The sequence below is a fragment of the Luteibacter sp. RCC_6_2 genome (assembly GCF_041360655.1).
GTDB lineage: Bacteria > Pseudomonadota > Gammaproteobacteria > Xanthomonadales > Rhodanobacteraceae > Luteibacter.
In genome coordinates, this window is record NZ_JBFUPQ010000001.1 from 344,158 (window position 1) to 399,027 (window position 54,870).

At 65.8% G+C, this 54,870-nt stretch carries 60 protein-coding genes (1 of these 60 only partly in view); 27 read left to right on the forward strand and 33 right to left on the reverse strand.

The features are described from left to right. Positions 1–59: 59 nt before the first annotated feature. Entirely contained in the window at positions 60–1,514 is a 1,455-nt protein-coding gene (gene guaB, locus AB6730_RS01480) for an IMP dehydrogenase (protein ID WP_306846757.1), read from the reverse strand. A gap of 70 nt (positions 1,515–1,584) precedes the next feature. Further along, positions 1,585–2,439: a bifunctional methylenetetrahydrofolate dehydrogenase/methenyltetrahydrofolate cyclohydrolase FolD gene (folD, locus tag AB6730_RS01485; RefSeq protein ID WP_306846756.1), complete on the reverse strand. Its 855-nt coding sequence runs from the start codon at positions 2,437–2,439 to the stop codon at positions 1,585–1,587. A gap of 50 nt (positions 2,440–2,489) precedes the next feature. Between folD and AB6730_RS01490 the strand changes: the two genes are divergently transcribed. Next, the gene (locus AB6730_RS01490) at positions 2,490–3,089 is read left to right on the forward strand and encodes a GNAT family N-acetyltransferase (protein ID WP_371021895.1); all 600 of its coding nucleotides are present in this window, start codon (positions 2,490–2,492) and stop codon (positions 3,087–3,089) included. Here AB6730_RS01490 and moeB read toward each other — a convergent pair. The 8 genes from moeB to ndk all read right to left on the reverse strand — a co-directional run bounded on the left by moeB (position 3,060) and on the right by ndk (position 11,050). Further along, a complete protein-coding gene (moeB, locus tag AB6730_RS01495) occupies positions 3,060–4,229 on the reverse strand; it encodes a molybdopterin-synthase adenylyltransferase MoeB (protein ID WP_371021896.1) in 1,170 nt (389 codons plus the stop codon). The genes AB6730_RS01490 and moeB overlap by 30 nt on opposite strands. A gap of 25 nt (positions 4,230–4,254) precedes the next feature. Then, the gene (gene der, locus AB6730_RS01500) at positions 4,255–5,652 is read right to left on the reverse strand and encodes a ribosome biogenesis GTPase Der (protein WP_371021897.1); all 1,398 of its coding nucleotides are present in this window, start codon (positions 5,650–5,652) and stop codon (positions 4,255–4,257) included. Between the two features lie 23 nt (positions 5,653–5,675). Then, positions 5,676–6,875: an outer membrane protein assembly factor BamB gene (gene bamB, locus AB6730_RS01505; protein ID WP_371021898.1), complete on the reverse strand. Its 1,200-nt coding sequence runs from the start codon at positions 6,873–6,875 to the stop codon at positions 5,676–5,678. After that, positions 6,872–7,522, reverse strand: coding sequence for a YfgM family protein (locus AB6730_RS01510; RefSeq protein ID WP_371021899.1), 651 nt, complete (start codon positions 7,520–7,522; stop codon positions 6,872–6,874). Before AB6730_RS01510 ends, bamB begins: the two co-directional genes overlap by 4 nt. Positions 7,523–7,676: 154 nt before the next feature. After that, positions 7,677–8,642 (reverse strand): helix-turn-helix domain-containing protein, encoded by a 966-nt coding sequence (locus tag AB6730_RS01515; protein WP_371021900.1) that lies wholly within the window; start codon positions 8,640–8,642, stop codon positions 7,677–7,679. Positions 8,643–8,731: 89 nt separating this feature from the next. Further along, entirely contained in the window at positions 8,732–9,502 is a 771-nt protein-coding gene (pilW, locus tag AB6730_RS01520) for a type IV pilus biogenesis/stability protein PilW (RefSeq protein WP_371021901.1), read from the reverse strand. Further along, entirely contained in the window at positions 9,492–10,616 is a 1,125-nt protein-coding gene (rlmN, locus tag AB6730_RS01525) for a 23S rRNA (adenine(2503)-C(2))-methyltransferase RlmN (RefSeq protein ID WP_371021902.1), read from the reverse strand. Before rlmN ends, pilW begins: the two co-directional genes overlap by 11 nt. Positions 10,617–10,624: 8 nt before the next feature. After that, positions 10,625–11,050, reverse strand: coding sequence for a nucleoside-diphosphate kinase (gene ndk / locus AB6730_RS01530; protein WP_306846747.1), 426 nt, complete (start codon positions 11,048–11,050; stop codon positions 10,625–10,627). A gap of 244 nt (positions 11,051–11,294) precedes the next feature. Between ndk and AB6730_RS01535 the strand changes: the two genes are divergently transcribed. The 4 genes from AB6730_RS01535 to AB6730_RS01550 all read left to right on the forward strand — a co-directional run bounded on the left by AB6730_RS01535 (position 11,295) and on the right by AB6730_RS01550 (position 16,696). Next, positions 11,295–11,957: a TetR/AcrR family transcriptional regulator gene (locus AB6730_RS01535; RefSeq protein ID WP_371021903.1), complete on the forward strand. Its 663-nt coding sequence runs from the start codon at positions 11,295–11,297 to the stop codon at positions 11,955–11,957. A gap of 34 nt (positions 11,958–11,991) precedes the next feature. After that, positions 11,992–14,361 (forward strand): 3-hydroxyacyl-CoA dehydrogenase/enoyl-CoA hydratase family protein, encoded by a 2,370-nt coding sequence (locus AB6730_RS01540; protein ID WP_371021904.1) that lies wholly within the window; start codon positions 11,992–11,994, stop codon positions 14,359–14,361. A 51-nt stretch (positions 14,362–14,412) separates the two neighbouring features. Beyond that, positions 14,413–15,621: an acetyl-CoA C-acyltransferase gene (locus AB6730_RS01545; RefSeq protein WP_371021905.1), complete on the forward strand. Its 1,209-nt coding sequence runs from the start codon at positions 14,413–14,415 to the stop codon at positions 15,619–15,621. Positions 15,622–15,766: 145 nt separating this feature from the next. Beyond that, a complete protein-coding gene (locus AB6730_RS01550; protein ID WP_371021906.1) occupies positions 15,767–16,696 on the forward strand; it encodes an MBL fold metallo-hydrolase in 930 nt (309 codons plus the stop codon). A gap of 104 nt (positions 16,697–16,800) precedes the next feature. On the opposite strand, the gene AB6730_RS01555 is transcribed toward AB6730_RS01550, so the two are convergent. Both AB6730_RS01555 and AB6730_RS01560 read right to left on the reverse strand, forming a co-directional pair. Continuing rightward, the gene (locus AB6730_RS01555; protein WP_371021907.1) at positions 16,801–17,136 is read right to left on the reverse strand and encodes a tRNA-binding protein; all 336 of its coding nucleotides are present in this window, start codon (positions 17,134–17,136) and stop codon (positions 16,801–16,803) included. Between the two features lies 1 nt (position 17,137). Then, positions 17,138–18,337, reverse strand: a complete 1,200-nt coding sequence (locus tag AB6730_RS01560; RefSeq protein WP_371021908.1) for an NAD(P)/FAD-dependent oxidoreductase — start codon at positions 18,335–18,337, stop codon at positions 17,138–17,140. Between the two features lie 233 nt (positions 18,338–18,570). On the opposite strand from AB6730_RS01560, the gene AB6730_RS01565 reads away from it, so the two are divergent. Then, entirely contained in the window at positions 18,571–19,095 is a 525-nt protein-coding gene (locus AB6730_RS01565; protein ID WP_371021909.1) for a 3-hydroxyanthranilate 3,4-dioxygenase, read from the forward strand. Positions 19,096–19,240: 145 nt separating this feature from the next. Here the strand turns inward: AB6730_RS01565 and AB6730_RS01570 are convergent, their stop codons facing one another. Next, positions 19,241–19,813 (reverse strand): NUDIX hydrolase, encoded by a 573-nt coding sequence (locus AB6730_RS01570; RefSeq protein WP_371021910.1) that lies wholly within the window; start codon positions 19,811–19,813, stop codon positions 19,241–19,243. 155 nt (positions 19,814–19,968) lie between these two features. Here AB6730_RS01570 and AB6730_RS01575 point away from each other — a divergent pair, with 155 nt between their 5' ends. The 3 genes from AB6730_RS01575 to AB6730_RS01585 all read left to right on the forward strand — a co-directional run bounded on the left by AB6730_RS01575 (position 19,969) and on the right by AB6730_RS01585 (position 24,163). Further along, entirely contained in the window at positions 19,969–20,931 is a 963-nt protein-coding gene (locus AB6730_RS01575; RefSeq protein WP_371021911.1) for a transporter, read from the forward strand. 216 nt (positions 20,932–21,147) lie between these two features. Further along, positions 21,148–22,635 carry an amino acid permease gene (locus AB6730_RS01580; protein ID WP_371021912.1) on the forward strand — a complete coding sequence of 496 codons (1,488 nt, stop codon included), beginning with the start codon at positions 21,148–21,150 and terminating at the stop codon, positions 22,633–22,635. Positions 22,636–22,723: 88 nt separating this feature from the next. Next, positions 22,724–24,163: an amino acid permease gene (locus AB6730_RS01585; RefSeq protein WP_371021913.1), complete on the forward strand. Its 1,440-nt coding sequence runs from the start codon at positions 22,724–22,726 to the stop codon at positions 24,161–24,163. 305 nt (positions 24,164–24,468) lie between these two features. On the opposite strand, the gene AB6730_RS01590 is transcribed toward AB6730_RS01585, so the two are convergent. Continuing rightward, positions 24,469–24,801 (reverse strand): high-potential iron-sulfur protein, encoded by a 333-nt coding sequence (locus AB6730_RS01590; protein ID WP_371021914.1) that lies wholly within the window; start codon positions 24,799–24,801, stop codon positions 24,469–24,471. 158 nt (positions 24,802–24,959) lie between these two features. On the opposite strand from AB6730_RS01590, the gene AB6730_RS01595 reads away from it, so the two are divergent. From AB6730_RS01595 to AB6730_RS01610, 4 genes are read left to right on the forward strand one after another with little or no spacing between them, the layout of a single operon-like run. Beyond that, positions 24,960–25,604 carry a methylthioribulose 1-phosphate dehydratase gene (locus tag AB6730_RS01595; protein ID WP_371021915.1) on the forward strand — a complete coding sequence of 215 codons (645 nt, stop codon included), beginning with the start codon at positions 24,960–24,962 and terminating at the stop codon, positions 25,602–25,604. Then, the gene (locus tag AB6730_RS01600) at positions 25,601–26,170 is read left to right on the forward strand and encodes an acireductone dioxygenase (RefSeq protein WP_371021916.1); all 570 of its coding nucleotides are present in this window, start codon (positions 25,601–25,603) and stop codon (positions 26,168–26,170) included. The genes AB6730_RS01595 and AB6730_RS01600 overlap by 4 nt, the downstream gene beginning before the upstream one ends. A 55-nt stretch (positions 26,171–26,225) precedes the next feature. Continuing rightward, entirely contained in the window at positions 26,226–26,909 is a 684-nt protein-coding gene (mtnC, locus tag AB6730_RS01605; protein ID WP_371021917.1) for an acireductone synthase, read from the forward strand. Beyond that, positions 26,893–27,969: a C13 family peptidase gene (locus AB6730_RS01610; protein ID WP_371021918.1), complete on the forward strand. Its 1,077-nt coding sequence runs from the start codon at positions 26,893–26,895 to the stop codon at positions 27,967–27,969. Before mtnC ends, AB6730_RS01610 begins: the two co-directional genes overlap by 17 nt. 152 nt (positions 27,970–28,121) lie before the next feature. Here the strand turns inward: AB6730_RS01610 and AB6730_RS01615 are convergent, their stop codons facing one another. The 3 genes from AB6730_RS01615 to AB6730_RS01625 are packed head-to-tail and all read right to left on the reverse strand — an operon-like array spanning position 28,122 to position 31,096. Then, complete coding sequence (locus AB6730_RS01615) at positions 28,122–28,925, reverse strand: amidohydrolase (RefSeq protein ID WP_371021919.1); 804 nt, start codon at positions 28,923–28,925, stop codon at positions 28,122–28,124. Continuing rightward, complete coding sequence (locus tag AB6730_RS01620) at positions 28,913–30,058, reverse strand: pyridoxal phosphate-dependent aminotransferase (protein ID WP_371021920.1); 1,146 nt, start codon at positions 30,056–30,058, stop codon at positions 28,913–28,915. Before AB6730_RS01620 ends, AB6730_RS01615 begins: the two co-directional genes overlap by 13 nt. Before the next feature lie 9 nt (positions 30,059–30,067). Then, positions 30,068–31,096 (reverse strand): LysR substrate-binding domain-containing protein, encoded by a 1,029-nt coding sequence (locus AB6730_RS01625; protein WP_371021921.1) that lies wholly within the window; start codon positions 31,094–31,096, stop codon positions 30,068–30,070. Between the two features lie 125 nt (positions 31,097–31,221). Between AB6730_RS01625 and AB6730_RS01630 the strand changes: the two genes are divergently transcribed. Further along, on the forward strand, positions 31,222–31,806 hold the full coding sequence (locus AB6730_RS01630; RefSeq protein WP_371021922.1) for an FMN-dependent NADH-azoreductase: 585 nt from the start codon (positions 31,222–31,224) through the stop codon (positions 31,804–31,806). A 34-nt stretch (positions 31,807–31,840) separates the two neighbouring features. Here AB6730_RS01630 and AB6730_RS01635 read toward each other — a convergent pair whose 3' ends face one another. From AB6730_RS01635 to AB6730_RS01665, 7 genes are all read right to left on the reverse strand, one after another. Then, entirely contained in the window at positions 31,841–31,996 is a 156-nt protein-coding gene (locus AB6730_RS01635) for a hypothetical protein (RefSeq protein WP_371021923.1), read from the reverse strand. 17 nt (positions 31,997–32,013) lie between these two features. Further along, positions 32,014–32,172, reverse strand: a complete 159-nt coding sequence (locus AB6730_RS01640; protein ID WP_371021924.1) for a hypothetical protein — start codon at positions 32,170–32,172, stop codon at positions 32,014–32,016. Between the two features lie 47 nt (positions 32,173–32,219). Next, positions 32,220–33,122, reverse strand: a complete 903-nt coding sequence (locus tag AB6730_RS01645) for a ribonuclease H-like domain-containing protein (protein ID WP_371021925.1) — start codon at positions 33,120–33,122, stop codon at positions 32,220–32,222. Further along, a complete protein-coding gene (locus AB6730_RS01650) occupies positions 33,119–35,536 on the reverse strand; it encodes a DEAD/DEAH box helicase (protein ID WP_371021926.1) in 2,418 nt (805 codons plus the stop codon). The genes AB6730_RS01645 and AB6730_RS01650 overlap by 4 nt, the downstream gene beginning before the upstream one ends. A 73-nt stretch (positions 35,537–35,609) precedes the next feature. Further along, entirely contained in the window at positions 35,610–35,846 is a 237-nt protein-coding gene (locus AB6730_RS01655) for a hypothetical protein (RefSeq protein WP_371021927.1), read from the reverse strand. 103 nt (positions 35,847–35,949) lie between these two features. Next, the gene (locus AB6730_RS01660; protein ID WP_371021928.1) at positions 35,950–36,189 is read right to left on the reverse strand and encodes a hypothetical protein; all 240 of its coding nucleotides are present in this window, start codon (positions 36,187–36,189) and stop codon (positions 35,950–35,952) included. A gap of 65 nt (positions 36,190–36,254) precedes the next feature. Beyond that, positions 36,255–36,659: a hypothetical protein gene (locus AB6730_RS01665; RefSeq protein ID WP_371021929.1), complete on the reverse strand. Its 405-nt coding sequence runs from the start codon at positions 36,657–36,659 to the stop codon at positions 36,255–36,257. A gap of 122 nt (positions 36,660–36,781) precedes the next feature. On the opposite strand from AB6730_RS01665, the gene AB6730_RS01670 reads away from it, so the two are divergent. Next, positions 36,782–37,171 carry a hypothetical protein gene (locus AB6730_RS01670; RefSeq protein WP_371021930.1) on the forward strand — a complete coding sequence of 130 codons (390 nt, stop codon included), beginning with the start codon at positions 36,782–36,784 and terminating at the stop codon, positions 37,169–37,171. Between the two features lie 4 nt (positions 37,172–37,175). On the opposite strand, the gene AB6730_RS01675 is transcribed toward AB6730_RS01670, so the two are convergent. Continuing rightward, positions 37,176–37,511 carry a hypothetical protein gene (locus AB6730_RS01675; RefSeq protein ID WP_371021931.1) on the reverse strand — a complete coding sequence of 112 codons (336 nt, stop codon included), beginning with the start codon at positions 37,509–37,511 and terminating at the stop codon, positions 37,176–37,178. A 53-nt stretch (positions 37,512–37,564) separates the two neighbouring features. Continuing rightward, on the reverse strand, positions 37,565–38,287 hold the full coding sequence (locus tag AB6730_RS01680; protein ID WP_371021932.1) for a murein L,D-transpeptidase catalytic domain family protein: 723 nt from the start codon (positions 38,285–38,287) through the stop codon (positions 37,565–37,567). A gap of 135 nt (positions 38,288–38,422) precedes the next feature. On the opposite strand from AB6730_RS01680, the gene AB6730_RS01685 reads away from it, so the two are divergent. Further along, complete coding sequence (locus tag AB6730_RS01685; protein ID WP_371021933.1) at positions 38,423–40,162, forward strand: murein L,D-transpeptidase; 1,740 nt, start codon at positions 38,423–38,425, stop codon at positions 40,160–40,162. A gap of 304 nt (positions 40,163–40,466) precedes the next feature. Here the strand turns inward: AB6730_RS01685 and AB6730_RS01690 are convergent, their stop codons facing one another. Continuing rightward, positions 40,467–40,964, reverse strand: coding sequence for a DUF421 domain-containing protein (locus AB6730_RS01690; RefSeq protein ID WP_371021934.1), 498 nt, complete (start codon positions 40,962–40,964; stop codon positions 40,467–40,469). Positions 40,965–41,070: 106 nt separating this feature from the next. Between AB6730_RS01690 and AB6730_RS01695 the strand changes: the two genes are divergently transcribed. The 4 genes from AB6730_RS01695 (at position 41,071) to AB6730_RS01710 (ending at position 43,457) form a co-directional block, all read left to right on the forward strand. Then, on the forward strand, positions 41,071–41,490 hold the full coding sequence (locus tag AB6730_RS01695) for a low affinity iron permease family protein (protein ID WP_371021935.1): 420 nt from the start codon (positions 41,071–41,073) through the stop codon (positions 41,488–41,490). Between the two features lie 70 nt (positions 41,491–41,560). Continuing rightward, positions 41,561–42,292 (forward strand): 2OG-Fe dioxygenase family protein, encoded by a 732-nt coding sequence (locus AB6730_RS01700; RefSeq protein ID WP_371021936.1) that lies wholly within the window; start codon positions 41,561–41,563, stop codon positions 42,290–42,292. A 94-nt stretch (positions 42,293–42,386) separates the two neighbouring features. Next, positions 42,387–42,905 carry a hypothetical protein gene (locus AB6730_RS01705; RefSeq protein WP_371021937.1) on the forward strand — a complete coding sequence of 173 codons (519 nt, stop codon included), beginning with the start codon at positions 42,387–42,389 and terminating at the stop codon, positions 42,903–42,905. A gap of 180 nt (positions 42,906–43,085) precedes the next feature. Next, positions 43,086–43,457 carry a 2-hydroxyacyl-CoA dehydratase gene (locus AB6730_RS01710; RefSeq protein WP_371021938.1) on the forward strand — a complete coding sequence of 124 codons (372 nt, stop codon included), beginning with the start codon at positions 43,086–43,088 and terminating at the stop codon, positions 43,455–43,457. A gap of 17 nt (positions 43,458–43,474) precedes the next feature. Here AB6730_RS01710 and AB6730_RS01715 read toward each other — a convergent pair whose 3' ends face one another. Further along, complete coding sequence (locus AB6730_RS01715; protein ID WP_371021939.1) at positions 43,475–43,744, reverse strand: Txe/YoeB family addiction module toxin; 270 nt, start codon at positions 43,742–43,744, stop codon at positions 43,475–43,477. 8 nt (positions 43,745–43,752) lie between these two features. Further along, entirely contained in the window at positions 43,753–44,028 is a 276-nt protein-coding gene (locus tag AB6730_RS01720) for a type II toxin-antitoxin system Phd/YefM family antitoxin (protein WP_371021940.1), read from the reverse strand. Positions 44,029–44,105: 77 nt separating this feature from the next. Between AB6730_RS01720 and AB6730_RS01725 the strand changes: the two genes are divergently transcribed. The 3 genes from AB6730_RS01725 to AB6730_RS01735 all read left to right on the forward strand — a co-directional run bounded on the left by AB6730_RS01725 (position 44,106) and on the right by AB6730_RS01735 (position 47,383). After that, positions 44,106–44,918, forward strand: a complete 813-nt coding sequence (locus AB6730_RS01725; RefSeq protein WP_371021941.1) for a CHAD domain-containing protein — start codon at positions 44,106–44,108, stop codon at positions 44,916–44,918. A gap of 100 nt (positions 44,919–45,018) precedes the next feature. Next, positions 45,019–45,741 carry a DUF1080 domain-containing protein gene (locus AB6730_RS01730; RefSeq protein WP_371021942.1) on the forward strand — a complete coding sequence of 241 codons (723 nt, stop codon included), beginning with the start codon at positions 45,019–45,021 and terminating at the stop codon, positions 45,739–45,741. Positions 45,742–46,087: 346 nt separating this feature from the next. Continuing rightward, complete coding sequence (locus AB6730_RS01735) at positions 46,088–47,383, forward strand: carbohydrate-binding protein (RefSeq protein WP_371021943.1); 1,296 nt, start codon at positions 46,088–46,090, stop codon at positions 47,381–47,383. Between the two features lie 68 nt (positions 47,384–47,451). Here AB6730_RS01735 and comJ read toward each other — a convergent pair whose 3' ends face one another. Beyond that, on the reverse strand, positions 47,452–47,913 hold the full coding sequence (comJ, locus tag AB6730_RS01740; RefSeq protein WP_371021944.1) for a competence protein ComJ: 462 nt from the start codon (positions 47,911–47,913) through the stop codon (positions 47,452–47,454). Positions 47,914–48,038: 125 nt separating this feature from the next. Here comJ and AB6730_RS01745 point away from each other — a divergent pair, with 125 nt between their 5' ends. The 4 genes from AB6730_RS01745 to AB6730_RS01760 all read left to right on the forward strand — a co-directional run bounded on the left by AB6730_RS01745 (position 48,039) and on the right by AB6730_RS01760 (position 53,424). Beyond that, positions 48,039–48,557, forward strand: a complete 519-nt coding sequence (locus AB6730_RS01745; protein WP_371021945.1) for an RNA polymerase sigma factor — start codon at positions 48,039–48,041, stop codon at positions 48,555–48,557. Beyond that, positions 48,550–49,635, forward strand: a complete 1,086-nt coding sequence (locus AB6730_RS01750) for a FecR family protein (RefSeq protein WP_371021946.1) — start codon at positions 48,550–48,552, stop codon at positions 49,633–49,635. Before AB6730_RS01745 ends, AB6730_RS01750 begins: the two co-directional genes overlap by 8 nt. 82 nt (positions 49,636–49,717) lie before the next feature. Next, the gene (locus AB6730_RS01755) at positions 49,718–52,192 is read left to right on the forward strand and encodes a TonB-dependent receptor domain-containing protein (protein ID WP_371021947.1); all 2,475 of its coding nucleotides are present in this window, start codon (positions 49,718–49,720) and stop codon (positions 52,190–52,192) included. Next, positions 52,189–53,424 (forward strand): histidine-type phosphatase, encoded by a 1,236-nt coding sequence (locus tag AB6730_RS01760; RefSeq protein ID WP_371021948.1) that lies wholly within the window; start codon positions 52,189–52,191, stop codon positions 53,422–53,424. Before AB6730_RS01755 ends, AB6730_RS01760 begins: the two co-directional genes overlap by 4 nt. On the opposite strand, the gene AB6730_RS01765 is transcribed toward AB6730_RS01760, so the two are convergent. The 3 genes from AB6730_RS01765 to AB6730_RS01775 all read right to left on the reverse strand — a co-directional run. Beyond that, the gene (locus AB6730_RS01765) at positions 53,388–53,558 is read right to left on the reverse strand and encodes a hypothetical protein (protein WP_371021949.1); all 171 of its coding nucleotides are present in this window, start codon (positions 53,556–53,558) and stop codon (positions 53,388–53,390) included. The two genes, AB6730_RS01760 and AB6730_RS01765, sit on opposite strands and share 37 nt — an antisense overlap. Positions 53,559–53,571: 13 nt before the next feature. Beyond that, on the reverse strand, positions 53,572–54,681 hold the full coding sequence (locus AB6730_RS01770; protein WP_371021950.1) for a calcium:proton antiporter: 1,110 nt from the start codon (positions 54,679–54,681) through the stop codon (positions 53,572–53,574). Between the two features lie 76 nt (positions 54,682–54,757). Beyond that, positions 54,758–54,870, reverse strand: the final stretch of a protein-coding gene (locus AB6730_RS01775) for a hypothetical protein (protein ID WP_371021951.1). 646 nt of this gene lie beyond the right edge of the window; 113 of the gene's 759 nt are visible here — the last part of the coding sequence; its start codon lies off the right edge, out of view; it ends in the stop codon at positions 54,758–54,760.

Consider the following 54,870-nt stretch of genomic DNA (forward strand, 5'->3'; position numbering starts at 1 on the left):
AGCAGAACGCCCACTTGCGGCGGGCGTCCTGGGTACCTGGAGCGAAGCGCCCGGAGGCGTCAGTCCAGGCGGTAGTTGGGCGCTTCCTTCGTGATCTGGATATCGTGCGGATGCGCTTCGCGCACGCCGGCACCGGTCACCTTCACGAACTGGGCCTTCTGGTGGATTTCCTCGATGTTGGCCGCGCCCATGTAACCCATGGAAGCACGCAGGCCGCCCATCATCTGGTGGATGATGTTGCGCAGCGGACCGCGGTACGGGACACGGCCTTCGATGCCTTCCGGCACCAGCTTGTCGGCGTCGGCCTCGTCCTGGAAGTAGCGGTCCTTCGAGCCGAGCTGCATCGCGCCGATGGAGCCCATGCCGCGGTAGCTCTTGTACGAACGGCCCTGGAACAGCTCGACTTCGCCCGGGGCTTCTTCGGTACCGGCGAACATGGAACCGAGCATCACCGAGGACGCGCCGGCGGCCAGCGCCTTGGGAATGTCGCCCGAGTAACGGATGCCGCCGTCGGCGATGAGCGGGATCTCGCCCTTCAGCGCGGTGGCGACGAGGTCGATCGAGGTGATCTGCGGCACGCCGATGCCGGTGACGATGCGGGTGGTGCAGATGGAACCGGGGCCCACGCCGACCTTCACCGCGTCGGCACCGGCGTCGAGCAGCGCGCGCGCCGCCTCGCCCGTGACGATGTTGCCGGCGATGACCTGGACCTGCGGATAGCGCTTCTTGACCCAGCCAGCGCGATCGATCACGGCTTGCGAATGGCCATGCGCGGTGTCGACCACGATCACGTCGACGCCGGCCTCGACCAGCGCTTCGATACGCTGCTCGGTGTCGCCGCCCACGCCGACCGCGGCGCCGACGACCAGGCGCTCGTGCGAGTCCTTGGCGGCGTTCGGGTTGTCGCGGGCCTTCTGGATGTCCTTCACCGTGATCAGGCCGCGGAGCTGGAAGCCGTCGTTGACGACGAGCACCTTCTCGATGCGGTTGCGGTGCAGCAGTTCCAGCACTTCGTCGTGGGAAGCGCCTTCCTTGACGGTGACCAGGCGGTCTTCCCGGGTCATGATGTTACGGACCGGATCGTCGTGCTTGCGCTCGAAGCGCAGGTCGCGGCTGGTGACGATGCCGACGAGCTTCTCGCCGTCGACCACGGGCACACCGGAGATGTTGTGCGCGCGGGTGAGCGCCATGACCTCGCCGATCGAGGTATCCGGGCGGACGGTGATCGGGCTGCGGATGACGCCCGCTTCGAACTTCTTCACCAGGCGCACTTCGGCGGCCTGCTGGGCCGGGGTCATGTTCTTGTGGATGATGCCGATGCCGCCGTTCTGCGCCATGGTGATGGCGAGGCGGGCCTCGGTGACGGTGTCCATGGCGGCGGACACGATGGGGATGTTCAGGCGGAGACCGCGCGTGAAGCGCGTCGAGGTGTCCACATCGCGCGGCATGACCGTGGAGTGACCGGGAACCAGAAACACGTCGTCGTAAGTGAGTGCCTCGGCAAGGATGCGCATAGCATTAGTCCCGCGAGTAAATCGCGGCATTATACCGTGCGTTGCAACAAAGTGACAGCCGCCGACGGACTCAGGCGTCGATGGCCTCGGCGGCTTCGAGTGTGTTTTCCATCAGCGTCGCCACCGTCATCGGACCGACGCCGCCCGGCACGGGCGTGATCCACGAGGCACGCTCCGCGGCAGGCGCGAACTCCACGTCACCGACCAGACGCCCGTCTTCCAGGCGGTTGATGCCGACGTCCACGACCACCGCCCCCGGCTTGATCCATTCGCCCTTGACCAGGCCCGGCTTACCGGCGGCGACGACCAGGATGTCCGCCTGGGCCACGAAGCCAGCTAGATCCTGCGTGAACTTGTGGCAGCAAGTCACTGTACTACCTGCAATAAGCAGCTCAAGTGCCAGAGGCCGGCCGACATGGTTGGATACCCCGACGATCACCGCGTGCCTGCCGCGTACGGGGCGGTCGGTATGACCGAGCAGGGTCATCACGCCCTTCGGCGTGCACGGCCGCAGGCCGAAGCGGCGCAGCGCGAGGCGGCCTACGTTCACGGCCTGGAAGCCGTCCACGTCCTTGCCCGGGTCGATGCGATCGACCAGCGCATCCTCGTCGATGTGTTCGGGCAGCGGCGACTGCACGAGGATGCCGTGCACGGCGGGATCGGCATTGAGCGTGTCGATCAACGCGAAGAGTTCGTCCTGCGTCGTGGTGGCCGGCAGGTCGTAGCCGAACGACTCGAAGCCCACCTGCTGGCAGGCGCGGCGTTTGTTCTTCACGTAGACGGAGGACGCCGGGTCGTCGCCGACCAGCACGACGGCGAGGCCTGGTGCGCGACGACCCTCGGCCACACGCTTGGCGACACGGCGGCCGATGTGCTCGAGGAGTTCCTGGGCGATGCGCTTGCCATCGAGGATGCGTGCGGTCATGGGAGGGTCGCCCTGCGAAAACGGGGCATTATCGCCGATACAATGCGAGCGTGACCATCGATACCCTTCCCTATCCGCACGATCTCGGCGATGGCGTCGTGTCGCTGCGTGCACATAGATCGACGGACGCAGAGGCGCTCGCCGCCGCCGTGCGTGAATCCGTGGCCACCGTGGGCCGCTGGCAGGACTGGTGCCATGAGGGCTACGGCACGGCCGACGCCGAGACGTGGATGGCTGCGTGCCGCAAGGACTGGTTGCTCGGCGACGGCTACGAGATGCTGATCGTCGACGCGCATACCGAGGTCATCCTCGGCGGCATGGGCGTGAACCAGCGCAACCGCGAGCAGCGCTTCGCGAACCTGGGGTATTGGGTGCGCGAGTCGATGCAGGGGCGCGGGATCGCGACACGAGCCGGACGACTGGCGATCCGCTTCGCCTTCGAGACGGTCGGGGTGGCGCGGCTGGAGATCGTGGCGGCCTGGGATAACCTACCGAGCCGGAAAACGGCTGAACGGCTTGGAGGTACTTTCGAAGGAATGCTACGTAAGCGCCTAGTCGTAAAAGGGACTTCTGTCGACGCTGCGATGTATTCGGTGATCGCAGAGGATCTCGCGGAAGCCTCAGCCGGCGGAAGCGCACATCCGCTCTAGATCCACGTATGCCTCGAAACGAGCCCCTGCTCCGCAGCCCGGGCAATCCGGATCGCGTCGCAACCTGAGTTCGCGGAAGCGCATGCCGAGCGCGTCGTAGGTGAGCAACCGTCCGACCAGCGTCTGCCCGATGCCGAGGACCAGCTTCATCGCCTCGGTGGCCTGGACCAGGCCCACCAATCCCGGGAGCACACCGAGCACACCTGCCTCGCTACAGTTCGGCGCATCCGCCGCCGAGGGCGGCTCGGGGAACAGGCAGCGATAGCACGGCGAATCGTCGCGGCGTGGGTCGAAGACGCTGGCCTGGCCGGTGAACCGCTCGATGGCGGCGTAGACCATGGGGATACCCAACCGTCGCGTGGCCGCCGCCAGCAGATAGCGCGTGGCGAAGTTGTCGGCGCCATCGATCACCACGTCGTGGCCGCGGATCAGGTCTTCGACGTTGTCCGCCCGCAGGCGATCGACGACCGCCTCCACGCGCACGCGTGGGTTGAGCGCGGCCACCGTCATGCGGGCCGACTCGGCCTTGCCCATGCCGACCCGGCCATCGGCATGGACGACCTGTCGATGCAGGTTGGAGCGTTCGACGCGATCGTCGTCGACGACGGTGACATGGCCCACGCCTGCCGCCGCCAGATAGAGCAAGGCCGGCGATCCGAGACCACCCGCGCCGAGCAACAGGATGCGCGCTTCACCGAGCCGCGCCTGGCCCGCCTCGCCAATCTGCGGCAAGAGCACCTGTCGCGCGTAACGCTCGGCGGCGTCCGTATCCAGCGCGCCCGCACTGACCGGCAGGCCCGCGGCCTTCCATGCGCCCATTCCACCGGCGATGGAGGACACCCTGCGGTAACCCATCCGTTGCAGTGCTTCGGCCCCGAGCAAGGAACGCTGGCCACTGCCGCAGAGCACGAGGATCTCGCGCTGCCGGTCGGGCTCGCTTTGTTCAATGCGCAATTCAAGGAAACCGCGGGACAACCCCAGCGCACCCGAAGGCGTCCCCGTGGCACGCTCATTGTCTTCGCGAACGTCGACGAGCAAGGCACCACCAAGTTGCCGGGCCAGTGCCTCGGTGGCAGAGACCTCGGCAACCCGCGAACGCAGTTCGGCCAGCCATCGGTCGCGGTTGAGGTCTTCGGTCATGCGAGGCTCCTCGACGGGGCGACGCTTATTTCTCGCGTCGCTTCGCGTTACGGATCATGCGCTGGCGGCGGCGCTGCTGGCCATCCGTCAGGACGTTCTTCTTGCCGGCGAAGGGATTCTCGCCATCGCGGAAATCGATCCGCACCGGCGTGCCTTCCAGGCGGAACCGCTTGCGGAAGAAGCCTTCCAGGTAGCGACGATACGCCGGCGCGATGTGCTTGGTGCGGCTGCCGTGGATCACGATCGTCGGCGGATTGGAGCCGCCCGGGTGCGCATAGCGCAGCTTCGGGGCGTGACCGCGCACCAACGGTGGCTGGTAGGCCTCGTAGGCCTTCTCGAGCGTACGGGTCAGCTCACTGGAGGTGAGTTCCTTGGTCGCGGCGGCGTGGGCTCGGATGACCGCCTTCATCAGCTCGCGCAAGCCGGAACCATGCAGCGCGGAAATGAACACCGTCTTCGCCCATTCGGCGAACTGCAGGCGCCGTTCCAGTGCCTTCTGGGTTTGCTCGCGCTGATAGCTGTCCATGCCGTCCCACTTGTTGACGGCGATGACCAGCGCGCGGCCTTCCTCGATGGCGTGGCCGATCAGCGTGAGGTCCTGGTCGGCCAGGTTCTCGCGCGCGTCGATCATCACGATGGTGACTTGCGACGCAGAAATGGATTGTAGCGTCTTGATAACGCTGAATTTCTCTACCGCTTCCTCGACGCGTGCCCGGCGCCGGACGCCGGCGGTGTCGATGAGCGTATAGCGGCGGCCATCCCGTTCCAGCGACACGCGGATCGGGTCGCGCGTGGTGCCGGCGACGTCGGAGACGATGAGGCGGTCTTCACCCAGCAGGCGGTTGATGAGGGTGGACTTGCCGGCGTTCGGCCGGCCGACGATGGCGACACGGATACCCTGGTCTTCCAGACCCGGATCGTCCTCGCGGTCGTCCGGCAGGTACGGCAGCGCTTTCGCGACCAGCGTATCGACGCCACGATTATGGGCAGCCGACATCGGCAGCGTGTCGGCGATACCGAACGAGGCGAACTCGCCGAGCGCCAGCGTCTCGTCGACACCGTCGGTCTTGTTGACCACGACCATGACGGGCTTGCCGCTGCGGCGCAGCTCGTTGAGGATCGCGGCATCCAACGGCAGGATGCCGTCGCGCGCGTCGACGACGAAGACGAGCAGGTTCGCTTCGGCGATCGCCGCGCGAACCTGCAAGGCGGTGAGGCCTTCGATACCTTCGTCGTTGCCCGACAGGCCACCCGTGTCCACGACCACGAAGGGTCGCGGGCCGAGGCGACAGACACCGTAGTGCCTGTCGCGGGTGACGCCGGGCATATCGGCGACGAGGGCGTCCCTGCTACGCGTCAGCGCATTGAAGAGGGTCGACTTACCGACATTGGGGCGGCCGACCAGGGCGACGACGGGTAGCATGGGAGATACATCTATCCTGTGGATCAGTTCGCCGGGATGCGGTAGGCGCCGATATGGCCCTCGACATCTTCGACGTACACGGTGTCACCCACCACGAGGGGCTGGGCACGAATGGCTTTCTTGGAGAGACGCTCGCGGGCGACGATCTTGCCGTCGCTGCCATTGAGCCAGTGGATATGACCGTCGAGGTCGCCGACCACCACGTAGTTGCCCTGCGCCGCCGGGCCCGTGAGCCAGCGGTACTTCAGGCCATCCTGCTTCCAGACGTTGGCGCCGCCCGACTTGTCGAAGGCGAACACTTGCGACTGGTCGTCCACGCCGTAGATCGAATTACCGTGCACGTCCAGCGACGTGAACGTCGAGAAGGCGTGGTTCCACAGCGGACGACCGCTGGGGCCGTCGATGCTGGTGAGCTGGCCATGGTAGGCCGCACCGTAGAGCGTGCTGCCATCGAGGACGAGCGCGCCGTCGGCATCGGCCAGGCGGTCGATTTCGGTACGGCCTTCGCCGCTGGCGAGGGTCTGTTCCCAGAGCTTCTCGCCATTGTCGAGGCGGACGGCGACGAGCTTGCCGGCGTCGCTGCCCATGAAGACCACGCCGTTGGCGACCAGCAGGCGGCCATTGCCACGCAGGCTGAGCAGCGGCACCTGCGACTGGTCGTAGACCCAGCGGCGCTCGCCGCTCTTGGCGTCGATACCGTACACGCGACCGTCGTTGCAGCGGACCACGACGAGATCGCCGACGATGACCGGCGCGGTGATGACTTCGGACGAGACCTCGGCGGCCCAGCGGCGCTCGCCATCCTTCGCGTTGATGCCGTACAGGTGACCGTCGAGCGTACCGATGGCGACGAGATCGCCCGCGGCGCCCGGACCACCCGAGAAGCGGGCGTCTTCACGCTTGGCATCGCCCCAACCGAACCAGCCGTGCTGGCGGGTGCTCTTGGACCACAGCTTCTTGCCGGAGGCGGCATCGAAAGCGGCGATCTTGCCGTCGGTGCTGGCGGCATACAGCACGCCATCGGCGACCGTCGGGCGCATGCGCACGCCGGATTCCGCCGCGCCATCACCGATGCTGGACTTCCACAGGCGCTCGACCTTGAGCGAGGGCTCGAACTTCTTGTCGAGCGGGGTCGGCGGTTCGACGTTTTCCTTCTTGAACGAATGGCAGCCGGCCAGCACGGCCAGCGACGAAGTCAACGCGATTGCCCAGAAACGTTTCATGCACCCTGCTTCCCGGCCACGGCCAGATCATCGAGTTTGGTTTGAACCACACCGCGTTGCGGTGCGCTGTCGCCCATCGCGGCGATCGCCGCCTGATAGGCCTTGCGTGCGTCGTCCGGGCGTCCCAGCTTGACCAGCGCATCGCCGCGGAGTTCCTGCGCGAGCGCAACGAACGAGGCGCCCTTGATCGCGTCGAGCGCGGCGATGGCTTCCTGCGGCTTGCCCTGCGCGTACTTCAACTGAGCCGCGCGAAGCTCGACGAGGGTCTTCAGGGAATCGTCCTTGGCGTGCGCCCGGGCCCACTCGAGGTCACCGGCGGCCTTGTCGAGCTGACCCGCCAGGACGTTGCGCTGTGCGCGCTCGCCGGCGGCGAACACGGACCAGGCCGTGTCCGAATAATCCTTGAGCAGGGTTTCGGTACGCATGTCGATCTCGTTGGCGCGGTTCTGCGCCACCGCGACCTGCAAGGCCGAGTATTCCGTGGCGGCGGCCTGCTCGTGATTCGCGCGATGCGATTTCCACTGCTGCCAGCCGAAGATCAGCACGAGGCCGAGGACGATGCCGACGGCGATGGAAACGCCGTTCTTGCGCAGCCACTGCTGGACGCGTTCGCCTTGTTCGTAATCGTCGTATACGTCGAATGCCATGCAATCACCCACTGCGCTCCGCGCAGCAAAACCAAGGAGGGAACGAGCCCGCGACCGGCCATCGGCGATGGGCGGCGCGGATCAATAGGCAAGGATACCCGAAAAGCACGGGCGGGCGGCGCCGCGCGACGATCGCGCGGCGTGCCGGGGAGGGTCAGAACGCGACCGGCGCAGCCTTGCCGTCGCGGATGTCGACGCGGAACCGCGCCACGTTGGCGCGGCGGAAGCCGTCGAGCTGCACGGGCTGGCCGTCGACGGCCACCTGGGCGCCACTGGCATTGCCGATGCGGACGTCCAGCGGGGTATCGCTGCGGTAGGACTTCTGCGTGCCCGCCGGCAGGATGCCGTACTCGAGCCGCGAACCGTCGGCGGCGGTCACTTCCACCCAGCTGGCCGAAGGCAGGTTCAGGGTCAGGCTATGACCACCCTGCCCGCCGCCGGCCTCGGGCGTCGCCGCCGTGGTGGCCAACGGCGCCTTGGTGGTGTGATCCAGCGGCGGGAACATCGCCATCGAGGCGAGCAGCGGCTGCTGGTCCTCGGCGTGTTGCTCGGTCGCCGGAGCCGGCTTGTTGTCGCTGGTCGCCGCGGTGGCGACCGCGCTCGACGACGAGCTTGCGGGAGCATCCTGCTGGGCCACGGGCGCCGCATCGAGCGGCGCGAGGCGTGCCATGTCGCGATCGAGCGTGCCACGCACGCCCAACCAGATCATCGGCACGACGATGACCGCGGTCAGGACCACATAGGTGGCCGCCGTGACATAGCGTTCGAGCAGGTAACGCGAATGGGACACGCCGCCCGTGACCACGAGGTCGGGCTGGCGCGGCGTCAAGCGCGCGAGTTCGGCCTGGATGGCCTCCTCGTCGACACCGACGTGACGGCCGTACTTGGAGAGGTAACCGGCGAGGTAGACCTGGTAGTCGATGCCGCCGTACTCGCCCGCTTCCAGCTGGCGCAGCAGGCGCGTCGGCAGGCGCAGGGCCTGCCCACAGGCCTCGATGCTGTAGCCGCGTGCCTCGCGTGCCGCGCGTAGACGCGCGCCAAAACCGCCGGTGCTACCGGACGAATGGTCGATCAGTACGCGACCGCCGTCTTCGCTAACCGCTTCGAGCTGGGGGTCCATGCTTTGCTCCCTGTCTGCGTTCGGCTCGAGTCCGGCGAACAAATCCTGTTCGCGTCCGTCCCGACCGGAAGAATTCGAAGATACTGTGGTCATTGACGTGCGGTGGCTTCGAGTGCGCGCGCGGGTTCCGAATCCGGGAACTTTTCACGCAAGCGCTTGGCGTAGTCCTGGGCACCCTCCCCGTTGCCCAGACGGAGCTCGATATCGTGACCGAGCTTCAACGACTCCGGACTCGGGTTTCCCAACGCCTCGTAGCGTTGCAGGAAGGCGCGGGCCCTGAATGCATCGTTCTTAAGGTACAACACGTGAGCCATCTGATACAGGGCATCCGCGTTATTCGGGTTGCGCTGGACGGCCTTGCGGAAATAACCCTCGGCCGCGTCGTAATCCTGCGATTGCAGCAGGCAGGTCCCTGCATTGGCCAAGGCGAGGTCCGGCGTCTCGTAGAACGGGTCGGCCAGGGCGCGATCGAAGAACGTCTTCGCTTCCGCCGGATGATTCTGCTTGCACAGGAAGACGGCGAGGTTGTTGTTCACCGAGCCCTTCTTCGGATCGAACTCGACGGCCTTGCGATAGTGCAGTTCGGCGTTGACGGGATCGTTGATGCGCTCGTAGAGAACGGCGATCACCGTATGCGCCGGAACGTATTTCGGGTCGAACTGGAGCGCCTTCTGCAATTTCTCCATGGCGCCCTTGAGGTCGCCGTTCTGCATGTAGCGCTGGCCGAGCTCGGTGTGGACCTCGGCGCCCTTGGCACGGTCATCGGCGGCCGTCGAGGGTTTCAACCCCGTGCCGTCGCCCACGCAGCCGGCACACGCGAACGCGAGCGCCGCCAGCATCCCCCACCGCTCAAGCCGCATTCACCACTCCCTCTGCGAGTTTCTTGCGGAATTCCGCCTGACGGCGGGTGCGATCCACCACTTGCCCCTTCAACTGGCCGCAGGCGGCGTCGATGTCGTCGCCACGGGTGCGGCGGAGCATCGTCAGCACGCCGGCATTGAGCAGCTGGGTCTGGAAGGCGCGGATCTCTTCCTGCCCCGAACGCTCGAAGCGCGTACCGGGGAACGGATTGAACGGAATCAGGTTGACCTTGTTCGCGCCGGGAAGCCGGCGCATGAACTTGACCAGCTGCCGGGCATGTTCCGGCTGGTCGTTCACACCCTTCATCAGGGTGTATTCGAAGGTGATCGACGTACGTGGCGCGCGGTTGATGTAACGCTCGCAGGCGCCCATCAACTCGGCCAGCGGGTAGCGCTTGTTCAACGGCACCAGCTCGGTGCGCAGTTCGTCGTTGGCCGCGTGCAGCGACACGGCGAGCGAGACGTCGCTCTCGGCCGAGAGCTTGTCGATCATCGGCACGAGGCCGGCGGTGGACAGGGTGACGCGCTTGCTGGCCAGGCCGAAGCCGAGGTCGTCGCGCATCAGGCTCATCGCCTTGACCACGTTGTCGAAGTTCAGCAGCGGCTCGCCCATGCCCATCATCACCACGTTGGTGATGCGGCGCTGCTGGTGTGGCACGTTGCCCAGGTGCTTGGCCGCGACCCATACCTGGCCGATGATCTCGGCCGTGGACAGGTTGCGCGAGAAGCCCTGGGTGGCCGTGGAGCAGAACTGGCAGTTCAGGGCGCAGCCGACCTGGGAGGACACGCACAGCGTGCCCCGGGTCGGCTCGGGGATGTACACGGTCTCGATGGCGTTGCCGCCATCCATGCCGAGCAGCCACTTGTGGGTGCCGTCGACCGCGGCCTTCTCGAACACGGTCGTCGGCGGCCCGATGTAGCAGGTGGCGCTGAGCTTTTCGCGAAGTGCCTTGCCGACGTCGGTCATGTTCTCGAAATCGCTTTCGAGACGGTGGTAGATCCACTTCATGACCTGCTCGGCGCGATACGGCTTCTCGCCGATCTGGGCGAAGAACTCGCGCAGACCCTTGCGATCGAAGTCGAGCAGGTTGACCTTTTCGGCGGGCGTATTCACGGCGTCACTCAGTGCGAAACGACGTCCGAGTCGTTGAAGAAGAACTTGATCTCGATCGCGGCGTTCTCGGCGGAATCCGAACCGTGCACGGCGTTGGCGTCGATCGAATCGGCGAAGTCGGCGCGGATGGTGCCGGCGGCGGCTTCCTTCGGGTTGGTGGCACCCATGAGGTCGCGGTTCTTGAGGACGGCGCCCTCGCCTTCCAGCACCTGGATCATTACCGGGCCGGAGATCATGAACTCGACCAGCGCCTTGAAGAACGGACGCTCCTTGTGCACCGCATAGAAACCTTCGGCTTCTTCGCGGGTCAGCTGCTTCATCTTCGCGCCGACGATCTTGAGGCCGGCCTTCTCGAAGCGGGCAAGGATTTCACCGATGACGTTTTTCTTGACGGCATCCGGCTTGATGATCGAAAGGGTGCGCTCCAGCGCCATACGGGTGCTCCGGGAAATGGAAAAAGGACAGGAAAATCTGCCAGGGTCCGTGCGGACGCCCGGTGAACGTTTGGGGCCAAAGCCGTCCGGAATGACTGACTTAGCTCACGAAATCTTGACAGATTCTAGCTCAATCGCAAGTCATTTGCAGGCATGTGCGGTCGCAGATTGACCCACGCGGCCGGGCGGGCGTACTCTCAAACGATCGTTTGATTCAAACCACCCGCCTGCGGAGTCCGCCGACATGACGAGCGCACCCTACGCCTCCCGCGAACGCAGCACGAAAGAGCGGATTCTCGGTGCCGCCGAGGCCCTCTTCGCCACCCATGGCTTCGCCGGAGCCTCGTTGCGCCAGGTCACGGCCGCGGCCCGGGTCAACCTGGCGGCGGTGAACTACCACTTCGGCTCCAAGGACAAGCTGATCGAGGAGGTGTTCCGGCGCCGCCTGGACGAACTCAACAGCCGCCGCCTGGCGGCCCTGGGCAAGGTGGCCGGCAAGGAGGACACCCGCCTGGAGGACGTCCTCGACGCCTATATCCGGCCCGCGCTCGACCTCTCCCGCGTCGATGGCGGCGGGGCGGCCTTCGTCCGCGTCCTGGCCCGGGCCTATGCCGAACACAACGAGACCCTGCGCCGCTTCCTCTCGGAAAACTATGGCCACGTGTTGCGCCAGTTCGCCGGGGAGTTCGGCCGCCTGCTTCCCGGCCTGGCCAAGGAAGAGATCTATTGGCGCCTGGACATCGTCACCGGCGCCCTCACTTACGCCATGGCCGACTTCGGCATCATCCAGCGCAAGAGCGACGTCGCCGAGCGCGACCATCGCGAAACCGCCGCCGAACACCTGATCCGCTTCGCCGCCGCCGGCCTGCGCAACCCATCCGTTTCGAATTCCCCGGCCAACCGCTGACCGGGGAACGATTCTTGAGCTATCGGAGATCACCATGACCGCAACACCGTTACGCATTCGCAAGGCCGCGGTTCTCGGCGCCGGCGTCATGGGTGCGCAGATTGCCGCGCACCTGACGAACGCCAACGTCGAGACCGTGCTGTTCGACCTGCCCGCGAAGGAAGGTCCGAAGAGCGGCATCGCCATCAAGGCGATCGCCAACCTGGCGAAGCTCTCGCCGGCGCCGCTGGCCGACAAGAACCTGGCGGCGGCGATCATTCCGGCCAACTACGAGGAAGACCTCGCCCTGCTGGCCGACGTCGACCTCGTGATCGAGGCCATCGCCGAGCGGATGGACTGGAAGCTCGACCTCTACACGAAGATCGCCCCCCACGTATCGAAGACGGCGGTCCTGGCCAGCAACACCTCGGGCCTGTCCATCAACGGCCTCGCCGAGGCGTTGCCTGAGGAAATGCGCCACCGCTTCACGGGCGTGCACTTCTTCAATCCGCCGCGCTACATGCACCTGGTCGAGCTGATCCCGACCCGCCTCACCGAAAAGGGCGTGCTCGAAGGCCTGGAAGCCTTCCTGACGACCACGCTCGGCAAGGGCGTGGTCTACGCCAAGGACACCCCCAACTTCATCGGCAACCGCATCGGCGTGTTCTCGATGCTGTCCACCATGCACCACACGGAGAAGTCCGGCCTGGGCTTCGATACCGTCGACGCCCTGACCGGCCCGGGCATCGGCCGCCCCAAGAGCGCCACCTTCCGCACCGCGGACGTCGTCGGCCTGGACACCCTGGCGCACGTGGTCAAGACCATGAGCGACACCTTGCCGGACGATCCGTGGCACCGGTATTTCCAGCCTCCGGCGTGGCTCAAGGCGCTGATCGAGAAGGGCGCGCTCGGTCAGAAGACCGGTGCGGGCGTCTATCGCAAGGCAGGCAAGGACATCCAGGTGCTCGACCTGCAAAAGCAGGATTACCGTGTATCCGAACAGAAGGCCTCCGACGAGGTCGCCGCCATCCTCGCCATCAAGGACCCTGCGGAGAAGTTCGCGAAGCTGCGCGCCTCGTCCGATCCGCAGGCGCAGTTCCTGTGGGCGGTCTTCCGCGACCTGTTCCACTACACCGCCTACCACCTTGCCGACATCGCGGATACCGCGCGTGACGTCGATTTCGCCATCCGCTGGGGTTACGGCTGGAAGCTGGGCCCGTTCGAGATCTGGCAGTCCGCCGGCTGGCAGCAGATCGCCGGTTGGATCGCCGAGGACATCGCCGCGGGCAAGACGATGAGCAGCGCTCCCCTGCCGGCCTGGGTCACCGACGGCCGCAGCGGCGTACACGGCAAGGCCGGCTCCTACTCGGCCAGCGCCAACGCCGAGAAGCCGCGTTCGAGCCATCCGGTCTACGCGCGCCAAACCTTCCCCGATCCGATCCTCGGCGAGAAGTTCGACCAGGGCACCACCGTCTGGGAGAACGACGGCGTGCGCCTGTGGCATATGGGCGACGACATCGGCGTGATCTCGTTCAAGACCAAGATGCACACGGTCAACGACCAGGTGCTCGACGGTATCCAGCATGCGATCGGCCTCGCCGAACAGCAATTCCGTGGCGTGGTGCTCTGGCAGCCGTCCGAGCCGTTCTCGGCCGGCGCGGACCTCAAGGGTGCGCTCGGCCTGCTGCAGGCGGGCAAGCTCGCCCAGTTCGAGGCGATGGTGGCGAACTTCCAGGCCACCAGCATGCGCATCAAGTATTCGCTGGTGCCCGTGGTGGCGGCCGTGCGCGGCCTCGCCCTCGGCGGTGGTTGCGAATTCCAGATGCATTCGGCGCGCACCGTCGCGGCGCTGGAAAGCTACATCGGCCTGGTCGAGGCCGGCGTGGGCCTGCTGCCCGCCGGCGGCGGCCTGAAGGAACTGGCCGTGCGCGCAGCGCAGGAAAACCCGGACGATCCGTTCGAGTCACTGAAGAAGGTGTTCGAGACGGTGGCCATGGCGAAGGTCTCCGCCAGCGCGCTGGAAGCCAAGTCGCTGGGCTTGCTGCGCAAGGACGACATCGTCGTCTTCAACAACTACGAACTGCTCCACGTGGCCAAGGCACAGGCCCGGGCGATGGCCGAATCGGGCTACCGTCCGCCGCTGCCCGCCCGCGCCATCCCTGCCGCGGGCGACGTTTCCACCGCCACGTTCAAGTCCTCGCTGGCGAACCTGGCCGAAGGCTATTTCGCCTCCGCCCACGATATCGAGATCGCCAGCCGGATCGCCGACACGCTGTCGGGCGGAAAGATCGAACGCGGCTCGCCGGTCGATGAAGCGTGGCTGCTCGCCCTGGAACGCCGCCACTTCGTGGAGCTGGCGCAGACCGAGAAGACCCAGGCCCGTATCGCGCACACGATGACGACGGGGAAGCCGCTGCGTAACTGACGCGCCACGCGCTCTTACGCATCCGACCTCCTCACTTAAAGGAACCACCCCATGAGCAAGCAAGTGCAAGACGCCTACATCGTCGCCGCCACCCGCACCCCGGTAGGCAAGGCGCCGCGCGGCGTGTTCCGCAACACCCGTCCCGACGACCTGCTGGCGCACGTCATCCGCGCCGTGATCGAGCAGGCGCCGGGCATCGATCCCGCCCTGATCGCCGATGCCGTCATCGGTTGCGCGATGCCGGAGGCCGAGCAAGGCATGAACGTGGCGCGTATCGGCGTGCTGCTGGCCGGCCTGCCCGAACAGGTGCCGGGCGTCACCATCAACCGTTTCTGTTCGTCCGGCGTCCAGGCCATCGCCATGGCCGCGGACCGCATTCGCCTCGGTGAGGCGGACCTCATGCTGGCCGGCGGCACCGAGTCGATGAGCATGGTGCCGATGATGGGCCACAAGATCGCGATGAACCCCGCGATCTTCGAGAACGACGAGAACCGCGCCATCGCCTTCGGCATGGGCATCACGGCCGAGAAGGTCGCCGAGCGCTGGAAGGTCAGCCGCGAGGACCAGGACCGCTTCGCCCTGCAATCGCACGAACGCGCGTTCGCGGCGATCGCCGCGGGCGAGTTCAAGGACGAGATCACGCCGTTCCAGCTCGACGATCGCTACCCGGACCTGAAGAACCACAGCGTCCGCGAGGATCGCCGGATCATCGACACCGACGAAGGCCCGCGCAAGGACACCTCGCTGGAGGTGCTCGGCAAGCTGCGCCCGGTCTTCCGCAACGGCCAGTTCGGCGGTTCGGTCACCGCGGGCAATTCCTCGCAGATGTCCGACGGCGCTGGCGCCCTGCTGATCGCCAGCGAGAAGGCGATCAAGGACTATGGCCTGACCCCGCTCGCACGTTTCGTGGGCTTCTCGGTCGCGGGCGTGGCACCGGAGATCATGGGCATCGGGCCGAAGGAAGCGATCCCGAAGGCGTTGAAGCAGACCGGCATCACCCAAGACCAGCTCGACTGGATCGAACTGAACGAGGCCTTCGCGGCCCAGGCCCTGGCGGTGATCCGCGACCTCGGCCTCGACCCGGCCAAGGTGAATCCGCTCGGCGGCGCCATCGCGCTGGGCCATCCGCTGGGCGCCACCGGTGCCATCCGCGCCGCCACGCTGATCCACGGCCTGCGCCGCCGCAAGCAGAAGTACGGCATGGTCACCATGTGCATCGGCACCGGCATGGGCGCGGCGGGGATCTTCGAAGCGCTCTGACCGGGCGCTCCAACCCTTGTGGGAGCCGATTCATCGGCGATCCCGCGGCAGCGGGCCAGTCCGGGTCAAGGCCTGTTCGCCGCTGAGGCGGCTCCCACACACAACCCAAACACAAGGGCCCCGCCCCTGCATTAGTCTTGGCCACATGCACGGCATCCACACCATCGACACCGGCTTTGGCCGGCCATCGTTCGACGCCTCCTACCTCGTGGTGGAGCGCGGCCGGGGCGCCTTCATCGACAGCGGCACCACGCACTCGCTGCCGCGGTTCCTCGACGCCATCGCGGCCGCCGACCTGGAGCCACGCGACATCGACTGGGTGATCCTCACCCACGTCCATCTCGACCACGCCGGCGGCGCCGGCGAACTCATGCGGCACCTGCCCAACGCCATGCTCGCCGTGCATCCTCGCGGCGCACGGCACATGATCGATCCCTCGGTCCTCATCGCAGGCGCCAACGCCGTCTACGGCGAAGACGCCGTCCGCCGTGACTACGGCCAGATCGTTCCCGTGGACAAGGATCGCGTGATCGAGGCGGACGACGGTTTCGTCGTCGACCTGGCCGGCCGCGCCCTGCTCTGCCTGGACACCCCCGGGCACGCCCGCCACCACATCGCCATCCACGACGAACGCGCGAATGCGTTCTTCACCGGCGACATCTTCGGCCTTTCCTATCGCGAACTGGATTCGCCCGGCGGTGCCTTCATCATCCCCACCAGTTCGCCGGTGCAGTTCGAGCCCGACGCTGCGCACGCGTCGATCGAACGCATGCTGCGCTACGAACCGGAAGCGATGTACCTCACCCATTTCGATCGCGTCACCGAGGTGACGCGGCTCGCCAACGACCTGCACGAGCAGATCGAAGCCATGGTGGCGATCGCCCGGCGGCATGCCTCGGCCGACGACCGCGAGCAGCGTATCGCCACGGACTTCGCCGATCTCTACGTCGACCGTGCGCACCGCCAGGGCGTGACGTTACCTCGGGACGCCATCGTGAAACTCCTTCAGATCGACATCCGCCTGAACGCCCAGGGGATCGTCGTCTGGCTGGATCGGGAAAGCGCAACGCGATAGCCGGGCCGAGGCGAAACAGGGCTTCCCTCACCGACTGAGAGATGAAGCCCCCTCACCTTGGTGAGGAGCCGGCTCCCACCAGGATCATGCAAATCCGGCGACCCTCAGGCCATTCGCGTCCCGTTCGGTACCGTGCGCTCGATGGTGGTGATCACCACGCCCTCGTCCGTGGGGAATCCTGTCAACAGGAATTGCGAACGGAACGGCCCGATCTGCTTCTCGGGGAAGTTGATCACGCCGACGATCTGCTTCCCGACCAGTTCCTCCGGCTGGTAGATCGCCGCCACCTGGGCGCTGGTCTTCTTCTCGCCGTGAGGCCCGAAATCCACCCATATCTTGTACGCGGGCCGGCGTGCTTCCGGAAAGGCCTCGGCGCGCACGATCGTGCCCGCCACCAGCATCACCTTCTCGAAATCGGCCCAGCTGATTTCCTCGCTCATCTCATCCTTCCAGTCGTGACTTGAACCAGTCGCGCAGCTCATGTTTCCAGTACGTACCCTGTGCGGCAAGGTATCCGAACGGCCGGTGCACCGGTTCCAGCCCGAAGCCGGCATAGGCATCGAGCGTCGATCCGCCCGACGCGATCGCGTCGGCCAGCGCCTCGCCCGCGGCACAGGTCGGTGCGAGTCCGTGTCCACCGAAGGCCTGGGCATACCAAAGCCCGTTGCCGTGCGTGCCTACCTGCGGCATCTCGTGACGAGCGTAACTCATCAAACCCGACCAGGCCTGCTCCACGCGTACGTCTTTCAACGACGGGAAGACCCGCGCCATGTCGCGCTTCAACAAACGCTGCACGGCGCGCGGCGAGCGATCCCGTATCGAGATGCGTCCACCCCACAGCAGGCGGGTGTCCGCCAGCGGCCGGTAGTAGTCGAAGGCGAAGCGCGTGTCGTAGATGGCCGATCGCGTGCGCAAGCACTCGGCCAGACGCTCGCCCAGCGGCTCGGTCACCATCACGTAGGTGGCGATGGGCAGCACCGCGCGATCGATGCGGCGGTCCAGTCCGGCCAGGTAGCCGCCACACGCCAGGACGACGTTCGGCGCCTCGATCTCCGCGTCGCCCACGCGCAAGATCCAGCGGGGTCCACGCCGCTCCAGCATGCGCACCTTCGAACCCTCGTGAATCGCCACACCGGCTTTTTCCGCCGCGCGCGCCAACCCTCGCGCATAGGCGAGCGGGTCGATGTGCAGCGCGTTCCGCTCGTAAAGCCCGTCGTGATAGCGCGTGCTGCGGACGAACTCATGCATGGCATCGGCCGGTATCCACTGCCAATCCGCGTCGTAGCGTTCCGCCAGCAGGCGCTGCCTCGAGCGCAAGACCTCGCCATCACGGAACCAGTTCGCCCAGACGACGCCGGCATCCACCGCTTCGCAATCGATCGACAAGGCGGCGATGCGTTCGCGGATGAGATCGACCGCATCCACCGTGCGCCGGTAGAGTGCCCTGGCGCGTTCGGCTCCGGTCTTCTCCAGCAAGGCCTGCTCGCCCAATGAATAACCGGCGAAGACGAAGCCGCCATTGCGTCCCGATGCCCCGTAGCCGACCGACTGTGCTTCGAGCAACACGATGTCGCGGACCCCACGCGCGGCCAATCCCACGGCCGTATTGAGCCCGGCGAAACCTCCACCCACGATCACCACGGACGCTTCCCGCCGACCTTGCGGTGGCGGACGAAGCGCAGGTGTCGCGACTCGGTCGTGGTACCACGACGACATGCTGTATCGATGCGTTCGGGAGGGATTGCTGTTGTACGACACGGCGAGGCAACGCGAAAGGGCCGGACATCCTGTGGAAGTCACCTGACCTGTGGGAGCCGCTTCAGCGGCTCCCACGGCGGAGTATGATCTCCCCGACTCCACACCCGTGCCATGCGATGAGCCTCCTGCCCCCGATCGACCTCCAGCGCTGGATCGACGACAACCGCGCCCTGCTCAAGCCGCCGGTCGGCAACAAGTGCATCGTCGATGGCGATTTCATCATCATGATCGTGGGCGGCCCCAACGCGCGCACGGATTATCACTACGATGAAGGTCCGGAGTTCTTCTACCAACTCGAGGGCGAGATGGTGTTGAAGGTCCAGGACGACGGCCATGCGCGCGACATCCCGATCCGTGCGGGCGAAGTGTTCTACCTGCCACCGAAGGTGCCGCACTCGCCGCAGCGCATGCCCGATTCGATCGGGCTGGTGATCGAGCGGCGGCGGCTGCAGGGAGAAAAAGACGGCCTGATGTGGTTTTGCCAGAACTGCAACCATAAGCTGTTCGAACAGTACTTCCCGCTCGGTAGCATCGAGACCGACTTCCCGCCGGTGTTCGAGAGGTTCTACCGCTCCATCGAAGCCCGCACCTGCACCCGATGCGGCACGGTGCATCCGGCACCGGCGAAGTACGCCGACTGATCGCTCTGGCGGGAGCCGAGGCTGTGGTGGGAGCCGCTTCAGCGGCGATGGGTGCTTGCCGTAACCCGGCCCGCTGCCGCGGGATCGCCGACAAGTCGGCTCCCACAAGATTCCGTAACATTCACTCCCACCAGAGCAGGGTGGCTCACACCAGGTGCGGTAGCACTCCTGTCGTACGCCACGACAACCACTTGCCCGCCATGCGGCGCAGGGAATCGTCGGACGATGGATCGGCCGCGATATCGGAAACGGGGCGCCAGGCCAGCGCCAGGGATTCCTCGTTCACCGTGAACGCTTCATCGCCGCGCGCCCGCACCACGTAACGCACGTCGTAATGCCAGTGCGCGGGCTCGTCGCCGCGAGCCGGAATGAGATGACGGTCCAGATCGAAGATGCCACGCAGCACCTCGAGGTCGCGTAGTCCCGACTCCTCTTCCGCCTCGCGCAAGGCCACGGCGGCGAGATCGGCCTCGCCATCCGCGTGCCCACCCAATTGCAGCCAGCGTCCCAGCTTGCGATGGAGCATGAGCAATACCCGCTCCCCATCGGCGCTCACCAGCCATGCGGACCCGGTGAAATGCCCTGCGCGCGTCTCCCTATGGAACGGTCGCGGCTGCTCGCGCAGCCAGTCGATGAAATGCGAGGTGCCGGCTTCGTCCGGCCAGCGGGCCGCGTAGCGAAGGAAGGCCTCTTGCATGGCCGGGTGCGTGATGTCCATCGGGGAATACCTGGAAGGGGCACGGCATTTTCGCACGCCATTTTGGGAGTTGTCCGATGTCGCCCAGGCCAAGAGCCTGCCTACGATGTCTCCAGGGCGCACGACGCGCCTGGCCCAACCCCGCAGCGCAGCTGCATAACGCAAGGAAGGCACGCATGTCGCAAAAAAGGACGATCGCCCTCAGCATGGCCCTGGCCTGCACCGCCCCCATGGCCGCATCGGCCACCGATGCCCATCGCGAGGCGAACTTCACCGGCCCGCTGGTGACACCCGCCGTCAACTCGATGCCGGCAGGCATGTTCAACATCGAGCCCTACCTCATCCATACCAATACGCGCGGCAGCTACGACAACGCCGGCGGACGCAAGGAACGCAAGCCCACGGTTCGCCAGTGGCAGGTGGCGATGCCCCTCACGTACGCGCTCACCGACACGCAATTCGTCCAGTTGACGCTCAACGCCTCGCGCACCTCCGGCGACGGGCTGCACAGCGACGGCATGCGGATGGGCGATTCGGCCATCCGCTTCCAGCAACGCCTGCGCGGTCCCGATGCCGATGGTGGCGGGCTCGTCCTCGCGTTGGCGCTCCAGCAACGCCTGCCCACGGGCAAATACCATCACCTGGATACGAACCCGCTCAATGGCACGGGTAACGGCGCCATGCGTACCACCCTCGCTTTCGGCGCCCAGCAATTGCACTGGCTGGACGATGGCCACGCGCTGCGCTGGCGGACCCAGCTGGCCTGGAGCCCATCTCCCGGTCGCATCCGCGTCCGCGACGGCAGCGTCTACGGCACGCAGTCGGGTTTTCGTGGCCAGGCGCGCCTGGGCCAGGCCTGGAACGCCTCGGTCGCGGCCGAATACGTGCTCGATCCGCGCTGGGTACTGGTTGGCGAAGCCATCTGGAACCGCGCCAGCGCCGTCACCCTCCACGGCACAGGCGATGGTTCCCAGCTGGCTCGCCGGCTCGCCCCGAGCCAGGAGTTCAGCCTGGCCCCGGCCGTCGAATACCACTTCAGTCCCAACCTCGGTCTCATCGCGGGCGTCCAGTTCACCGTGGCCGGACGCAACACCGCCGACTACGTGGCGCCGCAGGTGGCGCTGAACATGGTCTTCTGACCACCGCGCGACGCACATGCACAACCGCCGCAAGTCATGGTCGACACCCACGCCTCATGCATGCAATGCCTTGGCAGGCCTCGCAATGCAGCTTGTACGGCCGATGCCCGCTGGGCTATGGTGCCGTGCCAGCGCTTCAGGGCAGCGGCGTGTCCACCGTAACTCACGCGGCGGTCCCAATAATAAAAGGCTACATTCCGGCAGTAGGGGAGACACATGTTGAAACACCTGTTCGCGACGCACGCCATCGAGGCCGCGCCGCACGTAGACGCTGGTGAACACATTGAAACCGGCGCGCACGGAGGCGAGCTCAAGCGGGTCCTTACCGCGAAGCACCTCATCCTCCTCGGCGTCGGTGCCGTCATCGGTGCGGGTATCTTCGTCATCACCGGCCAGGCCGCCGCCTTGCACGCCGGTCCCGCGCTGGTCATCAGCTTCCTCATCGCCGGTTTCGCATGCGCCCTCGCCGGCCTGTGCTATGCCGAATTCGCGGCGATGCTGCCGGTTTCGGGCAGCGCCTACTCCTACTCCTACGCCACGCTCGGCGAATACGTCGCCTGGTTCGTCGGCTGGAACCTGGTCCTCGAATACCTGTTCGCCGCGGCGACTGTCGCCGCCGGCTGGTCGGGCTACTTCAACGAATTGCTGGGCCTCATCGGCCAGATGACCGGCAGCAACCTCGCCCTGCCCGCCACGCTCGCCTCGGCGCCCTTCCAGTTCGTCGAGGGTCACATCCAGGCGACCGGCACGCTGATCAACCTGCCGGCCGTGGTCATCATCGCGGCCCTCTCGGGCCTGTGCTACGTCGGTATCACCCAGTCGGCCTTCGTCAACTCGATCATCGTCACGATCAAGGTCACCGTGATCCTGCTGTTCCTGGCCTTCGCGATCCAGGTGATCAACCCGGCCAACTGGCATCCGTTCATTCCGGAAGCCGAAGGTCCGGGCACGTACGGCTGGGGCGGCATCTTCCGCGCCGCGACCATCGTGTTCTTCTCCTATGTCGGCTTCGATGCGGTCTCCACCGCCGCGGGCGAAGCGAAGAACCCGCAACGCGACATGCCGATCGGCATCCTCGGTTCGCTGGCCATCTGCACGGTGCTGTACATCGCCGTGGCGCTGGTGCTCACGGGCATCGCCCCGTTCCGCATGCTCAACACGCCGGAGCCGGTCGCCACCGCGCTGGGACTGTATCCGCACCTGTCCTGGCTGAAGGCGATCGTCGTGCTCGGCGCGATCACCGGCCTGTCCTCGGTCATCCTGGTGATGCTGATGGGCCTGCCGCGCATCTTCTTCTCGATGGCGAAGGACGGCCTGCTTCCCGACACCATGGCCAAGGTGCACCCGAAGTTCCGCACCCCCTACATCGGCACGATCATCGTCGGCGTCGCCGCGGCCGCCATGGCCGGCCTGTTCCCGGTCAGCGTGCTGGGCGAACTGGTCTCGATGGGCACCCTGCTCGCCTTCGCCACCGTCTGCATCGGCGTGCTGATCCTGCGCTACACCCGTCCGGACCTGGAACGCAGCTTCCGCGTCCCGTTCGTGTGGCCGATCTGCATCATCGGCGCCCTCGCCTGCGTCTACCTCTTCTGGCAGGCTTTCGAGGAGCACTGGCGCCTGATGATCGGCTGGATCGTCATCGGCCAGCTGATCTACTTCGGCTACGGCTACGCGCACAGCAAGCTTCGCAAGTCGCTCGGCTGATCGAAGTCACAGGGGAAAGGCCGGCGGGTGTCCGCCGGCCTTTCCGTTCACGGCATCCTTTCCACGCTTCCCCACTTCCAGGCTGTCCATGCTCCAGCAGTTACTCGCCAAGAAAGCGCCCCAGGCCGAACCCGACGACGCGCACGGCCCCGCCCTACGCCGCACCCTCGGTCCGTGGGGCCTCACGGCGCTGGGCATCGGTGCGGTCATCGGTGGCGGAATCTTCGTCATCACGGGCGTGGCCGCGGCGGAACACGCCGGCCCGGCCATCATCCTGTCCTTCATCCTCGCCGCGATCTGCAGCACCTTCACGGCGCTGTGCTACGCGGAGTTCGCCTCGCTGATCCCGGTCTCGGGCAGCGCCTATTCCTACGCCTACGCCACGCTCGGCGAGGGCGCGGCCTGGTTCATCGGCTGGAACCTGATCCTTGAGTACGGTGTCTCCGCCTCCGCCGTGGCGGTGAGCTGGACCGGCTACTTCGTCAGCCTGCTCGACCATGTGGGCATCCACATACCGCCCGCGCTGACCAACGCGCCGGTGGACTGGGTCGACGGCCACGTCGTGCTCACCGGCGCCTTGTTCAATATGCCCGCCGTCGGCATCACGCTCGCGCTCACCTGGGTCTGCTACGTGGGCATCAGGGAATCCGCGGGCATCAACATGGCGATGGTGCTGCTGAAGACGGCGCTCATCATCGTCGTCATCATCGTCGGCGCCAGCCACATCGATACCGCGAACTGGCACCCGTTCATCCCCGCCAACCAGGGTGGCGACAAGTACGGCTGGTCCGGCATCCTGCGCGGTGCGTCGATGGTCTTCTTCGCCTATATCGGTTTCGAAGCCACCTCCACCGCGGCGCAGGAATCGAAGAATCCGCAGCGCGACATGCCCATCGGCACGCTCGCCTCGCTGGGCATCTGCACCGTGCTCTACATCGCCATGGCGGCCGTGCTCACCGGCCTCGTGCCGTTCGACCAGCTCGGTACGTCGGAGCCGGTCGTCACCGCGATCCGCCAGCATCCCGAACTGGGCTGGCTACGCGGCATCGTGGAAGTCGGCGCGTTGATCGGCCTTTCGTCGGTGGTGCTGGTGATGATCATCGCCCAGCCACGCATCTTCATGATCATGGGACGCGACGGCCTGATGCCGAAGGTCTTCACCACCATCCATCCGAAGTACCGCACGCCGCACATCAACACCGTGATCACCGGCCTCGGCATCGCGTTGCTCGCCGCCGTGTTTCCGCTGAACGTGCTCGGCGACCTCACTTCGATGGGCACCTTGGTAGCGTTCTCGGCCGTGTGTGCCGGCGTGATGATCCTGCGCAAGACCGCTCCCGACCTGCCGCGCAGCTTCCGCGTGCCGTGGGCACCGGTGACGTGCGTGCTCGGCATCCTCAGTTGCATCGGCCTCTTGTGGTCGATGGGCATTCGCAACTGGGTGTTGATGGGCATCTGGACCGTGCTCGGCATCCTCATGTACATGGTCTACGGCTACCGTAACAGTCGGCTCAAGCGGCCGCGCTGAGGCCTCGCGCGCGACATCGACCGAAACCTCGGCCTCGGTTCAGGTATTTACCACAAGTATTTGTTCTAAAAACACTTACTGGAAAAGTTCGCTCGTCATTCAACTGCCATTGGCCGGTCGCCACCCGAGGGGAGTATGATCCCGAGTCCGCGGGTATATCACTTGGCAGTGGGCCCCGGATTGCCGCCCAGCGCGTCAGGCGGGTCAGCTCCTCGGCCTGGCGCGCTTGGGCAGCATTTTTGTGAAAGGCATGAAAAAGGCCAGCCCGAGGGCTGGCCTTTGTCGTTCCCGGGGACGGGCCTGGGTCAGATCATCACGGCGTGGGACACGCACCAGCCCTTGGCGGCCACGGCCTTGCCCGGGAAGAGCTGGCAGGGGCCCCAGGCGGCTCCCGCCTTGCCCTGGTAGAAGTTGCAGTTGAAGCAGGCGTCCTTGGGGTCCTTCTTGCCGCCAGCCTTGCTGGCGTCCTCGGTGTACTTCAGGGCCGAGGCGGTCGGGTCCGACGGGGAAAGATGCGGAAGATCCTGGGCCTGGACCAGTCCCGGCAGGGTGCCGAGGATGGTCGCGGCGGCGACGCCGCCCGCGGCGGCCTTGAGGAAACGCCGGCGCCCCTCATTGTTCTGATCGTGTTGCGACATAGGTGAACCTCCGTCGATGGTGGACCTCGGGCCTGGGCCTCCGGTGCTGGCGGTGATCCTACCGTCTTCGGCCAAAAGCGAGTGGTTCGCATTAATCGTGCGAGGCCACGGAAAGCCCCCATGGTATGATCGAGCCCTGTTTGGACGTCCAAATCCCCATGCCGAAGATCCTCCCCACCGTCGACCCCAACGTGCTCGCCGAGCGCGCCGATGCCATCGCGGACGCCGCCCGTGAACTGGCCGCGTTCGGCTGGACCCCGGCGACAAGCAGCAATTTCTCGATGCGGATCGACGAGGATCTCGCCGCCATCACGATCTCCGGCCGTGACAAGGGCCGCCTCGGGCGCGAGGACATCATGGTCGTCGACATGGAGGGCAAGGCCGTCGGCTCCGACCACCGCCCCTCCGCCGAGACCGGCCTGCATACGCAGGTCTATCGCCGCTTCCCCGCCGCCAACGTGGTACTTCACACGCATTCGCGCACGCAGAGCGTGGCCTCGCGGCTCTTCGCCTCGCAAGGGCGCGTGCACCTCGAGGGCTGGGAGCTGCAGAAAGCCATTTCCGGCTACACCACGCATGAAAGCGTGCTCGACATCCCCGTCTTCCCCAACACCCAGCACATGCCCGAGCTCGAGGCTCGGGTGGATGCCTGGATCGACGCAGGCAAGCCGCTGTACGCCTACCTGATCGACGGGCATGGCATCTACACCTGGGGCCGCGACATGGCGGAGACCCGTCGCCACCTTGAGGCCCTGGAATTCCTGCTGGGCTGCGAACTCGACCTGAGGAGGCTTTCCCCATGAGCCGTCTGCGCATCTACGACGACAACAAGAACGACGCCCCCATCGCCGTTCACGAGGACCACGCCGGCATCGCCAGCGCGCTGAACGCGGTAGGCGTCCGCTTCGAGCGGTGGGAAGCCAGCCAGGCGATCGCCCCCGGCGCCAGCCAGGAAGAGGTCATCGCGGCGTACCGCGCCGACATCGATCGCCTGATGGCCGAGAACGGCTATCGCTCGGTGGACGTGATCAGCCTCAAGCCCGACCATCCGGACCGTGCGGCGTTCCGCCAGAAGTTCCTGAACGAGCACACGCACAGCGAGGACGAAGTGCGCTTCTTCGTCGCCGGCGCCGGTCAGTTCACCCTGCACATCGACGGCAAGGTGTACGAAGTGCTCTGCGAAAAGGGCGACCTCATCGGCGTGCCCGACGGCACCCCGCACTGGTTCGACATGAGCGAATCGCCCTACTTCGTGGCGATCCGCCTGTTCACCAATACCGAGGGCTGGGTCGCCAATTTCACCGGCACGGACATCGCCGAGCGCTTTCCGCGCATGACGCCGCATACCTCGGCCACCACCGTATCGTAAGCACGTCCCGTCGTTTATCCTGCGGATCTTCCCCCGATCCGCAGGTTGCTCCCGCATGTCCGATATCCGCGCCGTCCTCACCGACATCGAAGGAACCACCAGTTCGATCGACTTCGTCAAGGACGTGCTCTTTCCCTATGCCCGCAAGCACCTGCCGGCCTATGTCGAGACGCATACGGACGAGGCCGAGGTGCAGCACTGGCTGCATGAAGCCGCGAAGGAAGCGGGCATCATGGAGGCGACACGCGGCGAGATCATCGACCTCCTGATCCGCTGGATCGACGAGGACCGCAAATCCACCGCACTGAAGGCCTTGCAAGGCATGATCTGGCGCGAGGGCTACGAGTCCGGCGTCTATGTCTCGCACATGTACCCGGAAGTGGCCGATCGACTGCGTGCATGGCATGCGCAGGGCTTGAAGCTCTACGTGTATTCCTCGGGGTCGGTGCCCGCGCAGAAGCTCCTGTTCGGATTCACCGGCGATGGCGACCTGACACCGCTGTTCTCCGGTTATTTCGATACCCAGACCGGGCACAAGCGCGAGGTGGAATCATATCGACGGATTGCGGACGCGATCGGCTTGCCGCCCGCGCAAGTCCTGTTCCTGTCCGATATCCGCGAGGAACTCGACGCGGCCCGCGAAGCCGGCATGCGTACCATCCAGCTGGTCCGCCCTCCCCTGTCCTTGAGCGACAGCGGCCATCCCGCCGTGACCGATTTCAATGCGATCACTCCTTGATCCGCGCCGGCGGACGGCGATCTACGCCCTGGTCTCGTTCGCCACGGGCGTCCTGCTGACCGTAGGCCTGCTGCGTTACAGGCCGGAGCCGGTCACGGCCGGGCCGGAGCCCGCCGCCGCGGCGGCGGCATCCTCGCCCGGACCCGCGGTCGCGCCGGCCAACGCATCGTCGGCCGCAGCCCCGGCAGCGGATTCGCCCCCCTCGACATCGGCTTCCGACGGAGGCGATGCCGAACTGGACGCGAGCGCCTGGCCGGACACCGCGCCGACCCCGGAACAGGTCTTCTCGGCCCAGCCGGATGCCGTGCGCAAGGCTATCGACAAGCTCGCACCCCGCATGAAGGGCAAGCCCAATGTCTACGCCATCGCCTTCGGCGGCGATGGCTCCGAGGACGTGTTCCGCAACGAAGTGGAATACGTCGACGTGCTGATGTCGAGCCGTCTGGGCAGCCCGGGACACACGCTGGTCCTCGAAAACAACCCGGCAAGCCTTTCCACGCGACCCCTCGCGAGTTGGACGAATCTGGAGGCGGCGCTCGACGGGCTGGCGAAGATGATGGACCCCCGCGAGGACATCTTGCTGCTCTATGTAGCCACGCACGGCGGCAACGACCATTCGTTGCTGGTCGACATGGACCCGATTCCCCTCGACCAGCTCGACCCCGAGGGCCTGGCCGAGATTCTTGGCAAGCATGCGTTCCGCTGGAAGGTCGTGGTGGTGAATGCCTGCTATTCCGGCGGCTTCGTGCCCAAGCTGCGCGGCACGGGCACCCTGGTGCTGACGTCGGCGCGCAGCGATCGCACCTCGTTCGGCTGCGGCGCGGATTCGGACATCACCTATTTCGGTCGTGCCTGGCTGGCCGATGGACTGAACGCCACGCCCGATTTCATCGAGGCGTTCGGCAAGGCCAGGACGGAGATCGCCGCGTGGGAAGCGAAGGAATCACTGGAAGCGTCGGAACCGCAGATCGACGTGGGCACGGGTATCGAGGACAAGCTGGCGGCGTGGCGCAAGACGGCGAAGATCGGTCCGGCCGTGCCGTTCAAGGCTGCGAGGTAGGGAACCTATCGCCGCTGAAGCGGCTCCCACATTCGGGTTCCATCGGGAGCCATCGCCGACAAGGTCGGCTCCCACCCACAGGCGTCGCCGCTGAAGCGGCTCCCACAATGTCGGAGCGGGCTTGGTGGGAGCCGCTTCAGCGGCGATGCTCTTCAGACCGAGGTATCCAGCGAGAACCGGTCGGCATCCATCCAGGCCGGGAAGCGCTCGCGGTGCGCCATCAGCGGCGCGGGGTTCAGCACCACCGTGATCACCTGCTCCTGCGCGCCCAACTCCACCAGCGGCTCGCCTACCGGATCGATCACCGCGCTGTCGCCCGCGTACGGCAGGTCGTTGCCATCGACACCGACGCGATTCACGCCGATCACGTAGCACAGGTTTTCGATCGCCCGCGCGCGCAGCAAGGTGCGCCAGGGCTGCCGGCGCGGCGCCGGCCAATTGGCCACGAACAACGCCAGGTCGTAATCCATCCCGCCCGCCGATGCTTCACGGCGGCCGTTGCGCAGCCACACCGGGAATCGCAGGTCGTAGCAGACCTGCGGCAGGATCCGCCAGCCCTTCAACTCGACGATCAGCCGTTCGTTGCCACCGCCGTAGCGTGTGTGCTCACCGGCCATGCGGAAAAGATGGCGCTTGTCGTAGTACGCGAGTGAACCGTCCGGCGAGGCCCATATCAGCCTGTTGTAGACGGTATCGCCGTCACGGATCACCAGGCTACCGGTGATCGTGGCGTTCACTTCGCCGGCGAGGGCGCACATCCAGGCGACGCTGGGACCATCCATCGACTCGGCGTTCCCCAACGTGTCGTTGGTGAACCCCGACAGGAAGGTCTCCGGCAGTACGATGAGGTCGCTGGGGGCGGCACCGCGCACCAGCGCGCCGTAGTAGTCGCGATTGCCGGGGGCGTCGTGCCAGCGCGTCGCGCCCTGGACGAGGGAGACGGTCAGAGTTTGCACAGGAGCTCCGCGGCGGCTTCCATGGTGGCATCGTTCTTGGCGAAGCACAGGCGGACCAGCCGCGTGTCCGGCGCGCTCTCGTAGAACGGGCTGAGCGGAATGGCGGCGACTCCGCCCTCGCGCACCAGCCATTCGCTGAAATTGATGTCGTCGACGTCACGGATGGCGCTGTAGTCGACGAGCTGGAAATACCCGCCGGGCACGTCGAGCAAGATCAACCGCGATGGCTTGAGCAAATCGCGGAAACGGTCGCGCTTGGCCTGGTAGAAAGCCGGCAGTTCGAGGTAATGCCCGGGCGTGGATTCGAGGAATTCCGCGAACGCCCATTGCGCCGGATTGAAGGTGCAGAACGTCAGGTACTGGTGCACCTTGCGGAACTCCGCCGTGAGCGCCTTCGGCGCGATGGCGTAGCCGACCTTCCAGCCGGTGCAGTGGTAGGTCTTGCCGAACGAGGAGACGACGATGCTGCGCGTGGCCAGTTCCTCGTGGCGCAGCACGCTCTGGTGTTCCTGCCCGTCGAAGACGATGTGTTCGTATACCTCGTCGGAAAGAACGACGATCGACGTGTCGCGGATGATATCGGCCAGTTCGTCGAGATCGGCGCGGGAGAGCACGGCGCCCGAAGGGTTATGCGGCGAGTTGATGAGGATCATCCGCGTCTTCGGGGTGACCGCGTCGCGCACGCGCTGCCAGTCGATCGCGAAGGCAGGCAAGGTCAGCGGCAGGTGCACGGCGGTGGCGCCCTGCAATTCGATGGCCGGCTCGTAGCTGTCGTAGCAGGGGTCGAAGACGATCACCTCGTCTCCCGCGCGGACCACCGCCGCGATGGCCGAGAACAGCGCCTCGGTGGCTCCCGAGGTCACCGTGACCTCGGTGTCCGGGCTCACCCGGTGGCCATAGAGGCGTTCGGTCTTGAGCGCGATCTGCTCACGCAGCTTCGCGATGCCCACGCCTGGCGCGTACTGGTTCTTGCCTTCGGCCATGGCCCGCGTGATGGCTTCGCGCAAGGGCTCCGGCGGCTCGAAGTCGGGAAAACCCTGGCCCAGGTTGACTGCCTTGTGTTCGACGGCCAGCTGGCTCATGACACTGAAGATCGTGGTACCGACCTTGGGAAGCTTGGTTTCCAGCTGCATCGAACGCCCTTACTCGTTTGGACGGCCAAACGCCGTCGGATGGGCCGATCCTACCATGCGCGCCATGCGGATCGCTCCGGCCTGCTCCGGGTTCGCGGCGGCTTTCTCGCAATCCTTGTGGAACTCGGCCTGGGCCCGCGGCAGGCGCTCGGCCAGGAAGTCCACGAAACTGCGGATGGCAGGCAACAGCCCACGGCGACTCGGGTACACGAAATGCAGCGTGCCCTGTGCGGTGGTGTACTCCGGCAGCACCCATTCGAGGTCGCCATTGGCCAGCAGCGGACCGCAAAAATCCTCGGGCAGCAGCGCCACGCCGCAACATTGCACGGCGGCGGCGATCAGCACCGAAAAATCGCCACTCACCAGGCGTGGCTTCACCTCCACCGCCGCCTTCTTCCCGTTCGCGTCGACCAGCTCCCAGACCTGGGCTCCCTCGTGCTCGTACATGGACAACGCCGGAAGCAAGGCCAGTTCGTCCAGCGTCTTCGGCCGCCCGTTCGAATCGAGGAACTTGGGACTCGCCACCAGCAGGCTTCGCGCATAGCCGATGCTGCGCAACACCAGGGTCGCGTCGGTATCCAGCTTCTCGCGGACACGAATGGCGACGTCGTATCCCTCGCCGATGACGTCCACGCGGCGGTTGGTGGCGGTCAGGCGCACCTGCACCTTCGGATGTTCGAGCATGAAGGCCGGCAACATGGGGCCCACCACGTTCTGCGCGAGCGAGATGGGACAGCTGACCCTGACCACGCCACGCGGTTCCGTGCGCAATTCGTCCACGGCGTCCTGTGCCGCGCGCGCTTCCTCGAGCACGGCCCGGCAGTGCTGGTAGAACCGCTCGCCGATCTCGGTGACCACGAAACGCCGCGTGGTGCGCTGGAGCAAACGAACGCCGAGCCGGTCTTCCAGTTGGGCGATCCGCTTGCTGAGGCGGGACTTGGGGATGCCCAGGGCGCGCCCGGCCGCCGAAAAGCCGCCGTGTTCCACCACCGAGGCGAAAAAGTACAGATCGTTGAGGTCCTGCAGCGCGCCTTCCATCGGAGGCTCCCGTCGTTTCGCCTAAGAAACAATCAGTCTACTCCAAGCCGACTAATCAGGGGATTGTCTGCGGCGTATCGTCCTTCGCATACCGCTCAGGGCGGTCAATCACTGAGGATTCGTCCATGAAACTCCTGCATATCGATGCCAGCGCACTGGGTGCCCATTCCGTGTCGCGCGGCCTGACGGCCGCCGTCGTGGCCGAATTCGTCCGCAACCACCCCGGTATCGAGGTCACCTACCGCGACCTGCATGCCACCCCGCTCGCCCCCTGGGCGCTGCCGGCAGGCGAGAACGACCCGAATGTCGCCGAAGCGGAAAAGGTGATGGATGAGTTCCTGGCAGCCGACGTCGTGGTCATCGGGGCGCCGATGTACAACTTCGGCATCAGCAGCACGCTCAAGGCCTGGATCGACCGGATCGCCGTCGCCGGCAAGACCTTCCGCTACACCTCGGCCGGGCCTGAAGGGCTGGCGGGTGGGAAGCGGCTGATCGTGGCTTCGTCGCGTGGCGGCATCTATACCGCGGGCAGCCCGGCCGCGGCCATGGACTTCCAGGAGCCGTACCTGCGCGCCGTCTTCGGCTTCCTCGGCGTCACCGACATCGAGTTCGTTCGCGCCGAGGGCGTCGCGATGGGCGACGACCACAAGAACCAGGCCATCGGCGGCGCCGTGGCCGGCATCGGCAGCCTTCTGCGCAAGGCGGCCTGACGCGCGGAGGGCCGCGCCTGACGCGGCCCTCCGTTCAGGACGACGGGGAATTCTGTTTTCCCGGCTTGTCCTTGGGCATGTTCTGGTGTTCCTGCGGATGCCCCTCGCCGGGGACCTTGGGTTTGCCGTGCGAGGGCTTCGGGTTGTCTTCCCGATAGCCGGGCGTCTGCTGTTTGCCGTCGTTGGTCATCTGGATACCTCTTCCACTCAAGGCCGTTGCTGGCATGCGGCATGGCCGCACTCGCACGCGCCGCCCACGTTCTGGCTCTCGGCGGCCATGCGGCAACTTTCGCTGCAATAGTCCCTCGATACCGGCACCTGGCAGTTGCAGCCCACGTGATCACAGGGTTTGCTGGCTTCGTTCATGCGTCGACTCCTCAACGTTGCCTCGACGAGCCTGCGCGGAGCGGCGTCTATTTTTCGTAACCGGGCGGCGAAACGGCAGCCTCGTCCGTGGCGGCCCAGCCATGCGCTTCCACGAGCAGCCCGCTCAGGCTGCGGACGTCCTGGAGGTTGTGTTCCGCCACGCGGACCAGGTTGGCCGACGAACCTCCACGCAGGTAGGTGAGCCAGGCGCGCGGCGCCTCCGAGCCGGGCAGGTCATCCTCACGCACGATGCGCAACAACTTACGCTCGGCGGTCTGCATCTTGCAGTTCTCCCACGCCTGCCGGTAGCGACGGCGCATGGGATGCAGCAGGTCGACGTGCGCGCGGCCAAGCAATGGGTTCGGCAATCGTGCGAGCCGGTAACGCGTGGCCAGCAAGGGTGCGTCGTACGACTTTCCGTTGTAGCTGACCAGGACCGTTTCCGGTTCGATCCAGCGGGCGAATTCCCGCAGCATGGCGGCCTCGGCCGCCATCGTCGTGATGTACAACTGGCGGACGCGCAACGCGCCGTCGTGCCAGTCCGCGGCGCCGATCATGAAGGCGCGCGTGCCGGTGCCGCCGGCCAGGCCCGTGGTTTCGGTGTCGAAGTGCAGGAACTGCTCGCGGCGGGCCGTGGTCAGCTTCGCGAACGAGAGGTCGAGTTCGGCGGGAGGCTCCGCCCAGGCGAAACGTTGTTCGATGTAGCGCAGGCCTGGTGCGAGTTCGTCGCCAGGTACGTCCCGGGTGTGGGGACGAAGTGGCGTTCGTGGTTGAGCGAGACGATCGCGGACGCCGGCCATGCGGCGGAGGGCGGCAAGGTCGGGGGTGCGGGTGGCGGGAGGGGTGGGGGTGTCGCGAGCACCCATCGCCGACAAGGTCGGCGATTCCTGCGGAGCGGCGATGCCAGCCTGCCGGCGCAGGAGGGCCAGCCTCGAGGCCAGGTCGCTCATGCACCCGCACCCAACAACCGCAGCACACGCGACGCCAATGCCCGCGGCGTTTCCTCGCGCCCCTCGTCCGCGGCCAGCACGGGCCCCACGCATGCGGGACAACCGGCCTTGCAATCACAACCTTCGACCGTCGCCAGGGCGTGCCGCAACAGTTCCGGCGCACGGCGGAACAGGGGTTCGCTGAGCCCGACGCCTCCAGGGAAGTTGTCGTACAGGTAAACGGTCGGCAGGAAACGCTCCAGCGTGTCCGGCAAGGCGAGACCGCCGTCAGGCGCGCGAATCTGCCCTCGCCCGGTGCTATCCACCTGCGCGGACCACACGCCGTCGCCGGAGCCGACCGCCTTCTGCAAGTCGCGCGGCTCGGCCATCACCGCGACGACGGCCGCCGTGTGCAAGGCATATGCCGCGCCGAGGAATCCATCGAGGGCGTGCTGCCGCGAACGAAACGCCTCGTCGAGCACCGTCTGCGGCAACTGCCACCACACGGCGGTGGAATGGAGTTCCTGGTCCGGCAGGTTGACCGGCCCATAGCCGATGTTCTCGTGCGTGTAGTAACGAATCTTCTTGTACCCGGACACCCGGCGCACGACATGGACCTCGCCGTGACGCGCACTGCCCTCACCCGACTTGCTGCCGTCGAAGCATTCCAGTTCCTTGAGCTTGGTGTAGTCGATGGCGTCGGTGTAGTAGTCGACGCGGGTGCGCGTGCAATAGGCCTTGCGCCCTTCCCAGTCGAGCTTCTCCACCTGGTAAGGCACCGACTGGATCATGTGGATCGCGCCCTCGTAAAGCGTCAGCGCCGCGGCCGAATAGTCCACTTCCGCGATGATCGCCTGCCTGCCTTCCGTGCGGTCCACCACCACGAAATTGCCGTCGGCGACCGATCGCAGGCTCACCGCGTTGGCCGGATAGCTGTCGGCGATCCATTCCCAGCGCTCGCCCTCGTGGTGCAGCACCTCGGATTCCGCCAGCACCTGCAGGTACGGCTCCGCGTCGTCCGGGCCGAACGCGTCACCGGTGACGAACGGGAGTTCGAATGCCGCGCAGCGGATGTGGTCGAGCAGGATCAACGGTTGGTCGGGCTGGATCCTCGCATGCTCGGGACTGGCCTCGGTAAGGAAGGCGGGGTGTCGCATCAGGTACTGGTCGAGGGGTGCGCTGGTGGCGACCAGCACGCCGAGCGATGGCTGCTGCCGGCGTCCCGCCCGGCCGAAACGCTGCCACGTGGCCGCGATCGATCCGGGGTAGCCGTTCAACACCACGGCATCGAGGCTGCCGATATCGACGCCCAACTCCAGCGCGGAGGTGGAAACGATGCCGTCCACGCTGCCCGCCCGCATCTCGCGCTCGACCTCGCGCCGCTCGGTCGGCAGGTAACCACCGCGATAGGCACGTATCCGCGCAGGCTTGCGCGTGTCGTGGTCGAACACGTCTTTCAGGTACTTGGTGAGCACCTCGACCATCAGCCGCGACTGGGCGAATACCAGGGTCTTCATCTTCGCCTTGATGGCGACGCGCGCGATGAGGCTGGTCTGCGAACGGGCCGAGGCGCGCAGGCCCAGGTCGGGATTGATCACCGGCGGATTCCACAACAGCACGTGCTTGTCGCCACTGGGCGCGCCGCTGCGGGCGATGGTGGCCACGTCATCCTCGATCAGCGCCTGGGCATGCTCCGTGGCGTTGCCGATCGTGGCCGAGCACAGGATGAATTGCGGGCGCACCCCGTAGAACGCGCAGATACGCTTGAGCCGGCGCAGCACGTTGGCCAGGTGCGAACCGAACACGCCGCGATAGGTGTGTATCTCGTCGATCACCACGTAGCGCAGGTTCTCGAAGAACTGCGCCCACTTGGTGTGATGGGGAAGGATGGCCTGGTGCAGCATGTCCGGATTGCTGACGACGACATCGCCATGCAGGCGGATGGCCTGGCGCGCGTCGCCGGGGGTATCGCCATCGAAGGTGAAGGCCTTCACGCCGAGGTCGCCGGCGCGATTGATGTCGAGCAACTCGGCGACCTGGTCTTGCGCCAGCGCCTTGGTGGGGAACAGGTAGAGCGCCTTGGCGCCCGCTTCCAGCACCGAGGCCAGCACCGGCATGGTGTAGCAAAGCGTCTTGCCCGAGGCCGTCGGCGTGGCGACCAGCACGTGCCTGCCCGCGCGCGCGGCGTCCCAGGCTTCCTGCTGGTGGCTGTAGAGACGGTCGATGCCGCGTGCGCCCAGGGCCTGCGCCAGGCCGGCCGGGAGATCGTCCGGCAGGGGCACGAAGCTACCTTCCCGGCCGAAGACCGTGAAGGCGGAACAGACCCGGTCGCCGTATTTGTCGGTGAGACGGTGCGCGAGCGTGCTGCCGTCGTGGTGGGTGGCGAGGACCGGATCGGCCTCGTCGGTGCGCAGGGCTTGCAGATAGGCGGCCATGGGAACTACCGGGCACGGGGGCGCCCGTTATCCCGTGTCACGGTCTCATAGGTTGCGACGCGTGAAGAACCGTCTAGGCGACCTCGTCGCCCGCGTCCGCACCGGCGAGCCTCCAAAGCCCGGATTCGTCCTCGACCTTGATCTCGGTGGGCTGGCCTTGCTGGGCCTGGATCGCCGCCGCCAACGCCAGGGCATGGCGCAACGCTTCCTCGCGGGTCGGAAATTGTCCTACCAGCTCGGCATTGCGGCGCAGGCTCCATTGCCCGCGGGACGACGCATTGAACGGTACGTAGAGAGTCGTGCGCTGCAAGTCGGTGGCTCCGCCGGGAAAGGCCCCCTCGGCCTTGGCCGGGACGAAACTAGGTGGCGATCCGTCGCGGTCGCGTTATGGCGGGGTCGCCGTCGCAGTCACGTCATCGCGAATAGGCCTGGCGCGCACCCACCAGCCAGTCGGCGTGCTTGATCCCCCGCTCCATCGCGGCGTCCACCGCGAGACGTTCTTCGGCGAACTCGTCCAGCAGCGTGATCATCACGAAGTCGCGCGGGCCGGCATGCGCGGCCGGCTCGACGATATAGGCCGCCTTCCAGCGGCCTGCCGCCGTCTTCAACGTACGGACTTCCACGGAATACCGGCCAACGATACGTCGATGCACGATACGACTCCCTTGGTCGGATGGCGGCGGCATGGCGAGGCCCGCCGCACTATTGAATAGCGAGCTCAGCCCTTCGGCGGCGCTTGCGTGCCCAGCCCCTCGCCGCTGGCCGGAATGGTGAATGTCTTCGCCTCGCCCTGGCCCACGCTCGCATCGGCTTCCGCCCGATCCGCCGAACAGGCGCCATGCGGAAGCACACTCAGTTTGCGCGCGCCCGAAGGAACGTGGAGGACGAGTTGCTGCCCGATTTCCATGTCGGCGACCGCCTTGTCATCGACATAGATCGCTGAAGAACAACCAGCACCCCAAAGGCCCTGCTCGCGGACGATGTTCAGCGTGGCGTCGCCGCCGCTGGGATCCTGGTAGCCGAACACCGTACTGGACGGAACGTCGTGGATGCCGACGTGGCGTTCGTTCTGCGTGGCGCAGCCGGCAAGCAGGACCAAGGCGGAAAGAGCGATGTAGCGCATCGGGACACACTCCATGAATGAGGAGGGCAGCATTCGTTCCGCAATGTGGAGGTTACGTGAAAACCCTTTTCCAACGGGGCGGCCATCTGCCCAGGCTCCGGGTTCGGCGCTAGACTCTCGCGATGACCGCCAAGCCCGCCCATACGCCCACCGCCCTCGTCTTCGACCGGGCTCACATGGTGGCGGAAACCGTCGCCCTCGTCCTTGCCGACGCGGGCTACGCGGCGCGCGCCACCGTCACGTACCGCGACGCCAAGCGCGCCTTTCACGAACTGCCGGAACTGGCCCTCATGGTGATCCATGCCGACACCCCCGGGGAGCGCAGGGGCACCGGCCTGCTGCAGGCGCTCATCCGCGAACGGCCGAATACCGCGATCGTGGTCGTATCCAGCCGGTTGCCACAGGACCTCGAACCATTCCCGCTATCCGCGGTGTTCCTCGAGAAGCCCTTCGACCGCGCCCAGTTGCTCGACGCCGTGGAACGCGCGAGGGAATCCCGCCCCCGCGCCTGATCTATCAGAGGCAGGAAATGGCTTCGTCGCGGAAGCGGCCGTCGTAGTCGCCCTTGCCCTTCTGGATTTCGTACATCACCACCTGGGCGCCGGCGCCGCTGGCGGTGACATCGAGGCGCTCGTGCTTGCCGTCGTCATTGGCGGTCACCCGGCCCTTGTCTTCCTTCGCGTCGCCCTTGGCACCCTTGGCAAGGGCCTGCCACTTCGGCTCCACGCATTGCACATAGGCCGTGACGCTCTTGCCCGTCTTGCTGCTGAGCTTGGGCAGGGTATCGGTCATGCCACTGGTGGCGCAGCCGGCGAGGACGGTGCAGGCGGCGATCGCAAGAACGTGTTTCATGCTGGATTCCACGGTAAGGGTCCGGGAATTCTAGCGCGACGGGGTCACCGCGATCAGGTACCCGCGCGTGCGACGACGTTCGCCTCGGCTTTCGCCAGTTGGCCGTTGGTGCATTTGAGGTAATTCGACGAGGCCAGCCAACGCTTGTCCGGATAGTACGAGAACACCATCTGGCCGCCCTTCAACGCGTCGATCAGCTTGTGCGCGATCGCCGTGCGGACCGCCGGGCAACCCCAGCTCCGGCCGATGCGGCCAGCCACTTTCGCCATGGCCTCGTTCACGTAGGCTGCGCCATGGATCACGATGGCACGCGCCATCGCCTGGTCGTTCACGCCGGGCTCGAGCCCCGTCATGCGTAGGGAATAGCCGTTCTTTCCGGTGTAGGTATCCGACGTGCGGAACAGGCCCAGGCTGGATGCGAGGCTGTCGGGCGCGTTGGAGAATTTCGTCGCCGTCGCGTCGCCACTGTTCTTGCCGTGCGCCACCAACTCCTGGAACAACAGCTTGCGATTGACCGTATCGAAGACCCACAGGCGTGGCTGCGACGATGGTTTCGAGTAATCGATCACCGCGAGGCGGTCGGCCGGCAGGCCTCCTTGCGTCTGCGCGCACTCCGCCGCCTGTACAGCCAGTCCGATGACTTTCGGATCGGCCGAGGGGGCCAGCCGCGACAAGGCGTCGCCGAGCGAGTCGGCGGCATGGGCCTGGGCGGGGAGGAAAAACAGTGCGCCGAGCAACGGCGCGGACGCGAGGAGCGTTCGGAACGGTCGAATCATGCGGCCAGCCAGGAGGGGGTACGACGGGGCATCCTAACGTGCTGATCATTTATTGACCACAACGCTGTCACTTCTTTGCCATTCAGATAGGTGAAAGCGTAGGGTAATCAAGGTTCGACAAAGGAAGCACCGATAATGACCATGGAAGCCAAGACGTTATGCCGCGGCGCCCTGATGGCGCTGTGGAGCGCCCTCCCGGCCTTGGCCTGGGGGCAGGCTCTGCCTTCACCCCCTTCCTCCGCGGCCTCCCCGCCACCCATCGTGGCCACGGAGCCGGCGCCGGCCACCAGCGCACCCCCACCCCAGCCGCCACCGGCCGACGACCCGCTCGCGCAGGCCATCTACGCTCGTTTGCAGCAGATGACGCCCCTGGAAGGTGGCCCCCTGCCACGCCAGGACGCGGCGCTCGGCAAGGCGGTGGCCGATTTCTACGCGCAACGTCACTACACCGCCGCCTGGTCGGATGAGACGAACGTGCGGCAACTGCTGGCGGGACTCGCCTCGGTGGAAGGCGACGGGCTCCTGCCCGAGGACTATCAACTCTCCCAGCTGAAGGCCACGGTCGAGGCCCCGGATTGGACGGACGCGTCACCCCAGCGGCGGGCCGAATTCGAGGTGACGGCGACGGGTGCCTACATCACGGCGCTGGTCCAACTGGCCCGTGGAAAGGTGGACCCCGTCCGGCTGGACCCTACCTGGAACTTCGATCCCACCGCGATCGATCCCCAGGAAGGCATGACCTTGCTGCAGACCTCGATCGACGAACGCAGCGTCGACCAGGCCTTCGCCACGGCCCGGCCGCAAAACCCGCTTTACGCGAAGCTGCGCGACGCGCTCGCCCAGCTTCGCGTCACGGCGGCGGAGGGCGACTGGCCCACCGTACCGGACGGCCCCGTGCTGAAACCCGGCATGACGGATGCCCGCGTCGTCGCGTTGCGGGCACGCATGGTCGCGGGTGGTTACCTCGATCCGACGCTCGCCGAAGGCGACCACTTCGACAATCCGCTGAAAGACGCGGTCAAACGCTTCCAGGCCGACCAGTACCTGGACGCCGACGGCAACGTGGGCGGTGAAACGATCGCCGCGCTGAACGTGCCCATCCAGGACCGCATCGGCCAGGTCCGGGCCAACCTCGAACGGGCGCGCTGGTTGCTGCATTCCCTGCAAGGCACCTTCGTCGTGGTCGACGTCGCGGGCTACAAGGTGACCTACTACCGCGACGGCAACCCGGTGTGGAAATCGCGCGTCCAGGTCGGCAAGCCCTACCGCAGTACACCGATCTTCCGTTCGCAAATCACCTACGTCACCTTCAATCCCACCTGGACGATCCCGCCCACGATCCTCAAGAACGATGTCTTGCCGAAGATCCGCAAGAATCCCGCCTACCTCGCCAACAATCGCATCCGGGTGCTCGACAGCAGCGGGAATACGCTGCCGCCTTCGAAGGTGAACTGGGCCAACCCACGGGGGATCACGTTGCGCCAGGACGCCGGGCCCGGGAATTCGCTCGGGCAAGTGGTCATCCGCTTCCCCAATTCGTTCGCCGTCTACCTGCACGACACGCCACACCAGGAACTGTTCGAGAAGGCCAAGCGTGATACGAGTTCGGGATGCATTCGCGTGGAGCACCCGCTCGAACTGGTGGAGTTGTTGTTCAACGACGCGCAGAAATGGAACCGTCAGGCGATCGACGAGCGCATCGCCACGAAGAAGACGCAGAACGTGACCCTGCCCACGGCGGTGCCGGTCCTGCTCGCTTACTGGACCGTCGACATCGCGGACGATGGGAAGCTCGCGTACAAGCCGGACGTGTACCAGCGCGACAGTTCGCTGCTGGCCGCCCTGGACAAGCCCCAGCCTCTTCGTACTCCCTGAGCGGCGATCTTCCTACCCGTCGGCTCGGCCGACGCTGGCAGCGTTGATACCGACCTCGGGGCATAACTCGTCGGTCATCCGAGGAGTTATCGCCCGTGCCAATCCATTCGCTACATGCGCAGTCACCGGCCACTGCCGCCACGGTTCAAGCCATTCGGCGGAGCGAACTGTACTAGTCGGCTGATGTCGACGAATCCTCTGAGCCGCGACTGGATGGTGGAATTCACCGTTCGCTGATTCCATCGGCCCCGCCGAAGCCGGGGCCTCTACGATCCACCGAACCATCGCCTCTACGACCGCCCGCTCATCGCCCGCGCAGTTCCTGCTTCCCAATATCACGTACGAAGGTGATCTTCCCGTTCGGTTCCAGCCGGCCGATCACCACCGAGCTTTCGTCCTCCATGCCCGCCGCGTGCAAGGCACGATTGAACGCCGCCTCGGGAAGATTCTGCCGGCGCATCACTTCGGCATCGCGCCTTCCATGCCGCACGAGTTCGGCGGGCAAGCCCTCCACGAGGCGATTGAAGCGCGGCATGCGCGTACACAACCAGGCAAGCCCCTTGTTCGCCAGCAGGATGCTCGCCACGCCGATGAAGGCACCGAGGTAACTGTGGTCTTCACCGACGATCGCCGTGCGCAAGGTCCCGCCGACGAGCACGAGCACCAGCACATCGAAGGCGGACATCTCGCCGAAGCTTCGCTTACCCGAGATCCGCATGAGGACCAGCAAGCCTACATAGGTCAGGACGCCACGGGCGGCGAAATGCCACCACGGCTCCGAGAGTTCGAACCACTCGTTCATCGCGATGCTCCTCGACTCTTCGCTCGTGCTTCACGGGCCACGAAACACCCTGCGCACGTTGTGGCCGTTCGGCTGCATGGGTGAAGTGAAATCGGGAGACGCGACCATGGCGAGAGACAATAACGACCGGAGTTTCTTTACCCGCATGGCGATGGCGGTGGCAAGGGCGTCGGGTAAGCCGGCCACGTTCGCCACGGCCGTGGCCATCGTCGTGATCTGGGCTGCCACCGGCCCGGTCTTCGGGTTCAACGATACCTGGCAACTGGTGATCAACACCGGCACCACGATCGTCACCTTCCTCATGGTGTTCCTGATCCAGAACACCCAGAACCGTGACACGGCCGCGATTCAGATCAAGCTCGACGAACTGATCAATGCGTTGAACGGGGCCAACCCCGCCTTGCTCGACCTGGAGGAGCTGGACGAAGTCACCCTCGAAAAGATCCGCGCCCACTACACGCGTCGCGCGGCCAAGGCGCGCAACGCGCAAGGACATGACGGCGACCCGGAACACGAAGCCCCCTGATCCCCGGTGCACGCCTGCCGGGGCCGTTTGCCGCAGTGCGGGGATGGGACGCCGCCGTATACTGCAAGTCATGAACGCGCCCCTCGATGTCAGCGAAACGACCCTCCACGACCAGGTCCGGGACGAGGGTTTCGCCTTCGTGCACGGTCCGCACATGCGGACCATGGTCGAACACCTGGCACCACTGAGCGATTGGGATGCCTTCGTCGCCAGCTGGAACGCGCTCGAGCCGGACACCTACCTGGCGGCCACGGGGCGTTTTCGACGCCGCCGCCACGCCACCTTCGCCGCATCCCGTTTCGGCCGTGTGGAGCCGAGGCCGCACCAGGCACATTTCCAGACCCTCACCTACAACCGCCTGCAGGGCGATATCGCGCGTTGGTTCGAGCCGGTCCTTCCGGAAATCGCCACCGGTGCCACGATGAGCGCGATCCTCGATTTCTGCCGCGACTTCTTCGGTGGGCTGTCTCCCGAGATCGGTCAATGGCACGTCGAGGTGCACCAGTTCCGCATCGAGGCCACGGCTGGCGCGGCAGGCGAGCCCACCCCTGAAGGCAGCCATCGCGATGGCGTCGACTATGTGCTGGTGCTGCTGGTCGACCGGGAGAACATCGCCAGCGGGACCACCACCATCCATGCGCCCGACGGGCGCGCGCTGGGCGAGTTCACCCTGGCTCAACCGCTCGACGCCGCGCTGATCCACGATCCAAGGGTGTTCCACGGGGTGACGCCGGTCACGCCACTGGACCCGGCGAAGGCGTCGCACCGAGACGTGCTGGTCGTGACCTTCCGCGCCGCCTGAGCCGCGTTTTCGCGTTCGCGCGAAGTCCACCGCCGGTTCACGGCGGCTGGGGCGTACTGCGATCCACCGCAGCCGCCGCCATGCCGAGGCCTCCATGAAAGCGTCCGTCTACTGCACCGCCCGCACCATGGAGCAGGCCGAGCACATCGTCCTCGAACTCAAGCAGGCCGGCTTTACCAGCGACGATATCTCCGCCCTCCTGCCAGACCGGCGCGGGACACGCGATTTCGCGCATGAACACCACACGAAGGCACCCGAGGGCGCCACCGCCGGCGGCGTGGTCGGGTTCGGCCTTGGCGCAGGTCTCGGTTGGCTGGCCGGCGTGGGCTCGCTTGCCATTCCCGGCATCGGCCCCTTCATCGCCGCCGGCCCGATCATGGCGGCGCTCAGCGGCGCGGCGGTGGGCACGGCGACAGGCGGGCTCATCGGCGCCCTGGTCGGCATGGGCATCCCGGAGTTCGAAGCCAAGCGCTATGACGCCAAGGTGCGCGAAGGCAGCATTCTTATTTCCGTGCACACCGACAGCGGCCACCAGCGCGACGTGGCCCGCGAGATCTTCCGCAACAACCACGCCGAGGACATCTCCACGGGCACCGAGGCCAGTGTCTCCTGATATCCACAGGCGCTGTGGAAAGCACCTGCATAACCATGTGGATAAGTCCGACGTTGCCTTACGCGACGGTCACTTGCGTCGTATTGGTCACATAATCGTCACGATTTGTCGGCCGCCAATCTCAAGCCGGGAACGGACGACCGTGCCACAATAGGCGTTCCTCCGGCTCCAAGCAGTACGATGAACTCGTCCGGCAAATACGACTTCAAGCAGTTCCAGGAGGAACTTGCCGCTCTCGACCGTCAGGCCTCGGGAAGCAAGCCTCCTGCGGCCGATCCCGCGCCTCCCAAGCCGGCGGCTCCCGAACCGGCCGCCCCGAAGCGCCGCGGGCGCCCGCCCAAGGTCGACCCCCTGGCCGGTGCCCGGGTGGAGTTCGAAGCCTTGCGCCTGCGCCATGGCCTCACGGTGGCCGATGTGGTGTCCTGGTTCCCCCCGGAGGAAGGCGTCGCCTACCTGCAAGCCCTGATCGCCGCCAGCGAGCCGAAGCCACGGCGGCGACGCAAGGCCCTCGATGCGGATGCCGATCCGGGTGAGGCCGACGCCGCCGGCTGATCGAGGGCGCGAAGCCTTCAATGATCGTCGTAGTGGTAACGGCAGCTGACGATTTCGAGGCGATCGTCGCAGGCGGCATAGACCAGCCTGTTCTTTTCATCGATGCGCCGCGACCAGAATCCCTTGAGATCACCCGATAGCGGTTTGGGCCGTCCCGTGCCTTCGAATGGCGTGCGCATGGCTTCCCTGATCAGGGCGTTGATGCGCTTTAGCGTCTTGCGATCATGGGTCTGCCGGAGCTCGTAGTCGGTCCAGCTCTCCGCGGTGAAAAGGAGCGTCCTGCTCATCGTCGGCGTCAATCCTCGGGTGCGGGATCGACGAGGGTTCGGGACGACAGACGACCTGCCCGCAGTTGTTCGACCGAGCGGGCAAGATGCTCACGATTTCCGCCGCGCAGCAGGTAAGCCGTTTCTTCCATGCTTTCCCACACGCCGGCCGGAACCATGTAGACGGCGCGACTGCCATCGTGATCGCCTCTGCGAGTCACTATCGTGACCTCCATATCGTTGACGACGTCGTCCAGGACGGAAGCGAGGTTGTTACGAACCTCGGAATAATTGATGGCGCGCATCGCACACCTCACTTGTACAATTAACGGTACAAGTATAGCCCGACGTGTCGGGACGTCAACTTTGCTATCTAATGCGCATGCCCCAGACGACCGCGCCGACCATCGCCGAAGCCCTCGCTTCCTTCGCGGTCCGGGAGTGCCGCACGGCCATGCGCGCCCTGGCGGACGCAAAACAGCGCCATCGCGGCGTCCATGAGGCACGAAAGGCCATTCGCCGCCTGAAGAGCCTGCTCACCCTTGCGGCGGAGCCGTTCGCCGAATCGCTGCCGTCGATCGAAACGACCCTGGGCCGCCTCGCCACCGGGTTGTCGCCGCTGCGGGATGCCTACGTGGCGGTCAACACGGCTCGCACGGTCGCGGGTCCCATGCCCTCTTCCGAATGGCGACACGCCATCGAGGCCCTGGAACATCGCAGCGAAGGGCGTCTCGTGGCTGCCCTGGCCAGGGACCCGCGTTTCCTCAAGCGCCGGCGCGAACTTCGCGACCTGGCGGCCACGATAGAAGCGCTGCCCTGGCAAGAGGTACGCCGCGACACCGTCGAACAGGCGATCGCCCGTTCGGAGCGGCGCGTCGCCAAGGCGCACAAGCGCGCATCCCATCACCCGTCGCCGGTCAACCTGCACCGCTGGCGACGCCGTGCGCGACGCCTGCGCATGCAACTCGATGCCTGGCGCAAGGTATTGAAGGTGACCGGCAAGTCGTCGCATCACCGCGCGCACGAGGACAAGGCCGCGGCGCATGCGATGTCGAAGCTCTCCGATGCCCTCGGCGCGAAACAAGACCTCCGGGCGCTGCGCACGGCGCTGCGTTCGTTGCGAGAACCGGAAGCGGTAGCGCCATTGCTGGAGCAGATCCGCCAGGAACTGAAGAAGCACCGGAAGATCGGTTGAACCGCCTGCCGGTCCATGGAAGTCCAGACGTCCATACCTCGACGCATGGCATCGCTTGCAAGGTGGGGTACCCTCGCCGCTCCACTCCCCGGAGCTTCCCATGATTCGCAATCGCTTGAAGATCGCAGCGATGGCCTTCGGCCTCGCCACCCTGCCCGTGCACGCCGCGGACAAGGAACAGGGCTGGACCTCGCTTTTCGACGGCAAGACGCTCGCTGGATGGCATTCATTCGGACAGGAAGGCATCGGCAAGGACTGGAGCGTCGTCGACGGCACCATCCAGCTCCAGCGCGACCTGAAGGCTCCCGCGCGCGATTTCGCCGACCTCGTCACCGACAAGGCATACGAGAACTTCGACCTCAAGCTCGAATGGACCATGACGCCCTGCGCCGACGCCGGCATCATGTTCAACGTGCAGGAGTCGCCCAAATACCACGAGACTTGGGAAACCGGCCCCGAAATGCAGATTGCCGACCTGGTCTGCACCAAGCCGGACAGCTACACCCTGTACGAACGATCGGGCGACCTGTTCGACCTCATCTCCTCCGACATCGAGAACGTCAAGGAGCACGGAAACTGGAACACGGTGGAGATCATCGTCGACCACGGCCACGTGCAGTTCTTCCAGAACGGCCACAAGACCGTCGACACGACGTTATGGACGCCTGAGTGGAATGCCCTCGTCGCGAAGACGAAATTCGCGAAAATGCCGGACTTCGCCCGCTTCCATAAGGGACACATCTCCCTGCAAGGCGGCGAAGACAAGGGCATCGAGCCGATCCGGATTTCGTACCGGAACATCCGGATCAAAGAACTCGGCTGAGGGCACACCTCGCCATGACCTTCGTTGTCATTCGAAGACATTTGACCGATCAAGGGCTCGCCGGCGCCTGACGCGGCGCATCAGGTGCCGATGAGTCCTCTTTCCCGCGAATTCGCCTTCATGCGCCGATTGATCCGCCGCACCGCGCCATCGAATCGTTAAATGCGATTCACGCCGACGGTCACACTTCGTCACATTGCAAATAGACAACGTTGTCATTGAGGACTAAACCGGAGCCGCGTTTCGCTGCGGCTGCTCCGCGCCGAACGCATCAGGGGAACGGGGGACACGGTCTCGACCGTGGGCCAGCGAGCCCCTTCCAACTACTTCGGTCTGGAGGCGCTCCATGTTCATGAAGACATCCGGTGTGCGGTCTCGTGCGGTTATCGGTGGGTGTTCGGGCACGCTGGGCGTGGCCATCGCCATCGCCCTCTCTTCGGTGGTACCGGTGCGACAGGCCCACGCGGCCGGTGCCTGCGCAGCGGCGTGGAACGCGACGGCGGTCTATACCGCCGGCAACACGGCCAGCGAGAACGGCACCAACTACGTCGCCAACTGGTGGACGCAAGGCAACGACCCTGCCACCAACAACGGTGGCAGCGGATCGGGACAACCATGGACCTCGCAGGGCTCGTGTACCGGCGGCGACACGCCACCACCCGATAACCCGCCACCGGACAATCCGCCCCCGACCAGCGGCACCCTGCTCTTCAGTCCCTACAAGGACATCACCATCAACCTCGACTGGAACACCAACGTCATGTCGACGATGGTGACCGGCACACGTCTGCCGGTCGTGGGCAGCGGCAGCCTCGTCTCCACCCAGGTGCCGAACCTCGGCGCGATCACACTGGCTTTCGCCACGGGTGAATGCGGAAGCGAGAACTGGGGTGGCGTGCCCGCGGCGGCCTTCGCCAGCGCCAACATCGCGCGCCTGAACAGCGCGGGCGTGAACTATGTCGTATCGACGGGCGGCCAGGCGGGTGTGTTCACGTGCGGCAGCGCGACCGGCATGGCGAAGTTCCTCTCCACGTACATGACCTCGCACATGGTCGGTGTCGACTTCGACATCGAGAGCGGACAAACGCCCGCACAGCTCAATGCCCTGGTCAGCAACGCCGTCTACGCCGAAAGCCTGTACCCGAACCTGCGCTTCTCCTTCACCCTCGCCACGCTGGCCGCATCCGACGGCAGCTATGGCGGCGTGAATGCCACCGGCGACGCGGTCGTGCGCGCGGTGAAAGCTTCGGGCCTCAAGAACTACACCATCAACCTCATGACCATGGATTACGGCTCCGCCGGTCCGGGCATTTGCGTGGTGAAGAACGGCAGCTGCGACATGGGCCAGTCGGCGATCCAGGCGGTGACCAACCTGCAACACACCTATGGCATCCCGCTGAGCAAGATCGAGATCACCCCGATGATCGGCGTGAACGATGTCTCGAGCGAGACCTTCACCATCGCCGATATCGACACGGTCACCAACTACGCCTCCGCGAACAAGCTGGCCGGCCTGCACTTCTGGTCGCTCGACCGCGACAATCCCTGCTCGGGTGGGTTCGCTTCGCCCACGTGCAACTCCGTGCCCAGCACGACCGTATTGCAATACACGAAGCGTTTCCTGAGCAACCTCGGCAAGTGACGGCCGCTCGATCGCGGAGCCGACGAGGCTCCGCGATCGAGCGAAACCAGGGGCCGCGTCGACCGGCCTCAGGCCGCGACCGCCGCCAGGTCGAAATCCGCCAGCCGCGTGATGGCCGGGTCGGCGACGGGAATGGCGAAACGGGGTTCGGCGTCCGCCAGGAAGGTCAGTTCCAGGCGCGGTGAATCGAAGAAGGTCGCGCGCAGGAGATAACTTCCCGGCAGCCACGCGATCATCCTCGTATCGCCGACTCCACCCACCTCGATGCCATTGACCATGGGCAGGAGGAAGGGCACCTCGATCACGCGTACCGCATCGGACGCCATGAGCTGGTACCCCCGGACCCGGGTCACCTGGATATGGTGAAGACCGTCTTCCTGATGAAGGCGGAACGAGGCCGAACCGGGACGCCATGCGAAACCCTGGGCGATCTGCCGTTCGCTCCAGGCGCTGAAGGGCGAGTCCATCGCCGCCCAGCAGACGACGATCTGCTGCCGGGTCAGCCGTACGTCGACGAGCGTCCTGTCCATGCGTCCTCCTGACGAAAGCGACCCTGATGATACTCGTGATTATTTGCGCGTGCCGGAAACCGGCCGGCAAGTAACACGGTTGCCATACAACGACCCTAGGCTCGCGTGACGAACCTGGAGCCACTGTGTCGACCGAGACGCCGCAGAGCTGGGCGCGCCTCCTCGTGGACAAGGGCCCGTCACTCGCCAACTACTTTCTTCGCCGCGTGGCCCATCGCTGGGACGCGCAGGACCTGGTGCAGGAGGTTTACCTGCGCCTGCTCCGGTCTGGCCAGGGCGACACGGGCGCGGTTCGTAACCCGGAAGCCTACCTGTTCACCGTGGCCGCCAACCTGGTGAAGGAGCATGCACAGCTGCGCCAGCGGGCCCCGGTCGGTAGCGAAGGCCTCGAGGAAGTCATGGAGCGGCTGGCCACCCCTTGCGATGCGGGTGCGGACATCGATCGCCAGCTGCGCCGGCAGCGGCTGGCCACCTTGATCGACCGGCTCTCGCCGAAATGCCGCGCCGTGCTGGTGCTGCATTATCGCGACGAGCTTTCGTATCGCGAGATCGGCGAACGCTTGTCGATCTCGCCGAACATGGTGAAGAAATACATCGTCAAGGGACTGGCCGCGTGCCGGCAAGGATTGCAGCGTTATGAATGATCGGCGCATCACCGAGGAAGCGGCTGGCTGGTACCTCGACATGCGCGAGAACCCCGGGGCGTACGCCCAGGAGCAGTTCCTCGCATGGTTGCGCCGCTCGCCACAGCACGTGGCCGAGTACCTGGCCATCGCCCAGCTGCACGGCGACATGCGTGCGGTCGCGGCGATGGATGGCATGTCGCTGGACGAGCTTCGGGCGCTGGCCGCGACGGAACCGAGCGTGGTTCCGCTGAGGCGCGACCAGGCGGCCGGACCGCGGGAGGTCCCGGCAACGCAACCCCGGCGGCGCCAGCCCGCCCGCTGGGCTGCGGCCGCCTCGATCCTCTTGCTGGCGGCCATCGCATGGTTCCTGGGCCGGCCGCCGGCGGACACGCCCGGCGTCCGCTATGCCGCCACGGCAGATGGCGTCCGGACCGTCACGCTGGCCGACGACACCCGGATACAGCTTTCGCCGGGCAGCGTCGTGGATGTCCGCTTCGACGACCGCTCGCGCCGCATCGAACTCGTATCCGGCGACGCGTCGTTCGATGTCGGCAAGGACGCGACCCGCCCGATGGAAGTAAGCGCCGGTGGGCAGCGCATCGAGGACATCGGCACCGTGTTCGACGTCAGCCGCCGCTCCGGCGACGTCGAGGTATCGGTGATCAGCGGCCGCGTGGCGATCTCCAATGCACCGGCACCTTGGCTGGACCATGCCCGGCTTCGCCTCACCGGCCAGGGGTGGCCGGCCGAACGCGTCGCCGAGATCGGTGGCGGTGAAACCGCGCGGGTGTCGGCGGATGGACGGCTGGTCGGCCGAGGCAAGGCCGACGTGGCCACGGTCGCCACATGGCTACCCGCCGAAATCCGCTTCCACGACAGCCGCATCGCCGACGTGGCACGCCGTTTCAATGCCTATACCGCGACGCCGTTGTCCGTGGACGACCCCGTCCTTGCGGAGAAACGCATCAGTGGCGCGTTCCATGCGCGCGACCCGGAAGCCTTCGTGAGCTACCTGGGCAGCCTGCCTGATGTCCGCGTGGTGCGCGAGCCGAAGCGCATTCGTTTCACCTCGGCGCGTGCCAGCCGCCGGCTGTAAGAAAAAATTCATCGAGATAGCGGTACCCGATGGGATGCGGGCGGACTCTTTGAAGGTATATCCCATCGAAGGAAGTTCCTCCATGCGTCGTTCGCTCGCCTTCTGCATCGCCCTGGCCCTTGCCGGTCCGCCCGTGTCGTCCGCCTTCGCGGAAGCCCCCGCCACGACACCCATCGCGTCGACGTCACTGGCGCAGGCGCTCGACCAGTTCGCGCAGGAATCAGGCTGGCAGGTGGTCTACGACGCCAGCGTATCGGACGCGATGCGCAGCGGTGCCGCGCCCGGAGGTGTCCCGGCGGAGCAGCAACTGGCCGCCCTGCTGCAAGGCACGCACATGACCTATCGGTTCGTCACGCCCACCACGGTGAAGATCGTCCCGGGAAACGCGCGGGCCGGCATCGCCCCGGCCAACGCCACCATCCCACCCGTCGACACCCGTGACGAAGCGAAGAACCTCGCCCCCGTCAGCGTCCACGCCAATGCGGTCGATACGCTGGCACCGAGCGCCGCGCCACTGGACGCCACGCAACCGACGTCGGTGATCGACGAACGCTTCATCCGCGACGGCCTGCGTTTCAACGCCAACTTCGACGACATCATCAAATACGCACCGAGCATCACGGTGACCTCGCCGGAGGGCCCCGGGCTGGGCAAGAACGAAGGCATCAGCCTGCGCGGATTCCAGGACGGCCAATTCAACATCACCTTCGACGGTATTCCCTTCGGCGACGCGAGCGACCTGCACCACACGACCTCGGCCTATTTCAACAACCACGTGCTCGGCCAGGCCGAAATCGACCGCGGCCCCGGTGGCGGCAGCACCATCGGCAACGCCACCTTCGGCGGCACGATCGCCTTGCGCTCGCGCGATCCCTCGGACGAGCCCGGCATCACACCCTATCTCACGCTCGGCAGTTGGAACACACGTGCTGGCGGTGTCGCCGCCGACGAATCGTTCGGCAATACGCGCGTCTTCGCGGACATCTCCAAGGAGTCCAGCGACACCTACCTCAAGGGAACCGAGGACAAGCGTGAACACGCCTTCGTGAAGACCATCAGCCAACTGGGCGGTGTCACCACGCTCACCTTCGTCACCAGCTACAACCGAGAACACCAGAACACCGTGCAAGGCGCCACCAAGGACGAGATCGACCGTTTCGGCTGGCGTTTCGGCCTCGGCGACGACCCGGCCGTGCAGAACTACAAGGGCGCGAACAACGCGGCCTACTATTCGAGCTTCACCTACCTGGGCCTGACCAGCCAGGTCGGCGGCTGGGATGTCGACGACAAGGTCTACTACAACACCTTCGACCATTGGGCGCGGAAAGCCGCCGATGCCACCGACATCGATCCCGCGGACAACGGCGTCACTTTCTATAACGCGAAAGGCAAGAAGGTTTCCACGGCACCCACGGACCTCCCGGGCAAGCTGTCCGACTCCGGCTTCCACGCGTTCGGCAACGTCCTTCGGTTGGGCCACGACCTCGGACCCGGCACCTTGCTCACCGGCGCCTGGCTCGAACGCAACATCGATGCGCGTTACCAGTATCCCGTGGACCTGACCACGGGCGCGAAAACCGGCACCAAATACGGGCCTGTCGAAAACTACGACCTGTCCGACCGTACCGACACCGTACAACCCTATGTGCAATACGACTGGAAGCCGACCGATAGCATCACGGTGAGCCCCGGCATCCGCTATTCCGAGGTGACGCGCAGCATCGACGCACCGCTGAACAAGGTCTCTCCCCCGGTACCGCTCACGGCGGAAGCGACCTACCACGCCACCCTGCCCTCCATCAGCATCCACGATCGCCTCAGCGATTCGTGGAGCGCCTATGCACAGGCCGCCAAGGGCTTCCTCGCCCCGCCGATCGACGTGATCCAGGTCAATGGATCGCGCGGCCTGTCGCCGGAAACCACGCGCAACTACCAGCTCGGCACGGCCTACGCCTCGCGTGAACTGACCTTTGGCGCGGACATCTACTACATCGATTTCTCGAACTACATCTCGCAGACCGAAGTCGCCACCGACAACGGCAACGAGGACACCTTCGTCAACGGTGGCGGCGCCATCTACAAGGGCGCCGAGGTGGAGGCCACCTGGGCCCTCACGCGCACGGTGAGCCTGTACGGCAATGCGAGCTACAACAAGGCCACCTACAAGGACAGCAGCGTGCAGATCGCCGGCACGCCGAAGGTCACCGCGGCGCTGGGCCTGCTATACAGCGGAAGCAACGGTTACTTCGGCTCGCTGATGGGCAAGTTCCTCGGCCACCAGTACGGCATCGATAACACCACGGGCGACGACGGCAACCTGGTCTTCCACAACGACCAGCGCATCGCGGGATACCTGACCGTCGATGCCGCCGCGGGTTACCGTACCGACAAGGGCCCGGCGGGCACCAAGGGCTTCTCGGTGAGCGTGGACGTGAACAACCTCTTCAACGTGCACAAGTTCACCGGTTACGCGGGAACCCAGTCGGTCAGCGGCGCACCGCTGTACTTCGGCCTGCCCGGCCGCGGCATCTTCCTCGACCTGTCGGTGAAGCTGTGAGGGTCGCGTCCAGGCTCGTCTTTCTCGCCCTGGCCTGCGTGGCGTCGACAGCCGCGACGGCTGCCAGCGATGACGCCAGGCTGGAGATCGTGCTGATGCGCCATGGCGTGCGCTCGCCCACGAAACCCGCGGCGACCTATGTCGACTATGCCCGCGGAACGTGGCCCGAATGGCCCGTGGCGCCAGGCCAACTCACTGCGCATGGGCGTGATGGCATGCGGTCCATCGGCAAGCAGTTGCACCGGCTAGTCGTCGCCGACGGTGCCATGGGCAAGGGCTGCCCGGCATCCTCATCGCTCGTGGTCGTCGGCGACAGCACGCCACGCAACCGTGACAGCAGTGTGGCCCTGCTTGCGGGGATGACGCCGGGCTGCGACATCGGTTACCTCGCCACGGACGGTGACACGAACAACCCCCTGTTCCACTTCCGCAAGGACGAGAACGACGATGACGACGGCACGGCGGCGCCCGTGAAGCCACCCGTGGCGCTGGCCGAGCTGCAGTCGCTGCTATTGGATTGCGCCGGATCGTCGTGCGCGGACGCCGCGAAACGCGGCGGCAAGCGCCTCCTTCCCACGGACACGGGCAAGGCGATGAAGCTCGCCGGGACGCTCAGCGAAAACCTGATGCTCGCCTATGCGGAAGGCATGCCGATGAACCTCGTCGCCTTCGGTCGCGGCGACGGTGTGCTTCTCGGGCGTCTTATCGCCTTGCACAACGCTCAGTTCGAGGCGACGAAGAAGGCCATGCCGGCCGCCGCCCGCGCCGGCTCGAACCTCGTCGCACACATCGCCGCGACGTTCGACGCCGCGCTTGGCAAGAAACCGTCCGTCGAGCCGCTCGTGACATCGAAACGCGGCGTCGTGGTGCTTGTCGGCCACGACACCAACCTCGCTAATGTCGCGGGTGTACTCGGCCTGGATTGGCATGATCCGAAACGCCCGGACGATTACCCGCCAGGGGGTGCCATCGTCCTGTCACTGGTAACCCACGAAGGCCATGACGCCATTCGCATCCGCAGTCTCATGCCGGACATGGACCAGTTACGGGCCAATCACTTCGACGGCATGAAGGCACAGCCCGTCCGTATCGCCGGATGCCGTCTCGTTGGCGAGTGCACGGTGGAAGAGTTCCGCGCGATGGTCGAACACGGCGTCGACACGACGCGCGTCGACGCCGCCCTCCCGCCGATGGTTCAGACGACGGGACGCGCTTTATCGCGGAGCCTCTGAACGAGCCCGATCCAGAAGGCCAACTCGAACAGCACGCCAAGACCGACCAGGATCATGACGCCGGCGATGCTGCCGGCGACATAGGAACCTGCGGCTGCCAGGACCAGGAGCACGAGCACCAACGTGTGTTTCATGGGTTTTTCCCGTTCATGGCGCAAAGGCGAAGAAGATGAAGCATGCGAACAGCATGAGGTGAACGGCGCCCTGGAGCAAGTGCGTACGCCGGCTGGAAAACGTGACCATGCACAGGAACAGCGTCAACACGAAGAGCACCAGGTCCGTATGGCGCAGGCCGAGCATCACCGGATGGTCGGTCAAGCCACCGATGATGAGGATCGCGGGAATGGTGAGCCCGATCGTGGATAGCACCGAGCCCATGAAGACGTTCACCGCTCGCTGCAATTCGTTGCGATTGGCCGCGCGTATGGCGCCCATGCCTTCGGGCATCGCCACGAGTATCGCCATCGCGAGGCCACCGAGGGCGGCGGGCGCACCCAGCGTTTCCACCACGTAATCGACGGGCACCGCCAGCCTGTCGACCAGGAAGACGACCGGGAGCATGTACGCGACGAGCAGCAAGGCGGATATCAGCGGTCCATGGGAAGGCGTCCGCGTCGTCGGTGCCTCGACACGCGAGGGCATGCCGTCCGGAACGAAATAGCCTTTCAATCGCCGCGTCTGCAGGAACAGGAAAGTGGCGTAGAGCAACAGCGCGAAGATCGCGAGGAACAACTGGTGGGAGAACCTCAGCGGCGAGTCGGCGGCATCCCGGGTGAAGCTCGGCAACACCATGCTGAGGACGCCGAGTGGAATGATCAGGCCGAGGTAGGCATTCGCGCCTTGCAGGTTGTACGACTGTTCGCTGTGTCTCAGGCCACCTAGGAGCAGCGACAGCCCCACCATGCCGTTCAACACGATCATCGTGACGGAGAACAACGTGTCGCGGGCGAGGGTCGGGTTGTTCGCCCCGTGGAGCATCACCGCCGACACGCTCATCACTTCGATGGACGTGACCGCCAGCGTGAGGATCAGCGTGCCGCGCGGCTCGCCAAGGTGATGCGCAAGATGCTCGGCATGGCGGACGACGGCGACCGCCGAACCCAGGACGACGAGGAACAGCCAGGCGAAAACCACGACCAGCCAACCCATCGATTCCAGTCCGGTGAGCAACACCTCCGGAACGGCGAGGAACACGAGGCACGTGACCAGGCTCACTGCAAGGAACCATTCGGTACGGAACAGGGATCGCCTGCCCATGTCTGCTCCCGAAGCGTAGAGAGGGATGCCGGGCGAAATCCTAGCATCCGAAGCCATGGGACATGGACCGCCCGGGCTAGTTCCGTGTCTCGGCAGGCCGTTGGGGTACCAGCCAGATACACAAGGCCATGAACGCCAGCAACACCGCCGTCGCGCTGTAGCGGCTCAATGCCAGCCCGCCATCGTCGA

Excerpts from the sequence above, each read along its gene's own strand:
- guaB (WP_306846757.1), bottom strand. The coding sequence starts at position 1,514 with ATGCGCATCCTTGCCGAGGCACTCACTTACGACGACGTGTTTCTGGTT.
- folD (WP_306846756.1), bottom strand. The coding sequence starts at position 2,439 with ATGACCGCACGCATCCTCGATGGCAAGCGCATCGCCCAGGAACTCCTC.
- moeB (WP_371021896.1), bottom strand. The coding sequence starts at position 4,229 with ATGACCGAAGACCTCAACCGCGACCGATGGCTGGCCGAACTGCGTTCG.
- der (WP_371021897.1), bottom strand. The coding sequence starts at position 5,652 with ATGCTACCCGTCGTCGCCCTGGTCGGCCGCCCCAATGTCGGTAAGTCG.
- bamB (WP_371021898.1), bottom strand. The coding sequence starts at position 6,875 with ATGAAACGTTTCTGGGCAATCGCGTTGACTTCGTCGCTGGCCGTGCTG.
- AB6730_RS01510 (WP_371021899.1), bottom strand. The coding sequence starts at position 7,522 with ATGGCATTCGACGTATACGACGATTACGAACAAGGCGAACGCGTCCAG.
- AB6730_RS01515 (WP_371021900.1), bottom strand. The coding sequence starts at position 8,642 with ATGGACCCCCAGCTCGAAGCGGTTAGCGAAGACGGCGGTCGCGTACTG.
- pilW (WP_371021901.1), bottom strand. The coding sequence starts at position 9,502 with ATGCGGCTTGAGCGGTGGGGGATGCTGGCGGCGCTCGCGTTCGCGTGT.
- ndk (WP_306846747.1), bottom strand. The coding sequence starts at position 11,050 with ATGGCGCTGGAGCGCACCCTTTCGATCATCAAGCCGGATGCCGTCAAG.
- AB6730_RS01535 (WP_371021903.1), top strand. The coding sequence starts at position 11,295 with ATGACGAGCGCACCCTACGCCTCCCGCGAACGCAGCACGAAAGAGCGG.
- AB6730_RS01540 (WP_371021904.1), top strand. The coding sequence starts at position 11,992 with ATGACCGCAACACCGTTACGCATTCGCAAGGCCGCGGTTCTCGGCGCC.
- AB6730_RS01545 (WP_371021905.1), top strand. The coding sequence starts at position 14,413 with ATGAGCAAGCAAGTGCAAGACGCCTACATCGTCGCCGCCACCCGCACC.
- AB6730_RS01550 (WP_371021906.1), top strand. The coding sequence starts at position 15,767 with ATGCACGGCATCCACACCATCGACACCGGCTTTGGCCGGCCATCGTTC.
- AB6730_RS01555 (WP_371021907.1), bottom strand. The coding sequence starts at position 17,136 with ATGAGCGAGGAAATCAGCTGGGCCGATTTCGAGAAGGTGATGCTGGTG.
- AB6730_RS01565 (WP_371021909.1), top strand. The coding sequence starts at position 18,571 with ATGAGCCTCCTGCCCCCGATCGACCTCCAGCGCTGGATCGACGACAAC.
- AB6730_RS01570 (WP_371021910.1), bottom strand. The coding sequence starts at position 19,813 with ATGGACATCACGCACCCGGCCATGCAAGAGGCCTTCCTTCGCTACGCG.
- AB6730_RS01575 (WP_371021911.1), top strand. The coding sequence starts at position 19,969 with ATGTCGCAAAAAAGGACGATCGCCCTCAGCATGGCCCTGGCCTGCACC.
- AB6730_RS01580 (WP_371021912.1), top strand. The coding sequence starts at position 21,148 with ATGTTGAAACACCTGTTCGCGACGCACGCCATCGAGGCCGCGCCGCAC.
- AB6730_RS01585 (WP_371021913.1), top strand. The coding sequence starts at position 22,724 with ATGCTCCAGCAGTTACTCGCCAAGAAAGCGCCCCAGGCCGAACCCGAC.
- AB6730_RS01590 (WP_371021914.1), bottom strand. The coding sequence starts at position 24,801 with ATGTCGCAACACGATCAGAACAATGAGGGGCGCCGGCGTTTCCTCAAG.
- AB6730_RS01595 (WP_371021915.1), top strand. The coding sequence starts at position 24,960 with ATGCCGAAGATCCTCCCCACCGTCGACCCCAACGTGCTCGCCGAGCGC.
- AB6730_RS01600 (WP_371021916.1), top strand. The coding sequence starts at position 25,601 with ATGAGCCGTCTGCGCATCTACGACGACAACAAGAACGACGCCCCCATC.
- mtnC (WP_371021917.1), top strand. The coding sequence starts at position 26,226 with ATGTCCGATATCCGCGCCGTCCTCACCGACATCGAAGGAACCACCAGT.
- AB6730_RS01610 (WP_371021918.1), top strand. The coding sequence starts at position 26,893 with ATGCGATCACTCCTTGATCCGCGCCGGCGGACGGCGATCTACGCCCTG.
- AB6730_RS01620 (WP_371021920.1), bottom strand. The coding sequence starts at position 30,058 with ATGCAGCTGGAAACCAAGCTTCCCAAGGTCGGTACCACGATCTTCAGT.
- AB6730_RS01625 (WP_371021921.1), bottom strand. The coding sequence starts at position 31,096 with ATGGAAGGCGCGCTGCAGGACCTCAACGATCTGTACTTTTTCGCCTCG.
- AB6730_RS01630 (WP_371021922.1), top strand. The coding sequence starts at position 31,222 with ATGAAACTCCTGCATATCGATGCCAGCGCACTGGGTGCCCATTCCGTG.
- AB6730_RS01635 (WP_371021923.1), bottom strand. The coding sequence starts at position 31,996 with ATGACCAACGACGGCAAACAGCAGACGCCCGGCTATCGGGAAGACAAC.
- AB6730_RS01640 (WP_371021924.1), bottom strand. The coding sequence starts at position 32,172 with ATGAACGAAGCCAGCAAACCCTGTGATCACGTGGGCTGCAACTGCCAG.
- AB6730_RS01645 (WP_371021925.1), bottom strand. The coding sequence starts at position 33,122 with ATGAGCGACCTGGCCTCGAGGCTGGCCCTCCTGCGCCGGCAGGCTGGC.
- AB6730_RS01650 (WP_371021926.1), bottom strand. The coding sequence starts at position 35,536 with ATGGCCGCCTATCTGCAAGCCCTGCGCACCGACGAGGCCGATCCGGTC.
- AB6730_RS01665 (WP_371021929.1), bottom strand. The coding sequence starts at position 36,659 with ATGCGCTACATCGCTCTTTCCGCCTTGGTCCTGCTTGCCGGCTGCGCC.
- AB6730_RS01670 (WP_371021930.1), top strand. The coding sequence starts at position 36,782 with ATGACCGCCAAGCCCGCCCATACGCCCACCGCCCTCGTCTTCGACCGG.
- AB6730_RS01675 (WP_371021931.1), bottom strand. The coding sequence starts at position 37,511 with ATGAAACACGTTCTTGCGATCGCCGCCTGCACCGTCCTCGCCGGCTGC.
- AB6730_RS01680 (WP_371021932.1), bottom strand. The coding sequence starts at position 38,287 with ATGATTCGACCGTTCCGAACGCTCCTCGCGTCCGCGCCGTTGCTCGGC.
- AB6730_RS01685 (WP_371021933.1), top strand. The coding sequence starts at position 38,423 with ATGACCATGGAAGCCAAGACGTTATGCCGCGGCGCCCTGATGGCGCTG.
- AB6730_RS01690 (WP_371021934.1), bottom strand. The coding sequence starts at position 40,964 with ATGAACGAGTGGTTCGAACTCTCGGAGCCGTGGTGGCATTTCGCCGCC.
- AB6730_RS01695 (WP_371021935.1), top strand. The coding sequence starts at position 41,071 with ATGGCGAGAGACAATAACGACCGGAGTTTCTTTACCCGCATGGCGATG.
- AB6730_RS01700 (WP_371021936.1), top strand. The coding sequence starts at position 41,561 with ATGAACGCGCCCCTCGATGTCAGCGAAACGACCCTCCACGACCAGGTC.
- AB6730_RS01705 (WP_371021937.1), top strand. The coding sequence starts at position 42,387 with ATGAAAGCGTCCGTCTACTGCACCGCCCGCACCATGGAGCAGGCCGAG.
- AB6730_RS01710 (WP_371021938.1), top strand. The coding sequence starts at position 43,086 with ATGAACTCGTCCGGCAAATACGACTTCAAGCAGTTCCAGGAGGAACTT.
- AB6730_RS01715 (WP_371021939.1), bottom strand. The coding sequence starts at position 43,744 with ATGAGCAGGACGCTCCTTTTCACCGCGGAGAGCTGGACCGACTACGAG.
- AB6730_RS01720 (WP_371021940.1), bottom strand. The coding sequence starts at position 44,028 with ATGCGCGCCATCAATTATTCCGAGGTTCGTAACAACCTCGCTTCCGTC.
- AB6730_RS01725 (WP_371021941.1), top strand. The coding sequence starts at position 44,106 with ATGCCCCAGACGACCGCGCCGACCATCGCCGAAGCCCTCGCTTCCTTC.
- AB6730_RS01730 (WP_371021942.1), top strand. The coding sequence starts at position 45,019 with ATGATTCGCAATCGCTTGAAGATCGCAGCGATGGCCTTCGGCCTCGCC.
- AB6730_RS01735 (WP_371021943.1), top strand. The coding sequence starts at position 46,088 with ATGTTCATGAAGACATCCGGTGTGCGGTCTCGTGCGGTTATCGGTGGG.
- comJ (WP_371021944.1), bottom strand. The coding sequence starts at position 47,913 with ATGGACAGGACGCTCGTCGACGTACGGCTGACCCGGCAGCAGATCGTC.
- AB6730_RS01750 (WP_371021946.1), top strand. The coding sequence starts at position 48,550 with ATGAATGATCGGCGCATCACCGAGGAAGCGGCTGGCTGGTACCTCGAC.
- AB6730_RS01755 (WP_371021947.1), top strand. The coding sequence starts at position 49,718 with ATGCGTCGTTCGCTCGCCTTCTGCATCGCCCTGGCCCTTGCCGGTCCG.
- AB6730_RS01765 (WP_371021949.1), bottom strand. The coding sequence starts at position 53,558 with ATGAAACACACGTTGGTGCTCGTGCTCCTGGTCCTGGCAGCCGCAGGT.
- AB6730_RS01770 (WP_371021950.1), bottom strand. The coding sequence starts at position 54,681 with ATGGGCAGGCGATCCCTGTTCCGTACCGAATGGTTCCTTGCAGTGAGC.